Raw genomic sequence first — 56,112 nt, 5'->3', positions numbered from 1 at the left:
CGGAGAGGGCTTCGGCGAGTTCCGGGTGGTGGCCGTCCGCGGCCACAGCGGCGAGGTAGCGGGGACCTGTGGCGCAACGAGGCCGCCGACGGCCGGGCCACGGTGTCCTGGCTGCGCGGGCGATCGTGGTTCAACGGAACACGGGACCGTCGGCCCCGGTCACCTGGGTCACCACCGCGCAGCCACTGCGCGGGGCGTACGTCTCGGCCCTCGGGGGCGAGGTGCCCTGGCTCGACGACGTGATGACACACCCGGACGCCAAGGACGCGTACTGGCGCGGCGCGTCGTCGGCGGAGTCGGCGAAACGGCCGCGCGTGCACATCGGCGGCGAGAACGCCTGGCGCAACCTCGACGGCCGGCCGGCCGCGGCCGTCAGCCCGTGGTTTCCGGGCTCAGCCCTGCGGGGACCGGCCGACGAGCCCGACCGGCCGCCCGGCTCGCTCCCCGGCGCCGTCTTCCCCGTCGTCGAAGCCGACCACCTTCGGATCGCGCGGGGGACGCAGGCCGCCGAGCGTCCCCGTCAGCCCTCCGAAGGGGCCGGAAGGGGCTTGCGGGCGAGCAGGTAGCCCTGCGGGGTCTTCTCCCGTTCCTCGGCCGCCCGCACGAGCCGGGCGACCTCATGGAAACCGGCCCGGCCCAGCAGCCCGGACACCAGGTCGGGAGGGAAACGGTAGACGTCGAGGGACACGTCGTGCCCGTACGCGTGGTCCAGGTGCACGCGTTCGTCACCGACCTTGAAGGCCAGCAGCAGATGGCCGCCCGGAGCCAGTACGCGGTGGAACTCGGCGAACAGCACCGGCAGTTCGTGGGGCGGGGTGTGCACCGTGGAATACCAGGCGAGGGCTCCCGCGAGCGAGTCGTCCGCGAGGTCGAGGCCGGTCATGGACCCCACCTCGAACCGCAGCCCGGGGTGGGCCCGCCGGGCCACGGCCACCATCTGCGGCGACAGATCGATCCCGAAGGCGTCCAGCCCCAGATTGTCGAGATACGTGGTCACCCGCCCCGGCCCGCACCCGAGGTCCCCGACGGGCCCGCCCCCGCCGGCCAGCACCCGCTCGGCGAACACCCCCAGCATGGCCCGGTCGAAGGGCATGTCGTCCATCACGTCCCTGAGCAACCGGTCGTAGGCCACGGCCACGGTGTCGTACGACGCCTTCGTGATGTGCAGATGAGAGGTCTCGGCCATGGGCCGGGACTGTAGTGGCCGCCACTGACAGCCCTACCGGTGCCGCGGCCCGGGGCCGGGTCCGAGGAGTGCGTCCACCGCGCGTCCGAACATCCGCCGGGCCAGCCAGCCGAGCGGGCGGTCGAAGAGCCCCGGCAGCGGGTTCACGGACAGGTCCTCCCGCCACACCACCCGCGACCGTCCCTCGCCGTGCGGATGCACCTCGAACTCGGCCCAGCCGGTGACGACACGGCCCCGCTTGGCCAGCCGGCACAGGGTCGGCGGCTGCCAGACGACCACCTCCATGGGGTCGTCGACGGCGAGCGGGCCCACGCCGGAGCGGGCCACGAACACGGTGCCCACGGCCGTCGGCGGCGGGGTGAGCACCGTGACCTCGGTCAGCGGCACCACGTCCGCGTGGCGCGGCCAGTCCGTGAGCCGCAGCCACGCCTGCTCGGCGGGGAGCGGCGCGACGCGTTCGAGGTGGAAGAGGACCACCGGGGGATCGTATGCGGGGGGTCCCGCGTTCCCCGGCCCCGACTCACCGCAGGCGTGCGTCTCAGGGCCGGTAGACCGTGCCCGGCTCGGCCTTCCCGGGGGCCAGCAGCTGGGGAACCGTGACGAACACGTACCCCCGTTCCTTGAGCGCGTCGACGATGCCGGGCACCGCGGGCACGGTGCCCGGGTAGATGTCGTGCAGCAGGATGATCCCGTCCCTGGACGCCTGTTCCAGCACGCGCTTCTGGATCAGCTTCGAGTCGTTGGTCGTGTAGTCCTTGGCGGTCACGCTCCACAGCACCTCGGCGAGGCCCTCCTCGCGGCAGATCCGGTGCACGGCGTCGTTCGTGCGCCCCTGGGGCGGGCGCATCAGCGTGGGCCGGCGGCCGATGAGCTTCTCTATCGCGTCGTCCGGCTTGCGCAGTTCCTGGCGTATCTCCCGGTCCGGGATCTCGGTGAGTATCTTGTGGTCCCAGGTGTGGCTGGCCACCTCGTGCCCCTCGGCCGCCATCCGCTTGACCAGCTCCGGGTACTTCTCGATGTGCCGCTTGCCGAGCAGGAAGAACGTCGTGGGGACCTTCTTCTCCTTCAGGATGTCCAGCAGCCGCGGCGAGTTCTCGCTGGGCCCGGCGTCGAAGGTCAGCGCGATGCACTTGGCCCGGCGGCAGTCCGCGGTCCCGAAGGACGCCGGGGCGCCGGCGGCGCCGTGTGCCCGCACGGAGCTGGGCGCGGTGGTGTGGAGCGTCGTGCAGCCCGAGAGCGCGAAGGCGCTCGCCGCGAAGACAGCGGCCGCTGCACGCAACCCGGCCGCACGCGTGTTCGTCTTCCCCGTCGAAAACATGCGCCGACTATACATGCCAGGTATACACGGCATGTATAGTCAGTCGGAGCTGCCCGGCCGGTGCGCGCCGCCCGGACGGTGCCCCGGGCGCGCGGTCTCAGCGGTGATAGAGGCCCATCAGCGTGCCGTCCGCGATCTCCCGCTCCCCGACGGCGTCGTGCACCTGGTCGGCGCTGGGGGCGTCCGGCAGAGCGCACGGCTCCGCGAGGGCGTAGAGGTGGAAGACGTAGCGGTGCGCCTCGTCCCCGGGCGGCGGATGGGGCCCGCCCCAGCCCTGCCGGTGGAAGCCGTTGACGAGTTCCGTGCCGCCCGGCGGGCACTGCCCCGCCGCCACACCGCCGCTGTGCGGATCGACCCCGACGACGATCCAGTGCACGAAGGTGCCCGACGGGGCGTCGGGGTCCTCGCACAGCAGGACCAGTTCGGTCGCGTCCTGAGGAACGCCCGACCAGGTGAGGGGAGGCGACTCGTTCTCGCCCTCCAGCGCGTACCGGCGCGGCAGGAAGGCGTGGTCACTGAAGGCACTGCTCATGAGTTCGATGCCGGCCATGCGTCCCGGGTACCCCGGAGCGGGGAGCCCATCGCGCCGCGGCCGGTGCCGTGCGGGCGCCGCCGCCTCGGGGGAGGCGTGCGCCGGCCGCGGCACCGGCCGTCGGAGGGCTCAGCGGGGGCGCCGGGAGCCCCCGCGGATTCCCACCATCCGCCAGATCCGCACCTCGCGGACCAGCCCGGGGAACTCCCTCGCCAGCAGGGTCAGGGCGATGCCGCCCACGACCACCGCCTGCGCGATCAGCACGCGTCGTGCCATGTCCCGTACTCCTTCGGTCGTCGTGCCGGTGCGGCGCCCGCTCGGGGCGCCCGTCGTGATCGCCGTGTCAGCCCGGGGGAAGGCTCGGCATGATCTTCATGAGGGCGTCGTGCTTCTTCCAGTGGATCCCGGTCGAACGACGGGCGTCGGCCGTCCCGTCCTTGTGGTGCCCGGGCTGCCGGTGGTACGGGCCCTTGTTGCCCTGGTGCAGCCCGGCCACGGTGCTGGGAGTGTCGGGTTTCACCTGTCGTCTGCCGACTCGGATGCTGCCCATGTCTGCTCCTCGTGGTCCGTCACGGTCGTTCGGTCAGCTCCGCGAAGAACCGCTCGATCTCGGGCCACACCCGGCTCCCGCCGGACAGGCCCCGCCACTCCCGACGTACGACGGCGACCAGCCGGAAGCAGTCGTCGATCGGGACGATCCAGTGGTGCTTCGCCGCTCGGGCTGTGTTGACCAGCAGCGCCTCCACATCGGGTTCGAGACCGGCGAGCGGCGGGCAGTGCGCGACCGCGTCACGCCACGCCTGCGGCTCGGCCTCCCAGCGGGTGGCTCCCGCCGGGCTCGGGTAGTGCGCGCTCACGGTGCCGTCGGCGTGCGGCACGAAGTAGGCCAGCCCGACCGGGACGCCCAACGCCCGCGTCCCGACCGGAGGCAGCCGCACCCGCCGCCGCGGCACCAGCCGGTAGCGGCCCTGCGCCGCCTCCTTGTCGACGAAGAGGAGCGAGCACGGCCGGCAGGCGCACAACAGCCCCTCGCGGCCCGTGTCCAGCAGGTGGTGGTGTTCGGGCGGCAGGTCCGCGCCGCACAGCTCGCACCGCTCCGCGTCCGGGCGCCGGTCGGCGGCGGAGCGGATGACGCGGGCCAGCGCACCCGAGGTCATGAGCGCTTCCCGGTGGGAGCGGCCCGCAGGGTGACCGCGTCGACGGGCACGAAGGCGGCCCGCCGTCCGCCGTCCGAGGGCGTCCGCTCGACGCCGGACAGTTCGGGAGCCAGGGCGAGCACGGCCTCGCGGACCGCCTCCTCGACCCCGGCCGAGGAGGACCCGCAGCCCTTGGCGGACAGTCGTACGCGGGCCACACCCTCCTCCACACCCGCCAGTTCGACGTCCCCGCCGCGCTCGCGCACCGCCGGCCGCAGGCGGTCGACGGCACGGGCGGCCCGGCTCTCCGGCGGCTCCGGGTGGATGTCGTGGAGCACCAGGAGATGGCCGACGAGGTCGTCGCCGGCCATACGGTCGGTCAGCCGGGCGTCCGCGTGGTCCAGCACCCGGGCCAGTGCCTCGCCGTAGAGCTCGGTCAGGGTCTGCACCGCCTCGATCGCCCCTGCGGCCATCGGGCCGGGTGCGCCCTCGATCTGTTCCAGCAGCCGGTCGAGGCGGGACAGCCGCTCCGCGACCGCCGCCTCGTCCAGTCGTCCGGTGTCAGCCATGGGCTGCTCCGAAAGTGGGCGAGTGCGTGGTGGTCAGGGTCCTGCCCTTGCCGACGTACATGTGCACACCGCAGGGCAGACACGGGTCGAAGCTGCGGACGGTGCGCATGATGTCGACGCCCTTGAAGTCGTCGGGCCCGTTCTCCTCGAAGATCGGCTGCCCCTGGACGGCGTCCTCGTACGGTCCTGGCGTGCCGTACATGTCCCGCGGGCTGGCGTTCCACGGGGTCGGCGGGTACGGATGGTAGTTCGCGATCTTCTTGTCCTTGATGACCAGGTGGTGCGAGAGGACGCCGCGGACCGCCTCGTGGAAGCCGCAGCCGATCGCCTCGTCCGGCACCTCGTAGTTCTCGAAGATCTTGGTGTCGCCGGCGCGGACGTGCTCCATCGCCCGCTCCACGAAGAAGAAGGCCATGGCGGCGGCGTACGCCACGAAGTACGGCCGGGCGCGGTCGCGTTCGATGGTGTTGCTCCACTGGGGGATCTTCCACTCCAGCGTCATCTCGGGCAGCTGCTCGCTCTTGGGCAGCGAGATCCGCACGCTGTGCCCGGTGGCCTTCACATAGGGCGTGTCGACCAGTCCGTTGAGCGCCGTCGACCACAGGCGGGCCAGGGCCCCGCCGCCGGTGTCGAGCGCGAGGTGCTGGTCGCTGGTCCCGTCGTACCAGCGGGGGCTCATCACCCAGCTGTACTTGCCGTCGAAGTCGCGCTTCTGGGGCACCGGGACCGTGGTCTGGTTCCAGGGGTGGCGCATGTCGACCGGATTGCCGAGCGGGTCGTGGGTGACGAACGGCTCCTCGGCGGTCCAGTCCTCGTAGAAGGAGCTGCCCAGCAGGATCCTCATGCCCAGGTTGATGTCGACGAGGTCGTTGGTGAGGAGCTTGCCGTCCACGATGATGCCCGGGGTGACGTACATGGCGCGGCCCCAGTCGCCCATCGTCTCGTAGCGGTAGTCGCACACGTCCGGGTTCTGCCAGGAGCCCCAGCAGCCGAGCATGATCCGCCGGCGCCCCACCTCCTCGTAGCCGGGCAGCGCCTCGTAGAAGAAGTCGAAGACGTCGTCGTTCATGCTGACGGCCCGCTTCACGAAGTCGATCACCCGCAGCAGCCGCGAGAGGTAGTCGGTGAAGGTGGTCGGCTCGGGCATGGTGCCGACCCCGCCGGGATACAGCGTGGACGGATGGACGTGGCGCCCCTCCATGAGGCAGAACATCTCCCGGGTGACCCGGCTGACCCTGAGGGACTCCTTGTAGACCTCGCCCTCGAACGGGTTGTAGGCGCGCATGATGTCGGCGACGGTCCGGTAGCCGTGGATGTGGCCGTTGCGGGCCTCGGTGCGCTCGGCCCGGGCCAGCACGCCGGGGTTGGTGGCCTTGACCATCGCCTCGCAGAAGTCGACGAACACCATGTTGTCCTGAAAGATGGTGTGGTCGAACATGTACTCGGCCGCTTCGCCCAGGTTGACGATGGTGTCGGCCAGCTTCGGCGGTTTGACGCCGTAGGCCATCTGCTGGGCGTAGTTGGAGCAGGTGGTGTGGTTGTCCCCGCAGATCCCGCAGATGCGGGAGGTGATGAAGCCGGCGTCGCGCGGGTCCTTGCCCTTCATGAACACGGAGTAGCCCCGGAAGAGCGACGACGTGCTGTGGCACTCCACCACCTCGCGGTTCGCGAAGTCGATCTTCGTATAGATGCCGAGATTGCCGATGATCCGGGTGATCGGATCCCAGGACATGTCCACGAGCTGCGCCGGTTTGCGCTCCGTGGGCCGCGCCGCGGTTGCCGTCATGGTCGTTCCTGCCTCGCTCTCTGTGCATGGGCGTGCTGCGGGGGCGCCGGCAGGTGGTGCCGGCAGGTGGTGCCGGGGCGCCGGTGCGTGCTTCAGGGGCGCCAGTACGGGTCGTAGCCGCTGGTCACCTTGTCCCGGTTGTGGCGCCACTTGGGTTCCCGGTTCACGGCGATGTTCGTGATGCCGCGCAGACGGCGGATGACGGCGCCGTAGGGCCTGATGATCGCGGAGGACAGGGTGCCGCCGGTGGGCTCGTCCATGAACGGCATGAAGGCGTCCGGGAAGCCGGGCATCGTGCAGCCGATGCAGATGCCGCCGACGTTGGGGCAGCCGCCCACGCCCGACATCCAGCCGCGCTTGGGCACGTTGCAGTTCACCACGGGGCCCCAGCAGCCCACCTTCACCTGGCACTTGGGGGAGTTGTAGTCCTTGGCGAAGTCGCCCTGCTCGTAGTAGGCGGCCCGGTCGCAGCCCTCGTGGACCGTCTTTCCGAACAGCCACTGCGGACGCAGCATGTGGTCGAGCGGGGGCGGCGGCGCGGACCCCGCCGCGTGGTGGAGCAGCCAGGTCAGCGTCTCCATGAAGTTCTCCGGCTGGATCGGGCAACCGGGCACGTTGACGACCGGGAGCGCGCCCTGCGACCTGAAGTCCCAGCCCAGGTAGTCGGACAGACCCATGGCGCCGGTGGGGTTGCCCGCCATCGCGTGGATCCCGCCGTAGGCGGCGCAGGTGCCGACGGCCAGGACCGCCCAGGCCCTGGGCGCGAGGCGGTCCAGCCACCAGTTGAGGGTGAGCGGTTCCCCGGTGTCCGGGTCGTTGCCGAACGACGTCCAGAAGCCGTCGCCCTCGATGATGTTCTGGTTGGGTACGGACCCCTCGATGACGAGGATGAACGGCTCCAGTTCGCCGCGCGCGGCGGCGCGGAACGGCGTGAGGAAGTCCTCGCCGCCCTCGCTGGGGGAGAGCACCTTGTTGTACAGGTGGACCTTCGGCAGGCCCGGCACGAGCCCGAGCACGATGTCCTCGATCGCCGGCTGGCCGGAGGCCGTCATCGACACCGTGTCGCCGTCGCAGCTCATGCCCTCCGAGATCCACAGGATATGGATCTCGTCGAAACCGCTCCTCTCCGAAGCCTCCGTGGGCTGTCGGCTGACTTTGGTGGTACCGCTTTCAACGGTCATGTCCTCGGCCTCCCTTGCAGTCGGTTCCGGAGCCGGTCGTAGGCCGCGGCCACCGGGCCGACGAGCGTCAGCGCCGGAGGCTGGTCCGGCGCGTTCGGGTGCGGGCGGGTCGGGGCGGCCTGTTTGGCCTGTGCGAGGAGCTGCCCCAGCTCGTCCAGTTCCTTCTGATCGACCGCCGCGCGCACTCTCGGCAGCAACTCGTCCTCCTCCTCGCGCACGTGCTCGCCGATCTCCCGGCGCAGGTGCTCCATGAGGTCGTCCGTGCGCTCGTCGCCGGCGGACAGCTTGTCCAGAGCGAGCAGGGTCTCCTTGACCGCCTGGTGCTGCGCCAGGTGTTCCTGGATCTCCCCTCCGCCGTCCGGGAGGACCCTCCTGGCCAGCGGGTAGACCATCAGCTCCTCCAGCGCCGCGTGCTTGGACAGCTCGCGGACCAGCGTCTCGACCACGGCCCGGCGCTGGGCGTCGGAGGCGGCGCTCCGGTAGTCGCGGAACAGTTGTTCGATCATCCGGTGGTCATGCCTCAGCAACTCGATGGCGTCCATCGCACCCTTCCTCGTCGGGGACGCGGGCCGGCCGCTCGTCCGGCTCCACGGCCGACGGCCGCACCTCGTCCGGACGGAAGTAGAGGTAGCGGCCGTACCAGCTGTGGAGTTCGGCCGCGGGGTCGTCCTCGAGCGTCACGGCGAGGTGCACGCTCCCGTCGATGTCGTGGTGGACGGCCGCCACCCGGGCGAACCGGCCGGCCAGGAACATGTCCTGCGCGTCGGCTCCCCGGCCGCGCGGACACAGCAGCACCCGGCTGCCGCCCGCCACCGCGACCCCGTCGACCAGGACGGTGTCCGTGGCCGGCGACAGGCCCTCGTCGCCGCCCTCCTGCCACCATGCGACCGCCGCGCGTCGCGGGACGGCCTCCTCGTGTGCCGCCTCCGCGCCGAGGGGCGGACCCTCCGGGGCGCGGGAGCCCGCGAGGGGGCCGGACGCGGACAGCGACGCGGACGCGGACAGCGACGCGGACGCGGACAGCGACGCGGACAGGGGCGCGGACGCGGACAGGGACGCGGACGCACGGGCCGGGTCCCCGGCGGGAGCGAGGGAACGGATCGCTCCGTGCAACCGGGCGAACACCTCCGGCGGCATGGTCTCGACCCGGTCCAGGATGTGCGCGGCCCGCGGATCGGTGGCGCGCGCCTCCCGCTTCTCGTCGTCCGTGAGCAGGAGCGTGCGCAGCGTCAGGATCTCGTCGATCTCCGCGGCGTCGTGCAGGTCGCCGGGGCTCTCCGGCGCCACCCGGGGATGGTCGGGCAGGATGATCGGCGCCGACAGCACGAGGCCGTCGGACCCCTCCGCCCCGGCGAGCACGGGGAAGGTGTGCAGGTTGACGCAGTTCCGCACGCGGGCGGCCACCTCCTCGGGCGGGTCGATCGAGGAGAAGAACCGCACACCGTCGCCGCCGAGGAAGGTGTGCGCCGCGACGAGCGCATGGCGCAGGGCCTCGTCGCGGCCGGCTCCGGGCGCCGTGGAGCGCCCGGTGTTCTCGGTGCGCACCCGCAGCCGGTACAGCGAGTCGGGGCCGTCCAGCCGCCGGGCGTGCAGGATCGTCCGCGCCTCGACCGGGTGGCACCGCCGCACCAGGCGTCCCGCCCCGCCGGGGAGCGCCTCGGTCACCAGGCCGCCAGGGGCACCTACCGGGAACTCCCGGTCCGCCGACAGGAGCTCGCCCAGCGGCACGACGAGGTCGTGCTCGCGGGGGACCGCCTCGTCGAAGGCCAGCTGGACCTCCCCGCCGGCCTCCAGGGACTCCACCGGCTCGTACCGGCCCTCGCCGGTCCGGCGCTCCACGCCGCGGTGCTGCACCTGCAGATAGCGCACGCGCACGCGCACCACCGCATCGGGCTCCGCCCGCAGCACGCACTCGGTCTGCTGCCGCCAGGTCTCGACGGAACCCGAGACGCCCGGGGCCACCGGGCCGTGCGCCTCGGCCCACACGCGCGGGGCGAGGATGCCGAACTGCCAGCGCACCCGGTTCTTGGGCGACGACCGCCGGTAGGGGTACAGCAGATAGCCCTCGTAGAGGACGGCGTCCGCCACCGCGCACGCCTGCTCGAACGCGGAACGCGCGCGGGACGCCGTACCGGGCGTGGGGGCGGGGTGGCTCACGCTCGCTCCTCGCTCCATGGGCTGGCTCATCTGTCACTGTGTTCTCAGTATTCACATCATTTACACGCATCAGCGACTGTTCGGGGCATATGAGTGATGGCGGCCCCCGTCACCTCCGAGCCGCCGTGGACCTGCGGGAATCCGCAACCGGCCCTCCCGGGGATACCCCTGTGGGTACCAGGGCAGGGACCACCGGCCCCTGACGGCTCCTCACCGCCCGCACGACAGTGGAGTCATGGCCACACACATCGTGATTCTCGGAGGCGGCACCGCCGGTACGCTCACGGCCAACCGCCTGCAGCGCACGTACGACGAGCGGGATGTCAGGATCACGGTCGTCGACCAGGACGACGACCACATCTACCAGCCCGGTCTGCTGTTCGTGCCGTTCGGGCTCGCCCAGCCGCACCACCTCGTCCGTTCCCGCCCGCGGCAGCTGAACGCGGGCGTCGACTACAAGCAGGCGCGGATCGAGCGGGTCGACCCGGAGGACCGGACGGTGCACCTGGCCGGCGGCATCCGGCTGGGCTACGACGTCCTCGTGGTCGCCACCGGCGCCCGGCTGCTGCCGGAGGAGACCGAAGGGCTGACCGGCCCCGGCTGGGGCGAGAAGGTCTTCACCTTCTACGACCTGCCCGGCGCGGTCGGTCTGCACCATGCGCTGGAGCGCTTCGACGGCGGCCGGATCGTGGTGGACGTGGCCGACCTGCCCGTCAAGTGCCCGGTCGCGCCCCTGGAGTTCGCCTTCCTCACCGACTGGTACTTCCAGCGGCTGGGCATCCGCGACCGTGTCCGGCTGACCTACGTCACCCCGCTGGACGCGGCCTTCACCAAGCCGGTCGCGGCGAAGGCGCTGGGTGGGCTGCTGGCGGACAAGGGTGTCGAGCTGGTCACCGAGTTCACCCTCGGCGAGGTCGACGGGACGGGGGGCCGGCTGGTCTCCTACGACGAACGCGAGGTGCCGTTCGACCTGGCGGTCGTGGTCCCGCTGCACGGCGGGGCGGAGTACGTCGGGCGCTCCGCGGGCCTGGGCGACGAGCTCGGCTTCGTGCCCGTCGACCCGCACACCCTCCAGCACCCCGACCACCCCGAGGTGTTCGCCATCGGGGACGCGGCGGGGCTGCCCGCCTCCAAGGCCGGCTCGGTGGCCCACTTCGCGGGCGAGGTGCTCACCCGCAACATCGACGCCTTCCTCGCGGGGCGGCCGCTGGAGGGCGCCTTCGACGGGCACGCCAACTGTTTCGTCGAGACCGGCCACCACAAGGCCCTGCTCATCGACTTCAACTACGACACCGAGCCGCTGCCGGGTCACTTCCCGGCCGCCGTCGGCCTGCCGCTGCTGAAGGAGTCGTACGCCGACCACCTCGGCAAGCTCGCCTTCGAGTGGCTCTACTGGCACAGCCTGCTGCCCGGCCGGGAACTGCCCGGCATCGGCTCGGCGATGCCCGAGCGCGGCAAGACCCGCACCTCCGTCTGATCCCGGGAAGGAATCACCATGCCCACCGCCACCTATGCCGACACCACCGTCCCGGTCGACGACGAGGGCTTCTTCACCGACCCCGGCCGGTGGACGGAGCCGATGGCCGAGCAGATCGCCCGCGAGGCGGGCATCGAGGAACTGACCGACCGGCACTGGGCGGTCATCCGCTTCATGCGCGAGCAGTACGCCGCCAAGGGCACCGGCCCGACCGTGCGGGTGCTGGGCAAGACCTCCGGGGTCGGCGTCAAGGAGCTCTACCAGCTCTTCCCCAAGGGGCCGGCGAAGACGGCCGCGAAGATCGCCGGGATCCCCAAGCCGCGTGGCTGCATCTGACCCGTCCGCCGCAACCGAAGGAGCACCTGTCATGGCCGCCACCGGCACGATCGAGAAGGTCTCGATCATCGTCTCCAAGGGATCCCTGGAAGGGATCTACCCGGCCCTGATCCTGGCCAACGGCGCCCGCGCCGAGGGGATCGAGGCCGACCTGTTCTTCACGTTCTTCGGGCTCGACGCGATCACGAAGAGCCGCTGGGAACACATCAAGCTGGCCACCGTCGGCAACCCCGGCCTCCATCTGCCGACCCTGCTGGGCGGTCTGCCCGGCATGCCGGACCTGCTCACCCGGTACATGGAACGCAAGATGGACAAGCTCGACATCCCGCCGATCCCCGAGTTCATCGAGATGATCTCCGACACCGGTGCGGGCATCTACGCCTGCAAGGCGTCCGTCGACCTGTTCGAACTCGCCAAGGACGACCTGATCGATCAGGTCCAGGGCGTCATCACGGTCGGCGAGTTCTACGAGCGCGCCGCCGACGCCCGGATCATCTACACCTGACGCCCACGCCGGCGGACCGGGCCCGGGGCCGTTCGTGAGCCGGGCCTCGTGAACGGCCCCCGCGCAGGGGGCGCGCGATGTTCCGGCCCTCCTGCGCACCGCGCCTCCGGGGGTGCTCAGGCGCCCTTCGGGGGCGCGGTGCTCTGCCGGACCACCAGGTGGGTGGCGAGCTCGATGCGCAGGGCGGAGGTGTCGGCGTCGCGGGGGCGCAGCAGCATCCGGGCCGCTTCCTCGGCCATCTGCCGCAGCGGCTGGCGGACCGTGGTCAGCGCCGGGCTCGACCACTGGGCCAGGGGGACGTCGTCGTATCCGACGACCGAGAGGTCCTCCGGCACGCTCAGGCCCTTCAGCCGTGCCGCCTCCAGGACGCCGAGCGCCTGCAGGTCGCTGCCGGCGAAGACGGCGGTCGGCCGGTCCGGGCCCTCCAGCAGGTCCATGGCGTGATCGAAGCCGCCCTGCACATGGAAGTCGCCGTAGCGCACGAGGCGCGGGTCGACCTCGAGGCCCGCCATCGCCATGGCCGAGCGGTAGCCGTCGAGCCGGGCGAGGGAGCACATCATGTCGTCCGGGCCGGTGATGATGGCGATGCGCTCGTGCCGCTGGTCGGTGAGGTGGCGGGTGGCCGCCAGGCCGCCGGCCCAGTTGGCCGAGCCGACGGACGGCACGTCCGGGTCGGGGTCGCCGGCCGGGTCGACGATGACGAACGGGATGGCCCGCGACCGCAGCTGCTTCTTCACCTTGTCCGGGAGCGCCGAGAAGACCAGGACCACGCCCAGCGGCCGGCGCCGCAGGACCCCCTCGATCCAGTCGGGCGCGGGCGCGTGCCGGGTGCCGCTCTCGGTGAGCACCACGCTCGCCTTGTTGTCCTTCGCGACGTTCTCCACACCGCGGATGAGCTCCATCGCCCAGATGCTGTCCAGCTCGTGGAAGACCAGCTCGATGAGCGGCGCCTGGGGGGCGCCCTGGGACCGCCGACGGTATCCGTGGTCGTCGAGAAGCCGTTCGACCCTGGTGCGGGTCGCCTCCGACACATCGGAACGGCCGTTGAGGACTTTCGAAACCGTTGACAGTGACACACCGGCCTGTCCGGCCACCGCGGCCAGGGTCACCCGGCCGTCCACCTCGTCGTTTTCGCGCATGTCCGAAGGATAGGGCACGGCCCACCGGTAACGGTTTGATCGCGCGCCTGCACGCCCGTTGACCCCCTGGGGTGCCTCCCTTACTGTCCGACAGCAGCGACTTTCGGCAATGCCGCCGAAACTTTCGAAAGGCAGACGATGAAGATACGTGCGCGGGTGCCCCGTTTGCTCGCCGGTGGCGTGACGCTCGCCCTGGCGCTGAGCCTTTCGGCGTGCGGGAGCGGGACCGGCGGAGGATCGTCGGACGACGGGAAGATCCACGTCCTCGTCTACGGAGACGCCAGCAACAAGGTCGAGCGGCAGATCGTCGCCACCTTCAACAAGACGTCCGACGTCAAGGTCGTCCTCGACACCATCCCGGGCGCGGACTACCAGCAGAAGCTGCAGACGATCATCAACACCCCGCAGGCCCCCGACGTCTTCTTCAACTGGGGCGGCGGCAGCATCACGCCGTTCGTCAAGGCCGGCCTGCTGATGCCGCTGGACGACTTCATGACGAAAGAACCCGCGCTCAAGTCCAACTTCCTGCCCACGGTGCTCGACAGCGCGAGCGTCGACGGCAAGCACTACGGCATTCCGATGCGCGGTACCCAGCCGGTTCTGCTCTTCAGCAACAAGAACGTGCTGGCCGACGCCGGGGTGCAGCAGCCCAAGACGTGGGAGGACCTGCTCGCCGCGGTCAAGGCGCTCAAGGAGAAGGGGAAGACCCCGATCGCCCTCGGCGGCGGCGACCAGTGGCCGACGCTGATGTGGTTCGAGTACGTCTACGACCGCGTCGCGGGGCCGGAGCTGTTCCGGAAGGCCCTCGGCGGCGACAAGAGCGCGTGGGAGAGCCCGGACAGCAAGAAGGCGCTGAGCATGCTCAAGCAGCTCGTCGACGCCGGCGCCTTCGGCACCAAGTTCGACTCCGTGAAGTACACGAACGGCCAGTCGGTGGCGCTGGTCTCCAGGGGCAAGGCCGGCTTCGAGCTGATGGGCTCCTGGTACTACTCCCAGCAGCAGCAGGACGCCAAGGAGTTCGCCGAGAAGGGACTGGGCTACAGCACCTTCCCCACCATCGCGGGCGGCAAGGGCGACCCGGCCGACGTCGTCGGCAACACCAACAACTTCTACTCGGTCATGAAGAAGACGAAGCACCCCGAGGCCGTCGCGAAGTTCCTGAAGCTCATGTACTCCGCCGAGTTCGTCAAGGCGTCGCTGGCGATCGGCAACCTGCCGACCACGACCAACGCCGGGACCTTCATCGACAGCGCGTCCGCCAGCCCCGCGTACTCGCACTTCCAGTACGACATGGTGAAGCAGGCCCCGTCGTTCCAGCTGTCCTGGGACCAGGCGTACCCGCAGTCGGCCAGCACGGCGATGCACCAGGCGGTGCAGCAGTTCTTCGACGGCCAGATCGACGCCGACGGCTTCATCAAGGCCATGCAGGCCCTCCCCGCCGAATGAACCGCCGATGACCACAGAAACGACGAGCGTTCCCACCGTCGCCGGGCCCCGGAAGGAAGCCCGGCGGCGGCCGGGGGGCTCCCACACCGCCCGCGTGGGGCGCCCCGGCTTCGGCTGGGCCGTCCCCGCCACCGTGTTCTTCGCCGTGTTCGCCATCGCCCCGCTGGTCATGGTGGCGGTGCTGTCCTTCATGAGCTGGAACGGCCTGGGCTCGCCCCGGTTCGTCGGCATGGACAACTGGAACCGGGTCCTCGACGACCCGGTCATGATCCAGAGCATCTGGCTGACCCTGCTGGTCACCGTCCTCGGCGTGGTCGTCCAGACCCCCCTGAGCATCCTGCTCGGCGTCTGGGCCGCCGGACAGCAGCGCAACCGCGCGGTGCTCTCGGCGATCTACTTCATCCCGCTGCTGCTGTCCGCCACCGCCGTGTCGGTGGTGTGGCGGGCGCTGCTCGACCCCAACTTCGGCATCCCGGCGCAGGCCACCTGGCTGTTCGGTGACGGCAACCTGTTCGGCAGGCAGACCACCGCGATCGGCGTGCTGGCCTTCGTGAGCACCTGGCAGTACACGCCGTTCCACACACTGATCTACCAGGGCGCCGCCCGCGCGATCCCGGAGGTGCTGTACCAGGCGGCCGAGATCGACGGCGCTGGGCGCTACCGCCAGTTCTTCCACATCACCCTGCCGCAGCTGAGGAACTCGGTCATCACCTCGATGATCATCATGATCGTCGGCGGGCTCACCACGTTCGAGACGGTCCTGATCCTCACCCAGGGCGGACCGGGCACCGACACCACCATCAGCGCCTACTACATGTACCAAAAGGCCTTCAAGAGCTTCGACTTCGGCGCCGGTGCCGCCATCGCTCTCGTGCTGGTCGTCGCGGCCACCGTCATCTCGCTGATCGTCGTGCGCGTGTCCGGCTACGACAAGATGCGCAGCGACATGGAGGGTGTGTCATGAGGCGCCGCCCCAACCACCTGGCGGGCTTCGGTTCGCTGGTCTGGCTGTTCCTGGTCGGACTGCCGCTGTACGTGATGATCGTGGCGACGGTGCAGCCCCAGTCGGACTACGCCGGGAACGGGCCCCTGTCCTTCCCGGACCACTTCACCCTCCGCAACTACACCAGTGCCTTCGACTCGGGCTTCGGCCAGTACTTCCTCAACACACTGGTCGTCACCGTGTGCGTGGTCGGCCTGGTGCTGCTGCTCGTCCCGCCGCTCGCCTACGCCATCGTGCGCAGCCGCAGCAGGATCACCTCGCAGGTCTTCCGGCTGTTCCTGCTCGGACTCGCCATTCCGGCGCAGGCCGTGATCGTCCCGATGTTCTACCTGATCAGCCAGGCCGGCCTCTACGACAACCTTGTCGGTGTCATCCTGCCGACCGCCGCCTTCTGCCTGCCGATGTCGGCGCTGATCCTCAGCGGCGCCATGCGCGACATCTCCCCCGAGCTGTTCGAGGCGATGGCCGTGGACGGCGCCACCCCCCGGCGGATGTTCTTCCAGCTCGTGCTCCCGCTCTCCCGGGGCGGGCTGTCCACGATCGTGGTCTTCTCCGCGCTCCAGGCGTGGAACGGCTTCCTGTTCCCCCTGGTGCTGACCCAGTCCGACTCCACCAAGGTGATCACCCTGGGTCTGTACAACTTCCAGACCGAACACGGCATCAACATCCCGGGGCTGCTGGCGGCCGTCGTGCTGTCCATGGTGCCCGTCCTGCTCGTCTACCTGTTCGCCCGCCGTGCCCTCATCCAGGGCCTCATGGGCGTCGGAGGAAAGTGACCGCCAACGTGGCAGTTGAGACCACCCCCGAAACCCCCGTCTGGAACGATCCCGCCCGCGACATCGGCACCCGGGTGTCGGCCCTGATCGGTGCCATGACCCTCGAGGAGAAGATCGCCCAGCTCTACGGTGTCTGGGTCGGCGCGTCCGACGAGGGCGGCGAAGTGGCCCCCCACCAGCACGACATGGAGGACGCCGTCGACCTCGACGGCCTGCTGCCGGCCGGCCTCGGCCAGCTCACCCGTCCCTTCGGCACCGCCCCCGTCGACCCGGCGCTCGGTGCGCTGTCCCTGCTGCGCACCCAGGCGCGCATCGTCGCGGCGAACCGCTTCGGCATTCCCGCCGTCGCGCACGAGGAGTGCCTGGCCGGCTTCGCGGCCTGGAAGGCGACCGCCTACCCCGTCCCCCTGTCCTGGGGTGCCACCTTCGACCCGGAGCTGATCCACCGGATGGCCGCCGCCATCGGCCGGGACATGCGGTCCGTGGGGGTGCACCAGGGCCTCGCACCCGTGCTCGACGTGGTCCGCGACGCCCGCTGGGGTCGCGTCGAGGAGACCATCGGCGAGGACCCGTACCTCGTGGGCACCGTCGCCACGGCCTACGTGCGGGGACTCCAGTCCGCGGGGGTCGCCGCCACCCTGAAGCACTTCGTCGGCTACTCGGCCTCGCGCGCCGGCCGCAACCTCGCCCCGGTGGAGATGGGCCCGCGCGAGACGGCCGACGTCCTGCTCCCACCGTTCGAGATGGCCGTGCGCGAGGGCGGCGCCCGGTCCGTGATGTCCGCCTACAACGACACCGACGGAGTGCCCGCGGCGGCCGACGAGGAACTGCTGACCGGACTGCTGCGCGACACCTGGGGCTTCGACGGCACCGTCGTGGCCGACTACTTCGGCATCGCCTTCCTCAAGACCCTGCACGGGATCACGGGCGACTGGGCGGGCGCCGCGGGCGCCGCGCTCCGTGCCGGAGTCGACGTCGAACTGCCCACCGTCAAGACGTTCGGCGCGCCCCTCGCCGAGGCCGTCACGGCCGGCCGGGTGCCCGAGACCCTCATCGACCGCGCCCTGCACCGGGTGCTCGCCGAGAAGGCCCGGCTCGGCCTGCTCGACGCGGGCTGGAGCCCGGTGCCGCCCGCGCTCGCCGACGCCGACCTGGAGGACCCGGACGCGCTGCGCGGCACGGTGGACCTGGACAGCCCCGGGAACCGGGACCTGGCCCGCGAGGTCGCCGAGCAGGCGGTGGTGCTGCTCGCCAACGACGGCATCCTGCCGCTCGCCCGGCCGCGCCGCATCGCCCTGGTCGGCCCCAACGCCGAGGAGCCCACCGCCGTGCTGGGCTGCTACTCCTTCCCCCTCCACGTCGGCGTCCACCACCCCGGCGTCCCCGCCGGGATCGAACTGCCCACCCTGCGCGAGGCGGTGGCGCGCGAGTTCCCCGGCGCCGAGGTCACCGTGGTGCGCGGCACCGGGATCGACGACGGCGACACCTCCGGCATCGCCGACGCCGTCCGCGCGGCCCGCGAGGCCGATGTCGTCCTCGCGGTGCTGGGCGACCGCGCCGGGCTGTTCGGCCGCGGCACCAGCGGCGAGGGCTGCGACGCCGCCTCGCTGGCGCTGCCCGGAGCCCAGCAGCAGCTGCTGGACGCGGTCCTGGACGCCGGTAGGCCGGTGGTGGCGGTGCTGCTCGCCGGGCGGCCGTACGCGCTCGGCCGCGCCGTCGCGGAGGCCGCCGCGATCGTGCAGTCCTTCTTCCCGGGCGTCGAGGGCACCACCGCACTCGCGGGCGTGCTGAGCGGCCGGACCGAACCGTCCGGGCGGCTGCCCCTCAGCGTGCCGCGGGGGCCGGACGCCCAGCCCGCCACGTATCTGGGCGCGCGCCTCGCCCAGGCGAGCGAGGTGTCGAACATCGATCCGACCGCGGCCTTCGGCTTCGGACACGGCCTGTCGTACACGGAGTTCGCCTGGGGCGACCTCGCCGTCGACGAGAAGGAGGCCGGTACGGACGGGGTGTTCCGGCTGGCCCTCACGGTCCGCAACACGGGGGAGCGGCACGGCACCGAGGTGGTGCAGCTGTACCTGCACGACCCGGTCGCCTCGGTCGTCCAGCCGGTACAGCGCCTGATCGGCTACACCCGGGTGCCGCTGGCCCCCGGCGAGGCGCGGCGGGTGCGGGTGACGGTGCCGGCCGACCTCGCCTCCTTCACCGGACGCGACGGGCGGCGCGTGGTCGAGCCGGGCGAACTGGAGCTGCGCCTGGCCGCGTCCAGCACCGACCCGCGGCTGACGGCGACGGTCACCCTGACCGGTCCCGAGCGGTACGTGGACCACACCAGGCGGCTGCACGCCGACTTCGGCCAGGAGCCCGCGCAGTCCGAGTGAGGACGCCTGTGCGGGCTGGGGGGTGTCCGCGCGGGCTTGGGGGTCCGTGCGGGCCGAGTGGGGGTCCGTGCTGGCTCGGGGTCGTACGGACCTGGCTGAGGACGCCCGCGCGGGCTGGGGTGTCCGCGCGGGCCGGGGGGCCGTACGGGCCCGGGTGAGTGCGCCCGTACGGGTGACGGGGACAGGGCGGCGGCCCGGACCGGATCGAACCGGTCCGGGCCGCCTTCCTCGGGCGCGCCGCCGGCTGCTACGCCCCGTAGGGCCGCGGCGGCACGGGCCGGTTGTTGAGGTCCACCGACAGGAAGATCTCGTTCGCCACGGGGTTGCGCAGTTCCTCGGCGAGCTGCCCGATGAGCCCGGCGGTGCGGGCGAGCAGCGCGAAGGCGCGCAGCAGCTCCAGCGGCAGCCCGAGATCGGCGAGCGCGGCGCCGCAGACGCCCGCCCCGTTGAGCGGCAGCGTCCGGCCCAGCACCTGTGGGTGGACCCGGCCGATGGCCGCGAACAGCGACAGATGCGGGCCGAAGAGCCCCTCCTCGGTGGCGATGGCGAACAGTCTCGCGGTGCGCGGGTCGCCCTGCTTGTGGACGTGGTGCCCGAGCCCGGGGACGAACCTGCCGGCCTCCCGCGCGGACCGCACGGCGCTGAGGGCGAGGGCGTCCCAGCCCGCCTCGTCGTCGGGACGGGCACCCGTCACGGTGGACAGGACGTCGTGCAGGAACCGGCCGCAGTCCTCGGTGACGCCGAGGAAGCGCGAGCCGCCGCCGAGCAGCCCGGCGGCGAGCGCGCCCTGGACGGAGTCGGGAGCCGACAGATACGTCAGCCGGGCGGTGATCGCGGTCGGGGTGAACCCGTGGTCGGCGAGCGCGGCCAGCACGGCCTCGAACACCCGGGTCTCGCCCGGCTTCGGGCGGCGCTGCGTGGCGAGCCAGAACGCCAGCTCGCCGAAGCCGACCTCGCCCATGACATCGGCGGCGAGGTCCTGGCCGAGCAGGGTGATCCGGTCGAGCGACGACGCGCCGAGCGCTGTGGGGTACTCAGGCATCGCCGTCCTCCGGGTCGTTCTGCAGCCACTTGCGCAGTTCCGCACCGTGCTCGTCGAGTTCCGGCGGAGGGAGCCGGTAGGTCGCGGGTGTCTCGGAGAAGCGGATGGGGTGCCGTGTGGTGGGCACCGCCCGCTCCCCCTCACCGACCTCCACCACGGGGTCGAGACCGAAACGCTCGGCCATCGCGAACCCTCCGTCGATGGTGTTGATCGGCGCGCACGGGACGCCGGCGTCGACGAGGAGCTCGAACCACTCCAGTGCCCCGCGCGTCCTGAGCCGCTCCACCAGGACCGGCCGGAGCTCCTCGCGGCGCCGGGTGCGGTCGGCGTTGTGCCGGAAGCGGGGATCGTCGGCGGTCCCGGGGATGCCCAGCACCTCGCACAGTTTGCGGAACTGGCCGTCGTTGGCCGCGGTCACGATCAGGTCCTGGTCGGCCGTCGGCAGCGGCTCGTAGGGGAAGACGCTGGGATGGGCGTTGCCCATGCGGTACGGCACGGTGCCGCCGGCGACGTACGCCGAGCTGTGGTTGACCAGTCCGGTCAGCGCCGACGACAGCAGGTTCACCTCGACGAGCTGGCCCCGGCCGGTGGTGTCGCGGTGCCGCAGGGCGGCGAGGATGCCGATGGCCGCGTGGTTGCCGGCCATCACGTCGAAGACCGAGATCCCGGCCCGGTACGGGGGCCCCGCCGGGTCACCCGTGAGGCTCATCAGCCCGGAGATCGCCTGCACCATCAGGTCGTAGCCGGGAACCCGCCGTCCGAGACCCGATCCGAACCCGCTGATCGAGGCGTACACCACGCCCGGGTTGCCGGCGCTCACCGAGGCGTGGTCCAGACCGTATCCGGCGAGTCCACCGGGCCTGAAGTTCTCGATCACCACGTCCGCGCGCCCGGCCAGCCGCCTGGCCAGGCGCGCGTCCTCCGCGTCGCGGAAGTCGAGCGCGATCGAGCGCTTCCCGCGGTTGATCCCCAGGTAGTAGGTCGACACGCCGTCCCGCACCGGGGGCATCCAGGTGCGTGTGTCGTCCCCTCCGGGAGACTCGACCTTCACGACGTCGGCGCCGAGGTCCGCCAGCAGCATCGTCGCGTACGGTCCCGCGAGGATCCGCGAGAAGTCCGCCACCAGCAGTCCGTCCAGCGGCCCGCGGGCACCACCGCTCATCACTTACGACTCCTCGTGCTGCACGGCCACGCCCTCACCGCGGTACGTGCTGTAGGTGTAGGGGTTCGGGATCAGCTCGTGCTGCTGTATTTCCGGCTCCATCGCCTCCCGCCAGGCGTCCTCGCCCAGCGTGCCGCGCGTGTACTCGACGGTGGCCGCGACGGCGTCGCGCGCCCGCCGCACGTCCACGCCGACCAGTTCGTGCCGGTACTTCACCACCGTCCCGTCGACCAGCACGGTGTCCACGTCGGCGCGCCCGGCCTGGTAGACCACGTGCCCGTAGGGGTGCAGGAGCGGGAACATGGCCGGGTCCCGCTCGTTCCTGATCAGCACGAGGTCGGCCTTCTTGCCCGGCGTCAGCGAACCGATCCGGTCGTCGAGGCCGAGCACCCTGGCCCCGCCGATCGTGGCCCACTCGACGACGTCCCGGGCGCGCAGCTTGTGGTGCACCACCGTCTCGCCGGCCGCGTGGGCCTCCAGGTGGTCGCGTGCGCGGTCGGCCGACAGCGTGGCCCGCATGGCGGAGAAGAGGTCGGCGCTGAACCACACGCTGGTGTCCATGGACAGCGACGCGGGGATGCCGTACCGCCGCAGCCGCCAGGTGGGCGGGTAGCCCTGCCCGGCGTTCTGCTCGCTCTCGGCCGACACCGACACGGTGCCGCCGGACGCGGCGATCCGCTGGTAGGAGTCCTCGCTGAGGGTGGCCGAGTGCACGTAGGTGACGTCGGGCGTCATGAACCCGTGGTCCCACATCAGCCGGATGCCGTCGTCGCCGGTCGCGCCCCAGACCCCGGCGTGGGTGGTCACGCGCAGCCCCAGTTCGCGGGCCGCCTCGAACGCCGCCTTCTCGGGGAACGTCTCGTCGCCCGTGACGTCGAAGGCCAGCTGGAGGCCGAGCATGTCGTCGCGCGAGGAGAAGTTCCGGTCCACGAACGACCGGAACTCCGGTGCGTTCGCCCACTCCCAGGGGGCGCCGAGCAGGTTGCCGTAGGCGAGCACGAAGCGGCCCGGTACGGAACGCAGCGCCTCGACCGCGGCGTCACCGTGCTCGGGGGTCTGCAGACCGTGCGACCAGTCCACCGTCGTCGTCACGCCCGAGTCGAGCGCGTCCACCGCCGACAGCAGATTGCCCGCGTGGATGTCCTCGGGGCGGAAGATCTTGCCCCAGTTGAGGTAGTAGAAGACGAAGTACTGCGACAGCGTCCAGTCGGCGCCGAGGCCGCGCAGCGCCGTCTGCCACATGTGCCGGTGGGTGTCGACCATGCCCGGCATGAGGATGCCGCCGGAGGCGTCCACCACCGCCGCGTCCTGAGGTGCCTCCAGGTTCAGTCCGACCGCCTCGATCCGCTCGCCGCGGACCAGGACGTCGCCGCGGTCGAGCAGGCCGATGGCGGGATCCATGCTCAGCACGGTCGCGCCGCGGAAGAGGATGGGGCGCCCGCTGGTGAGTTCGTCCGGCCGTGGGTCGTTGATCGTCATCTGGTCACCTCGTTGTGATGTGTGTGCGGGCGCGCAGCACCCGAGAACGGAGGGTCAGCGGCACGGCGGCCGCGGCGAGACCGAGCGCCAGCGCCCCGGATCCCCACCCGTAGCCGTCGAGTCCGTCCAGTCCTGCGGCGTGGTCGAGCGACCAGCCGCCCGGGCCGGTGAAGGCGAGGACCGCCGCCACCGCGCCGTACCAGAAGGGGACCTCGCAGCCGCCCTTCTGGGCCCAGAAGCCGTTCGGGGAGCTCGCCACGGCGGCGACGGTCATCGTCCCGACGACGACGGCGCAGCCGCCGGGCGTCAGGAGACCGGCCGCGAGGGACGCGGCTCCGGCCAGCTCGGCCGCGCCCGCGGCGAGCACCATGCGCCGGCCCGGGACGAAGCCCCACTGCTCGAAGACGGGGGCGGTGCCGGTGGGGCCCCCGCCGCCGAACCAGCCGAACAGCTTCTGGGTGCCGTGGCCGCACAGCAGCGCGGCGAGCAGCAGCCTGAGCAGGAGCAGCCCGAAGGTCATGACGGCGTTCCGTCGGCGCCGGACGGCTGGAGCACGAAGTCGTACTCGGCGTGCAGATAGGGCTCGTCGATGGTGCCCCCGCCGGGGCAGTCGCCGGCCGGCTTCTCGGTGAACTCCACGACCAGTTCGTCCTTGGTGCCGAACACGACGTCGTTGTCGAGGTAGTCGGAGCCCTCGCGGAACAGGTGGGTGATGAGCCCCTCGTGGCCGGGGTGGTCGATGAGGAAGTGGATGTGCGCGGGCCGGAAGTGGCTGATGTCGGTCCTGCGGATGAGCGCGCCGACCGGGCCGTCCATCGGGATCGCGTAGCCGCGCGGCGAGATGGTGCGCACACAGTAGGTTCCGTCGGCTCGGGACCGGTACTTGGCCCGCAGCCGCGCCTCGTCGACCTCCGGGAGCTGGGCCTCGTAGGTGCCGTCGGCGTCGGCCTGCCAGACGTCCAGGACGACGTCCGGCAGGGGTGTGCCGTGGATGTCGAGCACCCGGCCGGTCACGAACAGGGGGGTGCCCTGGATGCCGTCGGACATGTCGAAGGCGTACGGCGCCGGCGGGGAGCCGTCGATGTGGAACGGGCCGAGGACCGTGGCCGGCGTGGCGCGCGGCGAGAACCGGTTGTTCTGCTGGACGACCAGGGTGCTCAGGCCGAGCACGTCGGAGGCGAGGATGAACTCCTGGCGCTTGTCGTCGCTGATCCGGCCGGTCGCAGCGAGCCATTCGACCGCGGCCGTCCACTCGTCCTCGGTGAGATGGACCTCGCGGGCGAACGCGTGCAGATGCCGCACCAGCGCCGTCATGAGCTCGGCGAGCCTGGGCGAGTGGGCGGTGGCCCAGCGTTTCTCCGCGAGGTCGGTGAGGTTCTCCTCCGTCACGAAGGCCATGGAATCCTCCTTGATCCGGCCCGGCACAACTACGTCCGGACGACTGTCCGCACAGCGGTCAATCTGCCGTATGTTCGAGATTCAATCAAGTCTCTTGCGCCGGTGAAATGGGACGGGGTAGTGCCGGACCATTGTCCGTCCGCTAGCCTTGGCGCATGCGTAGAGACGGAAATCCCGAGTTCATCGAGGCCCTCGCCAGGGGGCTGGACGTCCTGCGCTGCTTCCCGCCCGGCACCGAGTCGATGACGCTCAGCGAGATAGCGACCGCCACCGGCCTCGCCCGGCCCACCGCCCGGCGCATCCTCATCACCCTGGAGCAGCTCGGGTACGTCCGGTCCGGGGAGCGCGGCTTCTCGCTCACCCCCCGGGTGCTCGACCTCGGCACCGCCTACGTCGGCTCGATGAACCTGTGGGAGCTGGCCCGCCCCCACCTGCGCGAACTGGTCGCGCAGACCGGCGAGTCCTGCTCCGTCGCCCAGCTCGACGGCTCCGACATCGTCTACGTCGCCCGTGTCGCGGTGCCGAAGCTGGTCACGCTCGCCGTCACCGTCGGCACCCGGTTCCCCGCGCTGCAGACCTCGCTCGGCAAGGTCCTGCTGGCCGCCCTCTCCCGCGAGGAGCTCGACAAGGTCCTGGCCGAGCCCAGCCGCTCCGGCGTCACCCCGCGCTGGAACCCGGCGCGCGACGAGATCGACGCCGTGCTGCGGGACGTCCGGGCCAAGGGCTGGGCGGTCACCGACCAGGACCTCGCGCTCGGTATCCGCTCCGTCGCCGCACCGGTGCGGGACGGGGACGGGAACGCGGTCGCCGCCGTGAACGTCAACGCCCACGCCGCCGAGACCACCGCGGAGACCCTCGTCGAGCACCACCTGCCGCTGCTCCTGCGGACCGCCGGCGCCATCAGCGCCGACTGGGCGGCCTGGCGGGCGCGCCCGTTGGAGACCGTCGACGGCGCGGGCTGAGCGTATGGTCGCGTGCCCCCGCCGCGGATAGGGTGGTCGGCCGTGCTCTACATCGCGTTTCTGCGCGGCCTGAACGTCCCCGGCCGCTCCGTGCGAATGGACCGCCTCCGTGGCCTGTTCCGGGACATGGGCTTCGACTCGGTGCGCAGCCACATCCAGAGCGGGAACGTCTTCTTCGAGACCGACGAGGAGGACCGCGCGGCACTGGGCGGCACCATCAGCACCCGCCTGCGGGAGGTCCTCGGCTACGACGTGGCCGTCTGCCTGCGCACCGTCCCGGAGGTGGAGGCGCTCATCGCGCTCGACCCGTTCAAGGACATCACCGTCACCGCCGACATGCGCTGCTGCGTGGTGTTCACGACCGAGCGGATCGATCCGGCGATGGAGTTGCCCCTGCTCTCCCCGAAGAAGGACATGGAGATCGTCCGCACCACCGCGTACGAGGCGTTCGTGCTCTGGTACCTGATCAACGGCAGGGCGCCCGCTGCCAAGGGATTCCAGGAACGCCACCTCGGGCGCGACGCGACGACGCGCTACTTCCACACCGTCGCCGCCATCCTCGCCGCCGCCAAGAAGGGCGCGGCCTGACACGGGTGGGTGCCGCGCATGCGGGTACCCGGCCTGCACGAACGAGGAACACGACGACTGTGGACGACTGTGAACCCAGGCGGAGCGGCAGGCGCCGCGCAGGCGCCCGTGATCGGAGTGCTGGGCTCGTACGGCGGCTTCAACATCGGTGACGAGTCCATCCTCGCCTGCGTGCTCGGCTGCCTGCGCGCCGCACACCCGGACGCGCGGCTGGTCGTCTTCAGCAGGAACCCCGCGCACACCGCCGCACATCACCGCCACGTGGACGACGTGAGGGGCTGGGAGGGGATCAGCCAGCAGCAGATGCGGGAGTCGTTGTCCGGTCTCGACCTGCTGGTCCTCGGCGGCGGCGGGATCCTCTACGACAGCGAGGCCCGCCGCTATCTGCGGCTGGTCGGCGTGGCGCAGGACCTCGGCACGCGCACCTTCGCCTACGCCGTCGGCGCCGGACCGCTGCGCGAGGCCGAGGACCTGAGGACGGTGCGGACCGTCCTGGCGGGCATGGACGACGTGGTGGTGCGCGACGACGAGTCCCGCCTGGTCCTGGAGGAGGCCGGCGTCGAGCGGGAGATCACGGTCACCGCGGACCCGGCCATGATGCTCGCCCCGGAGGAGTTCACCCGGCGGATGCTGCGGCACGAGGGCGTGCCGCCCGGCACCCGGCTGGTGGCGATGTCCGTGCGGGAGCCCGGCCGGGCGGCCGAGCACCTCGATGTGTCCGACTACCACGCGTTGCTCGCCGACGTGGGGGACTTCCTGGTGCGCCGCCTCGATGCCCATGTGGTGTTCATGCCGATGGAGCGGCAGGACGTGCGCCACGCCCATGCGGTCCTGTCCCATATGACGGCGCCCGACCGGTGCCGGATCCTGCACGGTGAGTACCGGCCCGCCCAGTTGCTGGGCTTCATGCGGCACGTGGACCTGGCCGTGGGGATGCGGCTGCACTTCCTGATCTTCGCCGCCCTGGCCGGCGCGCCGTTCCTGCCGCTCCCGTACGCGGGAAAGGTCTTCGACTTCGCCCGCAGGCTCGGGGCTCCGGCGCTGGTCGGGGTGGCACGGGAACAGGCCGGGCTGCTGATCGCCGAGGTCGACCGGCTGTGGGACGAATATCCGGGACGGCGGGCGGCGCTCGCCGGGCGCGTCGCGGAGCTGCGCGACCTCTCCCGGGTGACATGGGGCCGCTGCGGCGCGCTGCTGGCGGACATCGAAGCGGCGCGGGCCGGGCCTCCCGACCGCGTGGCCGTACCGCAGCTCAGCACCGACGTACTCGCTCCGCCGACGGCGGACAGGGCAGGGCCGGGCGCGGGGGTGCTCGCCCGCGCGGATGGGGAAGCCGATGCCGATCCTGACTCCACCTGACCAACCGCACACCGTCACTCTGCCGCCCCGCACGGCCGCGTACGCCGGCGCGGTGGACGTGCTCGTGGTGGGCGGAGGGCCGGCCGGGCTCGGCGCGGCGCTCGCCGCCGCGGACGCCGGCGCCGATGTGATCCTCGTCGAGCGGTACGGCTTCCTCGGCGGCAGCGCGACGGTGGCCCTCGTCATGCCGCTGATGTCCTTCCACAACGAGATGCAGCAGGCCGTGGAGGGCGACACCACCCGCCTGCTCCCGCCCGACCACGGCCCCGGCGAGGCAGTGGTGGGCGGGGCGGTGTCACGGCTGCTGGGCCGGCTCACCCGGCGCGGCGGCGCCGTCCCGCCCACCCTGGAAACCGGCTACACCGTGCCGTTCGACCCCGAGGTCTTCAAACTCGTCACCCTCGACCTGCTGGACGAGGCGGGGGTACGGCTGCTGCTGCACTCCTTCGCCTCCGCGGCGCTGCCGCTGGAGGACGGCTGGCGGGTGGTCTTCGAGACCAAGTCGGGCCCGGTCGTGATCGACGCGAGGGTGGTCGTGGACTGCACCGGCGACGGCGACCTGGCGGCAGCGGCGGGAGCCCCGTACGAGATCGGACGGCCCGAGGACGGGCTGGTGCAGCCGATGACCCTGATGTTCCGCGTGGTCGACTTCCTGCAGCCGGAGTTCGCCGCGTACGTGCGGGAACACCCCGACCAGTGGCGCGGTGTGCACGGCCTGTGGGACCTCGTCCAGGACGCCACGGAGGCGGGCGAACTGAACCTGCCCCGGGAGGACATCCTCTTCTTCGCCACTCCGCACCCCCGCGAGGTCAGCGTCAACAGCACCCGTATCACCCGTGCGTTGGGCACCAGCGTGTGGGACCTGACCCGCGCCGAGTGGGTCACGCGCCGCCAGATGGCCCAGATCGACCACTTCCTGCGCACCCGCGTCCCCGGCTTCGAAAGCTCCTACGCCGTGCAGAGCGGGGTACAGGTCGGCGTGCGCGAGAGCCGCCGCATCCTGGGCGACTACCAGCTGACCGGCCACGACATCCTGGCGGCCCGGCACTTCCCGGACGCGATCGCGCACGGCGCCTACCCCGTCGACATCCACAACCCCCGCGGCACCGGCACCACGCTGCGGCGCGTGCCGCGCGGCAGCATGTACGACATCCCGCTGCGCTGCCTGCTCCCCACGGGCGCCGAACGGATGCTGGTCGCGGGCCGCTGCATCTCGGGAACACACGTGGCCCACTCCTCGTACCGTGTGATGCCCATCGCCATGGCGACCGGACAGGCCGCGGGCGTGTGCGCCGCCCTCGCGATCCACCTCGACTGCGCCCCGCGGGGCGTGCCCGCCGCCCGGGTGCAGCGCGAACTCGTCCGGCAGGGCGCCTATGTGCGCAAGGAGATCCGCGCGGAGCTCGATCCACCACCCGGGTGAACCGTGCCGCACCCGGCGGCCGGCGTGAGAACCCCGTTCAGTCGGCCGTCGCCAGGACCTGGGGCGCGGCGTCCTTGGGCCGGGTCTTGAGCCACTTGATCTGGGTGAGGGTCTCCTTGTGGAGGACGGTGACATCCTCCAGCAGCCGGTGGTCGCGCACCGCCTGAGCGACCTGGCCGAGCAGGATCCAGTGGACGTCCACCGCCTGGGCCGTCAGATACAGGTGTCGCAGGTCGCGCAGGAGGAGCAGGCCCGACTGCGGCCGTCGGCCGAGCAGTTCGGAGGTCTTGTGCCGGCACGTCGGCCCCAGATGTCCGTGACGCGATCGGGCATCCCACTCTCCTGTCGGCGCATCCGTCCCAGCGGCCCGGGCCCGAACCGGCCGGCCGGTTCGGGCCCGGGCCGCTGTTCGGGACCGCGGTGCTCCGCGAGTACCCGTGCACCGGATCCGCACACGCGCCACGAGCCACCGCTCCGGCCGGGCGGGCACCGCCCGGTCCGCCCCGTGGCGCATACCGATCGCCGCTTGTTCCCCGAACGTTCAATCCCCCGTGCCAGTCCGCGCCGTGTGCCGTATCTAAGTTCCGTGAAGGCGGCGAAGGAAGGGACTCATGGACACACTCCCCGCAGTCCGGGCTCGCGGGATCACCAAGTGTTTCGGCAACGTTGTCGCGCTCGACGGCATCGATCTGGACGTGGCGCGGGGGCGGATCCACGGCCTGGTCGGGCCGAACGGCGCAGGCAAGACCACCTTGCTCGGCCTCCTGCTCGGCCTGGCCGTCGCCGACAGCGGCCGTCTGGAGATCCTGGGCACGCCCGTCGGACGTGCGCTCGCCGCCCCCGACGGTGTCGCCGGCTTCGTGGACGGGCCCGGGCTCTACCCCTCGCTCACCGCCAGGCAGAACCTCGCCGCGCTGGCCGCCCTCCGCGGGAGCGACGCCCGGACCGCGGGAATCGGCGACGTGCTCGACCAGGTCGGGCTCACCGACGTCGCCGACGACCGGGTCCGCGGATTCTCCCTCGGCATGCGCCAGCGGCTCGGCCTCGCCGCCGCCCTGCTCACCGGGCCCCGGCTGCTCGTGCTCGACGAACCGGCCAACGGGCTCGACCCGGCCGGCAAGAAGCACGTCCACGGCGTCCTCACCCGGCTCGCGGCCGACGGAACCGGCGTCGTGCTTTCCAGCCATCGTATGGACGACCTCGAGGCACTGTGCTCCGAGGTCACCATCATCGCCACGGGGCGGGTCGTCTTCTCCGGCCCGGTGGCCGAGCTGGCCGCCGAGAACCGTGAACTCGACTACCGGCTGCTGACCTCCGACCCGCCGGCCGCCCGCGGGCTTGCCACCGGCACGGCCGGGATCCGCGTCGTCGACGACGCCCCCCTCCGGCATGACGCCGAGAGGCTCGTCGTGCGCGCGCGGATCCCCGCGCTGGACGACCTGGTGGCGCGGCTCGTGCACGCGGGCATAGCGGTGCGCGAACTCACGCCCGTGGTGTCGCCGCTGGAAGCCGCGTTCCTCTCCCTCACCGAGCCGCGGGAGGACGCCGGATGACCACGACCACCGCCGACGACCGGGCGCCGGGCGCCCCCCGCGTCTCGGTGCCGCGCGGCTACCGCTTCGAGCTGGTCAAACTCGTCGCGCAATGGCGGATCCGCCTGCTGGTCCTCGCCTGCTGGATCGCACCGGCGCTCTTCGTCGCCGCGGTCAGCCGGCAGAGCACCCTCCCCACCGACACCCTCTTCGGCCGGTGGATGCACGCCACGGGATGGGCGGGGCCGCTGGTGGTGCTCGGTTTCGCGGGCACCTGGGCGCTCCCGCTGCTGACCTCGGTGGTCGCCGGCGACGTGTTCGCCTCCGAGGACCGTCTCGGTACCTGGCGCCATCTGCTGGTCGCGGTCCGCTCGCCCCGGCGGATCTTCGCGGCGAAGGCACTGGCCGGCCTCACCGTCCTCCTGCTGCTGGTGGCCGGGCTGGCCTGCTCCAGCACGGTCGGCGGGCTCGTGGCGGTCGGCAACCGGCCGCTGGTCGGCCTCGACGGCCATCTGCTGGCGCCTTCGGACGCCGCCGGGAAGGTCCTCCTCGCCTGGGTGTGCGCGCTCGCCCCGACGCTGGCCCTCGCCGCGATCGGGCTGCTCGGATCCGTCGCGCTGGGACGGTCCCCGATGGGACTGCTGCTGCCCGCGCTCGTCGCGCTCGTCCTGCAACTCGCCCAGATGCTGTCGCTGCCCGTCGCCCTGCGACTCGCCCTGCCCGGCTACACCTTCATCGCCTGGAACGGTCTGTTCACCGGTCCGGCACAGCTCGGCCCGCTCCTGATCGGCGTCGCGGTCAGCCTCGTGTGGGCGGTGACGGCGACCGCGCTGGCCCATCTGCTCTTCGTGCGGCGCGACTTCACCAACCCCGCGTACGACGGCGCCGGGCACCGGGCGATCACCACCGGACTGCTGCCGCCTGCCGCACTGGTCGCCCTCACGGCCACGGTCGTCGCCGTGGCGACCCCGTCCACGGGCTCCGGGATCGAGCAGGACAAGGTGCAGCGGTCGCTCGCCACGGCGTTCGCCCACCTCTACCGGCTGCAGACCCGGCAGCTCCACCGCCCCGACGTCACCGAGGCCCGGTTGCGGGCCACGGCGGCCTGCACCAAGGGCGCCGGCCGGCTCACCCCCGAGGGACCGGGCAACGACTGGCGCTGCGTCGTCTCCTGGCATCTCCCCGGCGTGACGGCCACGGGGACGGCCGTCTACCAGCTCGACATCGCCGCAGACGGCAGGTTCGTGGCCGACGGCGACGGACCGAAGGAAGTGAACGGCTACTTCCTGGTGCGGACTTCGAACGGGGACGCGCCGAACCCGCTCTGGCAGTTCGACGGGAACGTGGAACTGCTCTCCACCACCGCGAAGGGATGACTCCATGCAGGTAACGCGCCGCAGGCGGGTCCAGAAGGAGCACTCCGGCTTCCCGGCCGGACGCGTCCGCCGCCGAATACGCCTGCTGACGGCGGCCACGACCGCGCTCGCCCTGGCCGCCGTCGGCACCGCGTTCGCGCAGACGCACCAGTTCGGCACCGACCGGGTCGGCCAGATCACCGGCCGTGGCCAGGTCATCTCCAGCGACCAGTACATCGCCCCGTACGGCGACCGCCTCGTCATCGACAACGGCAAGATCATGTCGTCCTCGGTCAGCCCGGACGGCACCCACCTCGCGGCCTCGCTCACCGACGGCGGGATGGCGCTGTCCCTCGTGGACCTGAGGACGTGGACGGTGCAGCAGCGCGTCGGCACCTCCGCGGCGGCGGACCTGCGCATACCCAGCAACGCCGTGGGCCAGGAAGGCCCCACGTACTCGCCCGACGGCTCGCAGTTGTGGCTCGGCCAGACCGACGGCTACACCAGGTTCACCGTGAACCCGGACGGCAGCGTCGCCGACCCGACGTCCGTCAGGATCCCGGCGGACGGACCCAGGCACGCGCTGGTGGGTGAGCCGGTGTTCTCGGCCGACGGATCCACCGTGTACTCCGCCGTCAACGGCCAGAACCGCGTGGTCGCCATCGACGCGGCGACCGGGACCGTCGAGCGGAGCTGGGCCGTGGGCAACGCCCCGCGCGACATGGCCGAGGCCGGCGGCAAGCTCTACGTCAGCAACGAGGGCGGGCGTCCGGCGAGGCCCGGCGACACCACGATCAACTCCTACAACACCCCGGTACCGGCCGACCCGAGGACCGGTGCCACCACCACCGGCACGGTCAGCGTCATCGACCTGGCGGAACCGGACGCCGCCGTCAGGAGCATCGACGTCGGTCTGCACCCGACGGCCCTCTACGCCAGGAAGGGGGCGCTGTTCGTCACCGACACCGCCACCGACGAGGTGTCGGTCATCGACACCCACAGCGACAAGGTCGTGCAGACCATCGCCACCCAGCCGTGGCCGGAGGCGTCGGTGGGCTACGAGCCCGACGCGGTGACGCTCACCGCCGACGGCCACCTGCTGGTGACGCTCGGCCGCGCGAACGCGGTCGCCGTCTACCGGTACACGACCCCGCAGGAGCCCGTCGGCTACGTCGGGCTGCTCCCGACGGACTACTTCCCCGCGGAGATCGCGACCGTCGGCGACCAGGTGGTGGTCTCCAACACCCGCGGCGTCGACGCCCGCCGCCCCACCGACCGTGCCGGGCACGGCACCCACGACACGACGTCCAGCCTGCAGCGGTTCACGCTGCCGGACGACAGGGTCATCAGGTCCCAGACGGCCAAGGTCTTCCGGCAGAACGGCTGGTACGGCGGCGCGGTCACCCGGACCCGGGGCGGCGGCCGCAGCAGGCCGGTGCCGGTTCCCGCGCGGCTCGGCGACCCCTCGACGATCAAGCACGTGTTCCTGATCGTCAAGGAGAACCGGACCTACGACCAGGTCCTGGGCGACGTTCCGGAAGGCGACGGCGACCCGTCGCTGGCGGAGTTCGGCGAGAACGTGACGCCGAACCAGCACGCGCTGGCACGGCAGTTCGGGCTGTACGACAACACGTACGACATCGGCACGAACTCCGCCGAGGGGCACAACTGGCTGATGCAGGCCGACAACCCGGAGTACACCGAGTCCTCGGCCGGTGAGTACGCGCGGAGTTACGACACCGAGGACGACGCTCTCGGCCACCAGCGGACCGGGTTCCTGTGGACGGGTGCGCAGGCGGCGGGCAAGTCCGTGCGGAACTTCGGCGAGTTCCAGCAGTTCCTGACCAAGCCGTCGGGCGCCAGCTGGCAGAACCTGTACTGCGACGCCAGGACGATGGGCGCGACCGGGCAGGACACCGCCTACCCCCTGAACTCGTCCTCGCCGATCCCCTCGCTCAACGACGTGTCGGTGCACGGTTTCCCGAAGTTCGACACCAGCATCCCGGACGTCTACCGGTACGAGATCTGGAAGCGTGACTTCGAGAGGAACGGGCCGGCGAACCTCAACATGTTCTGGCTCTCCAGCGACCACACCGGCGGTCCGCCGAACTCCGCCGCCCAGGTCGCGGACAACGACCTCGCGACCGGCAGGATCGTCGACGAGATCTCGCACAGCAGGTACTGGAAGGACTCGGCGGTCTTCGTGGTCGAGGACGACTCCCAGGCCGGCCTCGACCACGTCGACGGCCACCGCGCCCCGGTCCAGATCATCAGCCCCTGGGCCCGGCACGGCGTCGTCGACAGCCACTACTACTCGCAGATCACGATGATCCGGACCATCGAGCAGATCCTCGGGATCCACCCGATGAACCAGAAGGACAGCGCGGCCAGCCCGATGCGTGCGGCGTTCACCCGGCACCCGGACCCCACGCCCTTCACGGCACTGCCCAACCGGACCTCGCTCACCGCGGGCCTGTCGACCCCGCCCGCCTGCGGCGTCGACACCCCCGCGCCGCAGGACCCCGCCGCGGCCGCCGCGCCGTCGGCGAAGGTGCCGGCGGACAAGCGGGCCCTCGCGGCACAGTGGGAGAAGTGGAAGTCGCACCAGCGGCTGACCGGGCCGAACGCCGTGCCCGACTTCGCCAACCCCGCGCAGATGAACCACTTCACGTGGTACCAGACGCACGACTGGAAGAAGCCGTACCCCGGCGAGGCCGAGATCTTCGCGCCGGACGACGTACCGGGCGCCTACCTCCCGTCCGCGGAGTCCGACGGCTGACGCGGGCCGATCGCGTCAAGGGGTCCCCGGCCGGCGGTCACCGCGGGCCGGGGACTCCTCCTCGGTGCCGGGGCTGTTGCAGCAGCGGATCGTAGGAGAAGCGTCCTACTTCGGCGGGCGCGTCCAGGCGCGGACCGCCAGCTTGCCGGTGGTGCCGAGATCGAGGCCGGGTGTCACGGTCACCGGATCGGCGCCCTGCCGGGCCCGCACCCTGACGTACGGGACGTTGACGGCTGTGCCGGACTCGGTGGTGTTGCGCCACATGAGGCCCGAGAGGGCGCTCTCGCCCGGCTTCAGGACCAGTGGGCGGGCCGGCTCGTCGAAGCCGGTACCGGTGCTGATGCCACCGCTCCCATGGACGATCCGGACGCCGTGGACGGGTGACAGGCCCGCGTCCAGCAGTTCCAGGAGCGGGTAACCGTCGAGCGAGTAGGCGCGCTTCCCGCAGTTCTCCAGGTGCAGGCCCACCACGCGCAGCCCCATCGCGGCGTCGCCGTCATCGGTGGTGAGGCGGATGCCGGAGGGCGGGCACTCGCCGGGCGCGGGCGGCGCCTCGGCGGCGGGCACCTTGGTCACCCGGGAGACCTTGACGCGCGTCACCGGGGACGCTCCTGGGGCCGGCACCCCCATCCGGACGGTGCCGCGCGCGGTCGCGCCGGGGCGCACCCGACGCACGGTCTCGTGGCTGTTGGCCATGACCTCGCCGGTGTCCGTGGTGAAGACGAACAGGATCGTGTACGTCAGCGCCTCGGTGCCGCTGTTGGTGACTTCGTAGGTGGCCGAGGCCCCGGAGCCACCGGTGGGGAGGGGTTCGGCGTGGACGGAGAACCGGTCGGAGCTGGGAGTGGGCGTAGGGGAGGGGAGGGTCACCGAAGTGATCCGGACGCCGTCAACCGGCGGGGCGGTGACGGGGGTTCCGGACGCGGGGGCGGTCGCGCCGGGGGCGCCTGCCTGTTCGGAACCGCAGGCCGTGAGCAGCAGGAGCGCGGCGAGGGCCGGAAGAAGGGGAGTGGCTTTGCGCATCGGACCATCCCATCAGCGCCGCGAGCGCCGAACCGTGACGCAGGCCACAGTCCCGGTCACAGGCCTGTCACGGGCCACCGGTTCCTGACGTATGCCCCGAGTGAGCCGGCGGCGGGGCGGGCCCCGGTGGGGTCGGTGTGACCGGATCGTGCGGAGGTCCCGTACCGGCCCTCGTTTCCTACTCGCCGGTAAGGAATGATGTCGGGCAACCATCCACGCGTGAACGGGGAGCCAGCGGTGACGACTTCTGAGGAACGGGCAACCGTGCACGCGTTCCGCGACGACGCCCTCGGCGAGCACGACGCGGTCGGGCTCGCCGAGGCGATCCGGCGGCGGGAGGTCGGCGCCGCCGAGGCCGCCCGGGACGCGGCGGCGCGGGTCAGGGCGGTGGAGGCGCGGCTCAACGCCGTCCAGGTGCACGCCGAGCCTCCGGCGCAGGACTCCGGTGCGGACGGTTCCTTCGCCGGGGTGCCCACCTTCGTCAAGGACAACACCGACTACCGGGGGCTCCCCACCGGACACGGCAGCGCCGCGTTCGTGCCGAAGGCCGCCCGGCGGCACGCGCCCTTCACCCGGCAGCTCCTGAGCACCGGCGTCACGGTGCTCGGCAAGACCCGGCTGCCCGAGTTCGGGTTCAGCCCGACCACCGAGTACGAGAACGCCGAGCCCGTGCGCAACCCGTGGCACACGGGCCACTCGGCGGGCGGCTCGTCGGGCGGGAGCGCGGCGCTCGTGGCGGCCGGGGCCGTGCCGATCGCGCACGCCAACGACGGCGGCGGATCGATCCGCATCCCCGCCGCCTGCTGCGGCCTCGTCGGGCTGAAGCCGACCCGTGGCCGGGTGGTGGCCAACGCGCAGGGCCGCCGACTGCCGATCGACCTCGTCACCGACGGCGTCGTGAGCCGCTCGGTGCGGGACACCGCCGCGTTCCTCGCCGCCGCCGAGACGCACTGGCGCAACCCGAGGCTGCCGCCCGTCGGCCTGGTCGAAGGCCCCTCGCCGCGGCGGCTGCGCATCGGCCTCCTGCTGGACTCGCCGACCGGTGTCTCCTGCGACGCCGACACCCTGGCCGCCGTCACGGAGACCGCGGCGAGGCTGGAGCGGCTCGGCCACACCGTGGAGCCGGTGGAGCTGGCGATCGACCCCTCTTTCGCCGAGGACTTCCTCACCTACTGGGGTCTGCTGTCGTTCCTGATCGGCGCCACCGGCCGTACCCTCGGTACGGGCTTCGACCGGCGCCGGATGGACGGTCTCAGCCGGGGACTGCGCGGGACCTACCTGAAGAGCTGGCATCGCACGCCGGGCGTTCTGCGCCGGCTGAGACGTTCGCAGGAGGCGTACGCGGTGGCGTTCCGCGGGCTCGACCTGATCCTCTCCCCGGTGCTCGCTCACACCACGCCACCCCTCGGCCACCTCGACCCGGCGATCTCGTACCCGACGCTGATCGAGCGGATCGTCGCCTACGTCGCGTTCACCCCGGTCAACAACGTCGTCGGTACCCCGTCGATCTCGGTGCCCGCCACCAGGGCGACAGCGGACGGGCTGCCCATCGGCGTCATGTTCTCCGGCCGCCCCGGCGACGAACGGACGCTGCTGGAAGCCGCGTTCGCACTGGAGGCCGACCGCCCTTTCCGGCGTATCCAGGACCTCTGACACCGACGGCGCGTGTCGTCCACGTCCGGCGGGTCCAGGCCCGGTACGCCGCCTCCGCGTGATGTCGGAGCCCCCGTATAGCATCCCCGCCATGGATCACAACGGGGGCGGCGGGACGACCGTCTGGGAGTTCGACACCGAGCAGGTGAAGCAGATCTGGCGGGACACGCGCGAGGTCTTCGGCAACAAGCTCTGGATCGAGGGGATGCTCTACAACGTCTTCTACGAAGAGTGGCAGCGGGAGGCGGAGGAACGTTCCGGGACGGACTTCTTCGACCTGCTCGTCTCGACCGTGGCAGGCCAGGACCCCGGCGACCCCAGCGAGGTGTTCGCAGCGTTCCGGCGCGGGTTCGCGCAGTACGGCATCACCACGGTCTTCGCGCCGCACCCCGACCACGGTGACGTCCTGGAGCGGGCCCGCCGCATCGAGGCCGGCGAGTCCCTCCCCGAGCCGGGTCCTTGGCATCTCGACGAGTCCTACGTCACCGAAGTGTGGGACGATCTCGCCGAGGATCTCACCGACGGTGGGCAGGCCATGGCCGACTCGTTCCCGGAGCAGCTTCTCGACGCGTTCGAGCTCGCCACCCGCGACTCTGCGTTCTGCGCCATCGAGCGGATGCTGGACGATCTGGCCGAAGGCGACGACCCCAGCCAGGCCTTCGCGGGCTTGCGGGAACTCGCTGCCGCGCACGGCATCGAGCTGACCTTCGCCCCCCATCCGCGCTGGGGCGACCTGATCGAGCGCGCGAAGCGGCTGCGGACCGGCGAACCGGTCCAGGGCTCCGGCCCCTGACACTTCGACGAGGCGTCCGTTCAGGAGCTGTGGCAGCGCATCGCCGAATGTGATGGCGACCTCGCCTCCGAACCGGAGGAGGCACCGCCCGCCGGCCTCGCCGGCGAGATCGAGCAGGTGACCGGGCGGTCGGGTGCTCCACCATGCTCCACCCGACCCAGGACCTGCCGCTCCGTGCGGGACACCGCCGCGTTCCTCGACGCCGCCGGTGACCGTGGCCGGGTGGTGGCCGACGCGCAGGCCCGCCGACTGCCCGGCGGAACAAGCACGCCGCTGACGAACGACTCCGCAAGGTCGTGGCTCGGGCGAACGTCGCACAGCAGCCGGCCGCCCGCTCTCCGGCCGGAGACGTATCAGCCTGCCGCGGGCGCGCCTTGCTCCTTGCTCAGCAGGGTCCCGCGCGGCCCGAAGCCGGCCGAAGAGTAGAAGCGAACGGCTCCCTTGTTCGGCGTGAAGATGCCGGCATGGACGACCAGGACACCGCGCTCCGCGGCGGCCTTCTCCGCCGCCGTCAGCAAGGCCGCCCCGATGCCGTCACCGCGATGCCCGTCCAGGACGACGGTGTGGATCTCGGCCGCGCGGCGGGGAGCCAGGATCTGATGGTCCGGGGGATCCGCCAGCAGCACCACCTCCACCATGCCCACTACCTCGCCCACCGCCTCGGCGACCAAGATCAGCACTTGGGGCTCGGCCGCAAGCACTTCCTCGAAATGCCTGCGTACGGCCTCGGCGTCGGGCACGCGGTAGATGGCCGGATCGAGTTGGACATGCCTCTCGGCATTCGCGAGACGCAGGCGAACAAGCGCGGGCACGTCCTCCCGCTCCGCAGCCCTGACCAAGACCGCCATGCGGGGGAGCCTTCCAGCTCGCCCGCCCCGCCGCAAGGCGCACGGGACAACCCAAGACGGGGCGAACGTCGCCTGAGGCGACCCTAGTTCTCCAGGCGGACCGGCATCAGGATCGAGAAGGCCGGCTCGTCGTCGGGCCGCCGGATCACGAGGGGTGTCGTGGGGGCGCCGAGCTCCAGGACCAGCTGGTCCCGGGCCCCGGCAGCGAGCGCGTGCAGCAGGAACTCGCGGTTGACGGCGACGTTGTCCCGGTCGTCGTCACCGTCCTCGCAGACGGTCACCGTGCCGTCGTCGGTCACCCTGAGCACGCTGAGGTCGCAGGACGTACCGTCCGGCCCGCGCACTTCGCTCGTGCGGGCCGGACCGGTCGTGAGCGCCTCCCGGAAGGCCGCCGCATCGACGAGGGCCCGTCGCCCGGCGGGCAACCGGACGAGGCGGCGGTAGTCGGGGAAGTCGTGGTCGAGGCACTGGCCGGCCGCCTGGCGGTCGCCGGTCTCCAGCGTCACACGGTCACCGTCCACGGCGAGCCGGGCGGGTTCCTCGCCGTCCAGCAGGGGCCGCATCGCGTCGGCGAGCGGGAGGGGCACGATGACCTGAACGCGGGGGCCGCCGTGCCCGGTGGCGCCCGCGTGCGCGACGGCCATCCGGTAGCGGTCGGTGGCCACGACGCGCAGCTCTTCGCCCTCGATGTCGAACAGGATTCCGCCGAGCATCGGCAGCTCCGGGTCGGTACTGGCCGCGAAGCGGACCGCGTCCAGCGCGGCGGCCAGCTCCGGCGCGGGGACGGACAGCCGGACGGCGGCGGTGCGGGGCGAAGTCATCGGGTTCTCCCTGTGGTCGAGTAGCGCTCGGAGCGCGGAGAACTCGCTGCGGGCGTCGGACAGCGCCCGTTCGAGACGGCGCAGGTGAGCCTCGAAGAGCTTTCGCACCAGGTCCGTGTCCGCGCCGGACCAGCCGGCCAGTGCCAGCCGGAGGTCCGCCAACGGCATACCGGCCCGGCGCAACCGGGCCAGCAGCCGGGCCTCGTCGAGCTGCTCGGGGCCGTACCAGCGGTAGCCGCTGACCGGATCCACCCAGGCGGGGACCAGCAGACCGGCACGGTCGTAGAACCGAAGCGCACTCACGCTCAGTCCGCTGTCCCGGGCCGTCTCCCCGATGCTTCGCATGTCGTTCTCCACACCCGGAACTCTGCGGCCTCGACAAGGTCGAGGGTCAACAGGTGCGGAGTCGGGGTCGTGGAACTCGGAACTCAGAGCCAGTCCCGCCGCTTGAAGACGAGGTACAGACCGGTGCAGACGACGGCCATCAGGCCGATCGCGAAGGGGTATCCGAACACCCAGTGCAACTCCGGCATGTGCGCGAAGTTCATGCCGTAGACCGTTCCGACCAGTGTCGGGGCGAACAGGATCGCCGCCCATGACGAGATCTTCTTGATCTCCTCGTTCTGTTCGAAGCCCGCCTCCGCCAACGCCCGCATCTCCGCGTTCTGCTGCTGGGTGACCAGCGTCGCGTTGACCGTCAGGATCTCCGTCAGGGCCTGGCGGAAGCCGTCGACGCGCTCGCTGGTGTGGGTGACATGGTCGGCCACGTCGCGCAGATAGCGCTGGAGCTCCTCGTCCGTGCCGTACTTCGCGAAGCCCGCCATCAGGCCGTGCAGCATGCCCACCAGGGGGCGGGTGGCGCGCTGGAACTCCACCATCTCGCGGGAGAGTTCGTAGATGCGGCGGGAGACTTCCGGGTCGCCGCGGAAGACCTCGGTCTCGATCTCGTCGATGTCGTTCTGCACGCCGTCGACCACCGGGGCGTACCCGTCGACCACCGCGTCCAGTATCGCGTAGAGCACCGCCTCCGGCCCCAGCTTCAGCAGCTCGGGGGAGTCCTCCATGCGGCGGCGCACCGCAGACAGATCGGGGGCCGCGCCATGGCGGACCGTGATCAGGAAGTCGGGGCCGACGAACACGTGCAGTTCCCCGAAGTCGACCTCCTCCGGCGCGTCCAGATAGCGGGCCGCGCGCAGCACGACGAACAGCGTGTCGCCGTACCGCTCCAGCTTCGGCCGCTGGTGCGCCTCCATGGCGTCCTCCACCGCCAGCGGGTGCAGGTCGAACTCCTCGGCCAGGGACAGGAGTTCCGACTCGGTCGGACGGGCCAGGCCGATCCAGGCCATGCCGTCCGGCGCATCGCGCAGCTCGCGGAAGGTGTCGGCCAGCGAGGGGGGTGAGGACACCCGGACGCCGTCCCGGTACAGGGCCGCCTGGACGACGCTGCCCGTCTCCGTCTCCGTCTCCGTCGCCACCGGACCGGAGCCGGACGCCGGGGAGCGGGCGGGCGGCGGCGCCTGGTTCAGGGCACGGCGCCAGACCGACGTCCTGCCGCTCTTCGGGGCGGGGCGGGCACGGCGCTCGGACATCGCGACTGCCTCCCGTGTCGAATGTACGTCTGTGTGAGCACGGGGCAGGATATACGGGGCAAACGACGCGGGTGCGCGGAGTGCCCTCCCGGGGCCGGTCGGGGAGTGCGGGATTGCGGACAGCGCCCGTCCGCAAGCGGGTCTAGCGTGCCGGTATGACGAAGACGAGCCTTCGCGCCCTCAACCGCGCCACCCTCGGCCGTCAGCTCCTGCTGCGCCGCTCGCCGCTGTCCGCCAAGGCGGCCGTCGAGCATCTCGTCGGGCTCCAGGCGCAGAACGTCAAGCCCCCGTACTACGCGCTCGCCGCCCGCCTGGAGGGCTTCGTCCCCGAACACCTCTCGCGGCTCATGGCCGACCGCGAGACGGTCCGCATCGTCACCCTGCGCTCCACCCTCCACACCCACACCGCCGACGACTGCCTCACGCTGCGCCCGCTGGTGCAGCCCGCCCGCGACCGCGAGCTCACCGCCTTCCGCAAGGGCCTCGCCGGAGTCTGCCTGGATCGTCTCACCGAGCTCGCCCGCGAACTCGTCGAGGCCGCACCCCGCACCATGAAGCAGCTGCGCGAGGCCCTGCTCGCCGAGTGGCCGGACGCCGATCCCCAGGCCCTCGCCGTCGCCGCCCGCTGCCTGCTGCCCCTCGTACAGGTCACCCCGCGGGGCCTGTGGGGCCGAAGCGGCGCGGTCGCGCTCACCACCGCCGAGCACTGGCTCGGCCGCCCCGCCGGGCCGGCCCCCGCCCCGGACGCCACGGTCCTGCGCTACCTCGCCGCGTTCGGGCCCGCCTCCGTCAAGGACATGCAGACCTGGGCCGGTCTGACCCGGCTGCGCGACGCCTTCGAACGCCTGCGGCCACGGCTTGTCACCTTCCGCGCCCCGGACGGCGCCGAGCTCTTCGACCTCCCCGACGCGCCCCGGCCCGACCCGGACACCCCGGCCCCGCCGCGTTTCCTGCCCGAGTTCGACAACCTGCTCCTCTCCCACGCCGACCGCACCCGGCTCGTGCCCCCCGCCCTCAAGGGCCGCACCTGGGTGGGCAATCAGGCCCAGCGCACGCTGCTCGTCGACGGGTTCCTCGCGGGGGTGTGGAAGCAGACGGACGACGCGCTCGTCATCGAGCCGTTCGGCGCCCTGACGCGGGCGCAGCGCGACGAGGTGCGGGAGGAGGGGGAGCGGATGCTCGCGACGCTGCATCCGGGGGCCGCGTACGACATCCGTTTCGGGGCCGTGGTGCGACCGTGACGTCCCGGCCGCCGTGCAGCGGGGCACCGGCCGTCGCGCGGTGCCCGCGGCTCAGTCCGCCCGTCCCGTCACCGCCACGGTCAGCCCCAGCCCGATCATCGTGAACCCGCCCGCGCCGCCGATCAGTGACAGACGGCGGTCCGAGCGGGCGAACCAGGCGCGCGCCGCGGACGCGGTCAGCCCCCACATGGTGTCCGTGATCAGGCCGATCGCGATCGGGACCAGCCCCAGCGCGAGCATTTGCAGCGGCACATGACCCGTCGAGTGGTTCACGAACTGGGGGAGCACGGCGGCGAAGAACACGACGCCCTTCGGGTTGGTGGCGCCGACCAGGACGCCGTCCAGGACCGTGCGCAGATCACCGCGCGCGGGGCCCGCGGGCTCCGCGCGGATCGCCGACGCCCTCAGCCGCCCGCGGTGCCGGAACGCCTGCACGCCCAGGAAGACCAGATACACGGCGCCCGCCAGTTTCACCGCCAGGTAGAGGGCCACCGAGCGCTCCACCAGCGACCCGACGCCCACCGCGACCGCCACCACCAGGAGGTAGGAGCCGACGACGTTGCCGAGGGCGGTCGCCACGGCGGTGCGGCGGCCGTGGGCCAGGGCGCGGCCGATCACGAACAGGACGCTCGGCCCCGGGATCACGATCACCAGCAGGGACATCGCGGCGAAGGCCAGGAGTCGGTCCGTGGACACCATGCTCATCACTTCCCTCCGACGTCCATGGAAACAGGCCCCGCCGGGGCGGGGCCATGCACCTGCGGCGACTCGTTCGTTCCGGTGGAGCCGGGGGAGGGGGAGCGGGCAGTGGAAAGGGGGCGTTGCGGGCCGCTCGTGGAGGCCCGCAACGCCCCCCGGTATCTACCTGAGGGATGACTCAGGAGCTTGCAGGGTGTTACGAGTTGACCTGGGCCGTCACCAGGTTCGAGAAGGTGGTCAGCCGGGTGTAGACACCCGGGTAACCGGCCTCGGCGCAGCCGTTGCCCCACGACGTGATGCCCGCCAGGACGCCCCCGATGAGCAGGGGACCGCCGCTGTCACCCTGGCAGGTGTCCACACCGCCGGAGGAGTAGCCGGCGCACACCATGTCGCTCGCGATGAAGTCCGAGCCGTACGAGCTCGCGCAGCTGGAGTCCGACACGGTCGGCACGGTGGCGGTGCGCAGCTGGTTGGAGGAGCTGCCGCCCGCGGAGGTGGTACCCCAGCCGATGATCCGGGCGGTGGTGCCGGCCGCGTACACGCCCGTCTGGGAGGACGAGACGTACGACGCCGTGGTGTACGGCATGGACGTGGACAGGGTCAGCACGGCCACGTCGTCACCGTTGGTGGCGTCCGTGTAGCTCGGGTTGATCCATATCTTGCTGACCTTGCTGACCGTGCCGTTCGTGCCGTTCCGGTAGGTGCGGCCGCCGACCACACGGACGCTGCTGGTGGTCTCGCCGACCATGCAGTGCGCCGCGGTGACGACCTTCTTGGGCGCGACCAGGGTGCCGCCGCAGAACTGGAAACCGGAGGCGTCCGTGATCTGCATCATGAACGGGTACGCGGTCGTCGTGGTGGTCGTGCCGCCGACGATCGGCTGGGGCGCGGCGACGGCGCCGGGGGCACCCAGCAGCACGGTCGTCGCGGCGGCTGCGGTGGCCACGAGGGCGGCAGCGGCTTTCTTGGCGCGGTTGAGCCCGAACATGAGTCTCCTCGGGTTGCCGGTGGGGGGTTCGCAGGGTGGGGGGTGGTGCATGGGGGTCGCGGGACCGACCCCCATGTGTCCGGCGAGCGGCACGCCCCTTACGCTAGAAGCAGGGCGGGCTCTCCCCCAATGAGGGAACCCCCTAGCGCAGTTGGGCAGGGATAACCCTCGGTCTGCGCGCGTAAACCCACCCCACGGCAGGCCCGGGGCGGTGGTTCAGCCGGAGCGGTGCCCCGCGGCCAGCCGCACGATGTCCACCCGCGACCGGATCCCCAGCTTGCGGTAGACCCGGGTCAGCGTGGCCTCCACGGTCTTCACGCTGATGAACAGGCGTGCCGCGATCTCCCGGTTCGTCGCGCCCTCCATGACCAGCGCGGCCACCTGACGCTCGGTCGCGGCGAGGATGTCGAGCGCGGCCCCGGCCAGCGACGGCCGGGCCGGACCCGTGACCATCGCCGTCTCCACCTGGCGCAGCCACGGCATCGCGCGGCAGCGGCGGAACAGACGCGCCGCCTCGTCGTACGAAGTCGGTCCCGGCCGTTGGGTACGAAGACCCGCCAGCGCGTACGCCGCCCGCGCCTCCTCCAGGCCGTAGCCCAGTTTCGCCAGCCGGTCCTGAGCCGACGCCAACTGCCGTGCGGCCGTGTCGGTCTCACCGCGCGCGGCGCGCACCAGCGCCTCGGCCCGGTCCAGCACCGCCAGTACGCTCTCACGCCCGAGCCGCAGCGCCCGGGTGCGGGTGTCGTCGATGACGTCCTGCGCCTCGGCCGGCTCCCCGACGGCGACCAGCGCCTCGGCCAGGTCGCCGTGCCAGCGCCCCCGGGCCGGGTCGACGATCCCGAGCCCCGCCTCCAACTCGCGTACCCGGCGCAGGGATCGCACCGTTCCGGACGCGTCCCCGGCCACCAGTTCGGCGTGGCCCAGCGCGGCCAGCGCCCGCGACAGGTACAGCACGTCGCCGTCCTCCTCGGCGCGCGCCACGGCCTCCCGCGCAAGGGCCAGCGCCCGGTCCACCTCGCCGCCCGCGGCCTCCGCGAGCGAGGTGAGCATGGCGCTCGCGGCCTCCCCGATCCCGGTGTCGCGGGCCAGCCGCAGGCTCTCCCGGGCCAGGTCGAGCGCGCGCCCGCAGTGCCCGGCGCGCAGTTCGGTCTCGGCGAGGCCCCGCAGGAAGTGCACCTCGGCCTCGACCATCCCGCGCCGCCGCACCTCGCGCAGCAATGCGCTGATCGTCTTGCGCGCCTCGCCCAGTTGGTCGCTCATGATCAGCCAGCGGAACCGTACGGCCCCCGCGCCGTTGTGGTCGCACGCCACCCGGGGGTCCTGCGGCTCCTTCAGCGCGCGCTTGATGGTGGCGGGCGCGTTCGGATGCCCCATCAGCGTCTCCGTCTGCGCCTGGAAGGCCAGGGCCAGCAGTTCGTTGCGCCGGTCGCCGGCCCGGGCCGCCAGGTCGGCGGCGAGCGCGCCCTCCTCCCGGGCCCGGTCGAAGTCGCCCTCCACGAGCACCGCCCGCCAGGCGAGTTGGTAGTGCACCAGGGTGAGCAGCCCGGGGTCGTCGCCCGCGTCGGCCAGCGCCTGCGGGAAGACGGCGTCGACCTCGGCCATGGCGTGCCCGGCGGCGTCGATGACGATCATCCAGGCCCGCACCCGGTCCGAGGGATCGGTCGCGTGGTCCAGCACCTCGTGGGCGATGTCCCGGGCGAAGTCGGTCTCCCCGGCGGTGAGCGCGTCCGCGGCCGCCTGCAGCCGCCGCTCGTGGGGACCCGGTACCGCGTCCACCGGGGTGTGCCGGGCCGCGAGCAGCCCGAGCTCCGCCGCCACCGACGGCGCGCCCCGGTCGCGGGCCGCGGCGGCGGCCTCACCGAGGCGGTCGGCCACCTGCGGATCCCTGCCGGTGGTGGCGAGCGCCAGGTGCCGGGCCCGCTCGATCGGATCGGAGGCCGCCGTCGACAGCGCGGCGTGCGCGGCCCGCCGCTCCTGGGCGCTCGCCTCCGCGTACAGCGCGGCCGATATCAGGGGGTGGGCGAACCGTACGACCGGTGCGTCCCGCTCCGTCACCAGCAGGCCGAGCGCGGCGGCCTGCGCGGTCTCCGCCTCCGCGTTCTCGCGGCCCGCCGCGCGCAGCAGGGCCGGGGTGGGGCGCGCCCCCGCGCTGGCCACCAGCAGTGTGCGGCGGGCCTCCGGGGACAGTGCCCCCAGCCGGTTGAGGACCAGGGTGCGCAGCGAGGTCGGCACGGGCAGCGGTTCGCCGGGGCTCGGCGGGGTCGTGCTCTCGAACAGGGCACGGCCCAGTTCCAGCGCGAACAGCGGGTTGCCGCCGCTGGTGCGGTGGATGTCCCGGACGGTGGAGCGGGGCAGGTCGGTGTAGCCGCGGTGGTCGAGGAGCTGGGCGACCTGGGCGCGCGAGAAGGGGTTGACCCTGACCGCGAGCGTGTCGGGCGGGGCCGCGCGCAGATAGCGGTCGTGTTCCTGACCGTGCGGCTCGGTCTGCGTGCGCACCGCGCACAGCATCCGCACCGGCGTGTCGCCGAGGCGGCGCGCGGCGAAGCCCAGGAGTTCGGTGCTGGCCGGATCCAGCCACTGGAGGTCGTCGGCGACGATCAGGACGGGCCCGCGGGCGGCGAGCGCGCGCAGCGTCGACAGCACCGCGAGACGCAGGGCGAGACCGTCCCGCTGCAGCGTGGACTCGCCGCGGCCGGTCAGCGCGGACTCCAGGGCGGTGCGCTGCGGGGTGGGCAACTGGGAGGCGACCTCGTCCACGACGAGCCCCAGGAGGTCGGCCAGGGCCAGGAAGGGAAGATGGGATTCGGACTCGGTCGCCGAGCAGCGCAGCACGGTGCGCACGCCTTCGGCGCATTCCGCGGCCAGCGCCCGCAGCACGGTCGACTTTCCGATTCCGGCCGGGCCGTGCACCAGGACACTGCCCCCGCCGACGAGCTGCGCGCGGGCCCCGGCCATCAGCTCCTCCCGGCCGATGACCACGTCGGAGCGGGGTCTGGCAGGCTCCCTGAAGTCCCGTCGCACGGTCACCGCTCCCCTCGTGGTCCGTGTGTCGCCTCCCGGCCAATATTAGGCAACCACTCATTGAATTTCGGACAGACGACGTGGTGAGCGATATAACACGCCATCGTCGCCGGGGAATTCGCGGGGGTCACGAATACCGGACGAACCGGCCGCCGGAGAGAGTGCAAAAAGGGCGGGTGGGGGCCAATCCGCCGGAAGCCGTGCGGCACGGAGCGCCCGCGCGCCAGGGCGCTACGGCAGCGCCCCGGCCCGCCGGGCCGCGACCACCGCCTCCCACCTCGTGTGCGCGCCCAGTTTCCGCATGGCCGACCGCAGATACCCCTTCACGGTCTCCGGGCGCAGCCCCAGGAGGTCCGCGGTCGCCGCATTGGTCGAGCCCACCGCCACGCACGACAGGACGTCCACCTCCCGCGGCGACAGCTCCACGGCCCGTGCGGAGGGGCCGGCGGACGTGGCCCCGGCCAGCCGCCCGCACACCTGGAGGATCTCGGCCCGCAGCACCGGGTCCTCGACCCGCTGGGCCAGGGTCCGCAGCGTGCCGTGTGCCTCGCGGACCTGCTCCCACGCCGCGCCTTCCGGGGCGGGCTCCCGCACCGCCGTCAGCAGGGCACGCGCCTCGTCCCGGGCCACCAGGGCCTGCTCCACGTCCCGCGCCGCCTCCACGGCCGCGGCCAGCGTGCGGTCGCCCAGCTGCTGGGCCGTCCGCAGGGCCCCGTACAGCACGCCGCGCACCCGGCGGCGGACGACGACCGGCACCGCCAGCACCGACCGCAGGCCCTCGGTCGCCACCGCCACGTCGTACTCGTGGCTGATCTGCCGTGAGGCGGAGTAGTCCGTGACCGCGCACGGCCGGGCCAGCGCCGCCACCTTCCCGCCGAGGCCGTTGCCGGAGACGACGGCGAGCGACCGGAGCGCCGTCGTCGCATTGCCGCTCAGTTCGCTGATGCGAATCTGCGGCCGCCCGGCCTCCACCAGACCGCCGAAGGCGACCGGCAGCCCCGTCGCACGCCGCAGCCGCACCAGCGCGCCCCGCACCTCCACCACCTCGGCTGCGTCAGCTGCCACGTCCTCGCCCCTTCGTCGCGGCGTACCCCCGTTCGGGGGTGGTGAGACCTTCATCAGGGATTACACGATGTCCGACGGCTGTCCGGCAATGAGGAGGACACATGACGGCGAACACCGATGCCATCGACGCGACGGACGCGTTCCGGACCGCGCGGGACTTCCTGCTGGCGCACCGGGAAGACTATGCCACGGCGTACGAGGGCTTCCGCTGGCCGCGTCCGGCGTACTTCAACTGGGCGCTCGACTGGTTCGACGTCATCGCAGAGGGCAACGACCGCACCGCGCTGCACATCGTGGAGGAGGACGGCGCCACCACCCGGCTGTCCTTCGCCGAGATGTCCGAGCGCTCGAACCGGGTCGCCAACCGGCTGCGCGCGTGGGGGGTGCGGGCCGAGGACCGCATCCTGGTCATGCTCGGCAACCAGGCCGAGCTGTGGGAGACCGCGCTGGCCGCGATGAAGCTGCGCGCGGTCGTCATCCCGGCCACCCCGCTGCTCGGCCCCGCCGACCTGTCCGACCGCGTCGACCGGGGCCGGGTCCGCCATGTCGTCGTGCGTTCAGGGGACGCCGCCAAGTTCGACGACGTGCCGGGGGACTACACCCGGATCGCGGTCGGGGGCGCGCCCGAGGGCTGGCATGCCTACGAGGACGCGTACACGGCCGAGGCGGCCTTCGTGCCGGACGGGCCCACGCACGCCGACGACCCGCTGATGCTCTACTTCACCTCGGGCACCACCGCACGCCCGAAGCTGGTCGAGCACACCCATGTCTCGTACCCGATCGGCCACCTGGCGACGATGTACTGGATCGGCCTCAAGCCCGGGGACGTGCACCTGAACATCTCCTCGCCCGGCTGGGCGAAGCACGCCTGGTCGAACCTGTTCGCCCCGTGGAACGCGGAGGCGACCGTGTTCCTGCACAACTACACCCGCTTCGACGCCCCCCGGCTGATGGCCGAGATGGACCGCGCGGGCGTGACCACCTTCTGCGCCCCGCCGACCGTGTGGCGCATGCTCATCCAGGCCGACCTGAGCCGGCTGCGCACGCCCCCGCGTGAGGCGGTCGCCGCCGGCGAGCCGCTCAACCCCGAGGTCATCGAGCAGGTGCGACGGGCCTGGGGGGTGACCATCCGGGACGGCTTCGGACAGACGGAGACCGCCGTGCAGGTCTCCAACAGCCCCGGTCAGCGGCTGAAGACCGGCTCGATGGGCCGCCCCAGCCCGGGCTTCCGGGTCGAACTGCTCGACCCGGTGACCGGGGCGCCGGGCGCGGCGGAGGGCGAGATCTCCCTGGACCTGTCCGCGCAGCCCGTCGGCCTGATGACCGGCTACCACGGCGACCCCGACCGCACGGCCGAGGCCATGGCGGGCGGCTACTACCGGACGGGCGACATCGGCGCACGGGACGAGGACGGGTACATCACCTACGTCGGGCGGGCCGACGACGTCTTCAAGGCATCCGACTACAAGATCTCCCCCTTCGAGCTGGAGAGCGCCCTCCTGGAACACGAGGCGGTGGCCGAGGCGGCCGTGGTGCCCGCCCCGGACGAGCTGCGCCTCGCCGTCCCGAAGGCGTACATCGTGCTCGCCGCGGGCTGGGAACCCGGTCCGGACACCGCGAAGGTCCTCTTCGAGCACTCCCGCGAGGTGCTGGCCCCCTACAAGCGCATCCGCCGGCTGGAGTTCGCCGACCTGCCCAAGACCGTCTCCGGCAAGATCCGCCGGATCGAGCTGCGCGAGGCCACGGCCGCCGGCTCCCAGAACGAGTACCGCGAGGAGGACTTCCGATGACCGAACTGTCGTACACGCACGGGACCGGCACGACGCCGCTGCTCGGCGACACCATCGGCGCCAACCTCGACCGTGCGATCGCCGCGTACCCCGACCGCGACGCGCTGGTGGACGTGCCGTCCGGGCGCCGCTGGACGTACGCCGAGTTCGGCGCCGCCGTGGACGAGGTGGCGCTGGGACTGCTCGCCAAGGGTGTGCGCAAGGGCGACCGGGTCGGCATCTGGGCGATCAACTGCCCGGAGTGGGTGCTCGTCCAGTACGCCACGGCCCGCCTCGGCGTGATCATGGTGAACATCAACCCCGCCTACCGCTCCCACGAGCTGGAGTACGTGCTGGGGCAGGCCGGGATCTCGCTCCTGATCGCCTCCCTCGCGCACAAGACGAGCGACTACCGCGCCCTCGTGGACGAGGTCCGCGGCCGCTGTCCCGAACTGCGCGAGACGGTCTACATCGGGGACCCGTCCTGGGACGCGCTCACGGCGGGCGCCGCCTCGGTGCCGCGCGAGCAACTGGCGTCCATCGCCGCCGAGTTGAGTTGCGACGACCCGGTCAACATCCAGTACACCTCGGGCACCACCGGCTTCCCCAAGGGCGCCACGCTCTCGCACCACAACATCCTGAACAACGGCTACTGGGTGGGCCGCACCGTCGGCTACACCGAGCAGGACCGGGTGTGCCTGCCCGTGCCCTTCTACCACTGCTTCGGCATGGTGATGGGCAACCTCGGCGCCACCTCGCACGGCGCCTGCATCGTCATCCCGGCGCCGTCCTTCGAGCCGGCGGCCACGCTGCGGGCGGTGCAGCAGGAGCGCTGCACGTCCCTGTACGGCGTGCCGACGATGTTCATCGCCGAGCTGAACCTGCCCGACTTCGCCGCGTACGACCTGTCGTCCCTGCGGACCGGCATCATGGCGGGCTCGCCCTGCCCGGTCGAGGTGATGAAGCGGGTGGTCGCCGAGATGCACATGGAGGAGGTGTCCATCTGCTACGGCATGACCGAGACCTCGCCGGTGTCCCTGCAGACGCGGATGGACGACGACCTGGAGCACCGCACCGCGACCGTGGGCCGGGTCCTCCCGCACATCGAGGTCAAGATCGTCGACCCGGCGACCGGGGTGACCCTGCCGCGCGGCTCGGCGGGGGAGCTGTGCACCCGCGGCTACAGCGTCATGCTGGGCTACTGGAACGAGCCCGAGAAGACCGCGGAGGCCGTGGACCCCGGCCGCTGGATGCACACCGGCGACCTGGCGACGATGCACGAGGACGGCTACGTCGAGATCGTCGGCCGGATCAAGGACATGATCATCCGCGGGGGTGAGAACGTCTATCCGCGCGAGATCGAGGAGTTCCTGTACGCGCATCCGAAGATCGCCGACGTCCAGGTGGTCGGGATTCCGCACGAGCGGTACGGCGAGGAGGTGCTCGCCTGCGTGATCCCGCGTGATCCCGCCGACCCGCTGACGCTGGAGGAACTGCGGGCCTTCTGCGAGGAACGGCTCGCGCACTACAAGATCCCGAGCAGGCTGCGGATCCTCGACTCCTTCCCGATGACGGTCTCGGGCAAGGTGCGCAAGATCGAGCTGCGGGAGACGTACGCCGCGCAGGAGTGAGGCGCGGGAGCGGCGCGTGCGGAGGCGGTTCAGGCCCGGTCGGCGACCAGTTCGTCGGCCGGGCCGTTGACCGGTCGCGGTGTGCCGCTCGGACCGAGGACGAAGAGCGGCACACCGAGGCGGTCGGCGATCCGGAGGGCGTCGTCGGCGTAGCCCGAGAGCGAGAAGTACACGGAGCGCGCGGACTCCGACAGGGCGGTGAGCCACAGGCATTCCACGTCCCGCGCCGAGGCCGGTGCCGCCGTCGGGTCCACCTGCGCCAGGATGCCGCGCCCCGCGAGGCCGATCCCCTTCGGCTGCCGCTGGTCGGCACGCCGGATGTCGCGGTGGCCGAGCCGGTGCAGACAGAGCGCGGCCGCGGTGACGGCGTCCCGCGCGGTGCGTACGGCGACGGGCCGGAAGGCGGTCCACGGCGGTACAGGGCCCTCGTCGCGGCCGGGCGGCGGGCCGCCCTCGCCCGCCGGAACCGACGGGCCCGGAGGTCGCACCGCCCCACTGACCGGAACCCGCAGGATCGTCCCGCAGGGGCAGCTCACCTCCGGCTGCGGCCACAGGTCCTCGCGACCGCAGGCCGCGCAGCGGACCGCGGTCCAGTCGTCGTCCCAGGTGCGGTGGGTGACGACGGAGGGTGCCGAGCGGCGGTCCAGCGGCGGGGCGACCGGGGCGCCGCAGGCGCAGGGGTAGGACGGCGCGGTGAAGAGGTGCTCCCGGCGGCAGACCGGACAGCGCACCGGCACGCTCTCGGGCATGGCCCACTCCAAGGCGTCGCATCGGGACGGGGTCCCATGGTGCCCCCGGCGACCGCCTCGTGTCCGCCGCTTGGTCCAGCGCGGACCCCGGTGTGGGGCCGTCTTGACGCTCGCCACACCCCGACTTACATTGCTTCCAGATAGTAGAAATCAAATTCCACTATACGGAATAATGTGTGCTCACCGTGGGGCGCGACGGGAGCGCGCATCCGACGGCCGAAGCAGGAGTCCCCATGGCTCGTACGACCGCAGCCCGCGCCGCAGTCGAGATCCTCAAACGCGAGGGCGTCACCCACGCGTTCGGCGTCCCGGGCGCCGCGATCAACCCGTTCTACGCGGCGCTGAAGGCGTCCGGCGGTATCCACCACACACTCGCCCGCCATGTCGAGGGCGCCTCCCACATGGCCGAGGGCTATACCCGTACGCGCCACGGCAACATCGGCGTGTGCATCGGCACTTCCGGCCCGGGCGGCACCGACATGATCACCGGCCTGTACTCCGCGACCGGTGACTCGATCCCCATCCTCTGCATCACCGGGCAGGCCCCGACCGGGGCCCTCCACAAGGAGGACTTCCAGGCGGTCGACATCGCCTCGATCGCGCGGCCGGTCACGAAGTCGGCCGTCACCGTCCTCGAGGCCGCGCAGGTTCCCGGCACCTTCCAGCAGGCGTTCCACCTGATGCGCTCCGGCCGTCCCGGCCCCGTCCTCGTCGACCTGCCCGTCGACGTCCAGCTCACCGAGATCGAGTTCGACCCGGAGACGTACGAGCCGCTCCCCGTCCACAAGCCGGCCGCGACCCGGGCCCAGATCGAGAAGGCGTTCGCGCTCCTCACCTCCTGCGCGCGTCCGCTGATCGTCGCCGGCGGCGGCGTCGTCAACGCCGACGCCTGCGACCTGCTGGCCGAGTTCGTCGAGCTGACGGGCACTCCCGTGGTGCCGACCCTCATGGGCTGGGGCGCCCTCCCCGACGACCACCCGCTCAACGCCGGCATGGTCGGCCTGCAGACCTCGCACCGCTACGGCAACGCGACCTTCCTGGAGTCCGACTTCGTCCTCGGCATCGGCAACCGCTGGGCCAACCGGCACACCGGCAGGCTCGACGTCTACACGAAGGGCCGGACCTTCGTCCACGTCGACATCGAACCCACCCAGATCGGCAGGATCTTCGCCCCCGACTACGGCATCACCTCCGACGCGAAGGCGGCTCTGGAGCTGTTCGTCGAGGTGGCACGGGAGGCCAGGGCCGCGGGCGTGCTGCCCGACCGCTCCGGCTGGGCCGCCGCCGCGCAGGAGCGGAAGGCCCGCCTCGGGCGCCGTACACACTTCGACGACGTCCCGATCAAACCGCAGCGCGTCTACGAGGAGATGAACAAGGCGTTCGGACCCGGCACCCGCTACGTCTCCGCGATCGGCCTCTCCCAGATCGCCGGCGCCCAGACGCTGCACGTCTTCAGGCCACGCCACTGGATCAACTGCGGCCAGGCGGGGCCCCTCGGCTGGACCGTCCCGGCCGCCCTCGGCGTGGCCACGGCCGACCCGGAGGCGTCGGTCGTCGCCCTGTCCGGCGACTACGACTTCCAGTTCATGATCGAGGAACTCGCCGTCGGCGCCCAGCACCGGATCCCCTACGTCCACGTCCTGGTGAACAACGCCTACCTGGGCCTGATCCGCCAGGCACAGCGCGCCTTCGACATGGACTTCCAGGTCGATCTGGAGTTTGAGAACATCAACTCCCCGGAGCTGGGCGTCTACGGCGTCGACCACGTGAAGGTCGCCGAGGGCCTGGGCTGCAAGGCGATCCGGGTGACCGACCCCGGCGAACTGGGCGCCGCCTTCGAGCAGGCCGCGAAGCTCGCCGCCGAGTTCCGCGTACCGGTCGTCGTGGAGGCGATCCTGGAGCGCGTCACCGACATCCCCATGTCGACCACCAACGACATCGGCGACGTCGTCGAATTCGGGGAGAGCGCCTAGCGGTCGCCGGGGCAGCGGCGGGGACCTAACCCGGGCAGGCGCCCCCGCGCCGCCGACGGGCCGCGCGTTCCCGCCGCGCCGGCACGACGGAGCCGACGGCGCGGACCGGGCGGTGCGACGGTCAGCCGCCCGGCGGGGGGCCGGAGATGGCGGCCCGCGGGCGACTCGGGGCGCGCTTGGCGGCGTACTCGTCCGCGGTGACGGACAGGGACTCCGCGAGCTGGCGCAGATAGGAGATGAGCCGCTCCGTCTCCTCCGGGCCGCCCTCGGCCGCCTGGGTGCTCTTCTCCCAGGCCTGCTGCAGGACCGCCTCGGCCTGTGCCCGCGCGGCCCGCACCATGTTCCGGGCCTGTTGGCGGGCGACGGTGACGGTCTGCTCGGCCGCCTGCTGGGCGCGGGCCTGCTGCAGGACGGCGTCCACGGTCGGTACGCCCGTCGGACCGGTGCCGTCGCCGATGTTGTTCGCGCGGATCCAGTCGCGGTGGCGCTGCATGTCCGTCCGCAGCCGGTCGTTCTCCTCCGTCAACTCGATCAGGGCAGAGGCACAGCGGCGCAGGGCGTCGTGCACCGCCTCCTCGCTGTAGCCGCGCCGGGTCAGGGCGGCGCGGGGGAAGGTCATCGAGCGCAGTGCCTCGGGGGTCACCCGTTGCTCCCCCGGATGGTGTACTCCTGTCCTGTTCATGTATCTCCGATCACCGAGCGTCTTCGAAGTGCAGCAAGTCGTGGGGCACACCCGCGCCCGCCAGGTCGCGTACCGTCGCGGAGACCATGGCCGGCGAGCCGCAGACGTAGAAGGAGCGCCCGTGCCAGCCCGCGGCCCGCAGGACGGGGCCTGCGAGGCTGCGGTTCTCGAAGGTACCGGCGTCCGCGCCGACCAGCGGCGTGAGCCGGCACCAGGGGTGGGCCGCCGCCAACTGCCTCAGAGCGGGCATGTCGTACAGGCCCCGCGCGTCGCGTGCCCCGACGAACAGGTCCACCCGCCGCTGCGGCCCGCGCTGGGCGATCTCCTCGACCAGGGCGCGCAGCGGGGCCAGTCCGGTACCCCCGGCGATCAGCACCAGGTCGCGGCCGCCGGACGCCTGGAGCGTGAGCCGGTCGCCGACCGGCGCTCCCAGCCGCAGCACGTCCCCTCGTCGCAGTCCGTAGACCAGGGCCGGGCTGACCAGACCACCGTCGACGGCACGCACGTGCAACTCGACCGTCCCGTCGGCGCGCGCCGCGGTGGCCGGGGTGAACGACCGCCAGGTGCTCGGCAGCGTCGGGGTCTCCACCATGACGGACTGCCCGGCCAGGTACGTCATCGGATGGTCCAGGCGCAGCGTGATGACCGCCAGGTCGAAGCCACGTTGCTCGTGGTGCACCACCTCGGCGTTCCACCACGGCGGATTCATCCTGCCGTCGGCCTCCGCGGCCTCCACCATGGTGCGGGCCACCAGGGTGTACGCCTCGGTCCAGCCGTGTTGCAGCTCCGGGGTCCATGCCTCGCCCAGGAAATACGCCAGCGTGGCCAGCAGGGCCTGCCCCACCGCCTCGTAGTGCTGCGCCACCACCTGGAACTTCCGGTGGTCGCGGCCCAGTTGCTGCAGAAAGGGGACGAGCTGATCCGGGTTGTCCGCCTCCGCGACGATCCGGCCCAGGGCGGCGACGAGGCGATCACGCTGCGCGCCCATGGCGATCGGGAACATCGGCCGGACCTCCGGCGCAATGAGGAACAGGTAGGAGTAGAAGTACCGCGGTACCTCGTCCCCGGACTTGCCCACCAGGGCGAAGGAGTCTCTCAATGCCTGGGAATCGCTCATGTCCGCCCTCCGGTGGCTGATATCAGGGGTGACCTCCACAGTGATGGGGAGCCGTTCGACGGCTCGTCAGAAGTCAGTTCGCTGGGGCCGGGTCAGCGCGCCGCGGCCTCGCCGGCCGAGACCATGGTGCTGCTGATCACGCCGTAGACCGCCGTCCAGGACTCCTCGACGGCCGGTGTCCACGCGTCGCCCGCGTACTGGCGCAAGGCGGCGATCAGGCTCTCGCCCACGGCCGGGTAGTGCTCCGCCAGCGCGCCGTAGCCGGCGTGGCGGCGCCCCAGGTTCTGCAGCATGCCTATGAGCGTGTCGGTGTTCTCCAGGTTGGCGACCAGGGCACCCAGCGCGGCCCACAGGCGGTCGCGCTGCTCATCGAGGTGAGCGGCGAACAGTGGGCGCACGCCGGGGTGGTGGGCGAACAGGTGGTCGTAGAAGTACTCGGTGAGCTG

General features: G+C 72.0%; 52 protein-coding genes (1 of these 52 cut by a window edge). 21 read left to right on the top strand and 31 right to left on the bottom strand.

Features of this window, described 5'->3' with window-relative positions; all coding sequences use genetic code 11:
• Window positions 1-125 precede the first annotated feature (125 nt).
• Window positions 126-566, top strand: a complete 441-nt coding sequence (locus ACFYMU_RS03740; RefSeq protein WP_388367327.1) for a hypothetical protein — start codon at window positions 126-128, stop codon at window positions 564-566.
• On the opposite strand, the gene ACFYMU_RS03735 is transcribed toward ACFYMU_RS03740, so the two are convergent.
• The 12 genes from ACFYMU_RS03735 to ACFYMU_RS03680 all read right to left on the bottom strand — a co-directional run bounded on the left by ACFYMU_RS03735 (window position 521) and on the right by ACFYMU_RS03680 (window position 9,895).
• Window positions 521-1,186: a class I SAM-dependent methyltransferase gene (locus ACFYMU_RS03735; protein ID WP_388367325.1), complete on the bottom strand. Its 666-nt coding sequence runs from the start codon at window positions 1,184-1,186 to the stop codon at window positions 521-523. The genes ACFYMU_RS03740 and ACFYMU_RS03735 overlap by 46 nt on opposite strands.
• A gap of 33 nt (window positions 1,187-1,219) precedes the next feature.
• The gene (locus ACFYMU_RS03730) at window positions 1,220-1,663 is read right to left on the bottom strand and encodes an SRPBCC family protein (protein ID WP_388367324.1); all 444 of its coding nucleotides are present in this window, start codon (window positions 1,661-1,663) and stop codon (window positions 1,220-1,222) included.
• Between the two features lie 61 nt (window positions 1,664-1,724).
• Entirely contained in the window at window positions 1,725-2,504 is a 780-nt protein-coding gene (locus ACFYMU_RS03725) for a polysaccharide deacetylase family protein (RefSeq protein ID WP_388367322.1), read from the bottom strand.
• Between the two features lie 97 nt (window positions 2,505-2,601).
• Complete coding sequence (locus ACFYMU_RS03720) at window positions 2,602-3,054, bottom strand: YbhB/YbcL family Raf kinase inhibitor-like protein (RefSeq protein ID WP_388367320.1); 453 nt, start codon at window positions 3,052-3,054, stop codon at window positions 2,602-2,604.
• A gap of 111 nt (window positions 3,055-3,165) precedes the next feature.
• The gene (locus ACFYMU_RS03715) at window positions 3,166-3,312 is read right to left on the bottom strand and encodes a hypothetical protein (protein WP_388367318.1); all 147 of its coding nucleotides are present in this window, start codon (window positions 3,310-3,312) and stop codon (window positions 3,166-3,168) included.
• 67 nt (window positions 3,313-3,379) lie between these two features.
• The gene (locus ACFYMU_RS03710; RefSeq protein ID WP_388367317.1) at window positions 3,380-3,586 is read right to left on the bottom strand and encodes a hypothetical protein; all 207 of its coding nucleotides are present in this window, start codon (window positions 3,584-3,586) and stop codon (window positions 3,380-3,382) included.
• Window positions 3,587-3,605: 19 nt separating this feature from the next.
• Window positions 3,606-4,193: a DUF5947 family protein gene (locus ACFYMU_RS03705; RefSeq protein ID WP_388367315.1), complete on the bottom strand. Its 588-nt coding sequence runs from the start codon at window positions 4,191-4,193 to the stop codon at window positions 3,606-3,608.
• The gene (locus ACFYMU_RS03700; RefSeq protein ID WP_388367313.1) at window positions 4,190-4,741 is read right to left on the bottom strand and encodes a NifU family protein; all 552 of its coding nucleotides are present in this window, start codon (window positions 4,739-4,741) and stop codon (window positions 4,190-4,192) included. Before ACFYMU_RS03700 ends, ACFYMU_RS03705 begins: the two co-directional genes overlap by 4 nt.
• Window positions 4,734-6,527, bottom strand: coding sequence for a nickel-dependent hydrogenase large subunit (locus ACFYMU_RS03695; protein ID WP_388367312.1), 1,794 nt, complete (start codon window positions 6,525-6,527; stop codon window positions 4,734-4,736). Before ACFYMU_RS03695 ends, ACFYMU_RS03700 begins: the two co-directional genes overlap by 8 nt.
• Window positions 6,528-6,619: 92 nt before the next feature.
• Window positions 6,620-7,708, bottom strand: coding sequence for a hydrogenase expression protein HypE (locus ACFYMU_RS03690; RefSeq protein WP_388367310.1), 1,089 nt, complete (start codon window positions 7,706-7,708; stop codon window positions 6,620-6,622).
• Window positions 7,705-8,250 carry a hemerythrin domain-containing protein gene (locus ACFYMU_RS03685; protein ID WP_388367308.1) on the bottom strand — a complete coding sequence of 182 codons (546 nt, stop codon included), beginning with the start codon at window positions 8,248-8,250 and terminating at the stop codon, window positions 7,705-7,707. The genes ACFYMU_RS03690 and ACFYMU_RS03685 overlap by 4 nt, the downstream gene beginning before the upstream one ends.
• On the bottom strand, window positions 8,222-9,895 hold the full coding sequence (locus ACFYMU_RS03680; protein ID WP_388367306.1) for a hypothetical protein: 1,674 nt from the start codon (window positions 9,893-9,895) through the stop codon (window positions 8,222-8,224). The genes ACFYMU_RS03685 and ACFYMU_RS03680 overlap by 29 nt, the downstream gene beginning before the upstream one ends.
• A gap of 205 nt (window positions 9,896-10,100) precedes the next feature.
• On the opposite strand from ACFYMU_RS03680, the gene ACFYMU_RS03675 reads away from it, so the two are divergent.
• The 3 genes from ACFYMU_RS03675 to ACFYMU_RS03665 are packed head-to-tail and all read left to right on the top strand — an operon-like array spanning window position 10,101 to window position 12,183.
• On the top strand, window positions 10,101-11,342 hold the full coding sequence (locus tag ACFYMU_RS03675) for an NAD(P)/FAD-dependent oxidoreductase (protein WP_388367304.1): 1,242 nt from the start codon (window positions 10,101-10,103) through the stop codon (window positions 11,340-11,342).
• 18 nt (window positions 11,343-11,360) lie between these two features.
• A complete protein-coding gene (locus ACFYMU_RS03670) occupies window positions 11,361-11,678 on the top strand; it encodes a TusE/DsrC/DsvC family sulfur relay protein (RefSeq protein ID WP_388367303.1) in 318 nt (105 codons plus the stop codon).
• Window positions 11,679-11,709: 31 nt separating this feature from the next.
• Entirely contained in the window at window positions 11,710-12,183 is a 474-nt protein-coding gene (locus tag ACFYMU_RS03665) for a DsrE/DsrF/DrsH-like family protein (protein WP_388367301.1), read from the top strand.
• Window positions 12,184-12,299: 116 nt separating this feature from the next.
• Here the strand turns inward: ACFYMU_RS03665 and ACFYMU_RS03660 are convergent, their stop codons facing one another.
• On the bottom strand, window positions 12,300-13,322 hold the full coding sequence (locus tag ACFYMU_RS03660) for a LacI family DNA-binding transcriptional regulator (protein ID WP_388367299.1): 1,023 nt from the start codon (window positions 13,320-13,322) through the stop codon (window positions 12,300-12,302).
• A gap of 138 nt (window positions 13,323-13,460) precedes the next feature.
• On the opposite strand from ACFYMU_RS03660, the gene ACFYMU_RS03655 reads away from it, so the two are divergent.
• Genes ACFYMU_RS03655 through ACFYMU_RS03640 form a run of 4 tightly spaced genes read left to right on the top strand, consistent with a single transcriptional unit; the run spans window position 13,461 to window position 18,925 of the window.
• Window positions 13,461-14,768, top strand: a complete 1,308-nt coding sequence (locus tag ACFYMU_RS03655) for an ABC transporter substrate-binding protein (protein WP_388367297.1) — start codon at window positions 13,461-13,463, stop codon at window positions 14,766-14,768.
• Between the two features lie 7 nt (window positions 14,769-14,775).
• Window positions 14,776-15,732 carry a carbohydrate ABC transporter permease gene (locus ACFYMU_RS03650; protein WP_388367296.1) on the top strand — a complete coding sequence of 319 codons (957 nt, stop codon included), beginning with the start codon at window positions 14,776-14,778 and terminating at the stop codon, window positions 15,730-15,732.
• The gene (locus ACFYMU_RS03645; protein WP_388367294.1) at window positions 15,729-16,547 is read left to right on the top strand and encodes a carbohydrate ABC transporter permease; all 819 of its coding nucleotides are present in this window, start codon (window positions 15,729-15,731) and stop codon (window positions 16,545-16,547) included. Before ACFYMU_RS03650 ends, ACFYMU_RS03645 begins: the two co-directional genes overlap by 4 nt.
• Entirely contained in the window at window positions 16,544-18,925 is a 2,382-nt protein-coding gene (locus ACFYMU_RS03640; protein ID WP_388367292.1) for a glycoside hydrolase family 3 N-terminal domain-containing protein, read from the top strand. Before ACFYMU_RS03645 ends, ACFYMU_RS03640 begins: the two co-directional genes overlap by 4 nt.
• 247 nt (window positions 18,926-19,172) lie before the next feature.
• Here the strand turns inward: ACFYMU_RS03640 and ACFYMU_RS03635 are convergent, their stop codons facing one another.
• From ACFYMU_RS03635 to ACFYMU_RS03615, 5 genes are read right to left on the bottom strand one after another with little or no spacing between them, the layout of a single operon-like run.
• Window positions 19,173-19,967 carry a citryl-CoA lyase gene (locus tag ACFYMU_RS03635; RefSeq protein ID WP_388367290.1) on the bottom strand — a complete coding sequence of 265 codons (795 nt, stop codon included), beginning with the start codon at window positions 19,965-19,967 and terminating at the stop codon, window positions 19,173-19,175.
• Window positions 19,960-21,129 carry a CaiB/BaiF CoA transferase family protein gene (locus ACFYMU_RS03630; protein ID WP_388367288.1) on the bottom strand — a complete coding sequence of 390 codons (1,170 nt, stop codon included), beginning with the start codon at window positions 21,127-21,129 and terminating at the stop codon, window positions 19,960-19,962. Before ACFYMU_RS03630 ends, ACFYMU_RS03635 begins: the two co-directional genes overlap by 8 nt.
• A 3-nt stretch (window positions 21,130-21,132) precedes the next feature.
• A complete protein-coding gene (locus ACFYMU_RS03625) occupies window positions 21,133-22,608 on the bottom strand; it encodes an amidohydrolase family protein (protein ID WP_388367286.1) in 1,476 nt (491 codons plus the stop codon).
• Between the two features lie 4 nt (window positions 22,609-22,612).
• Window positions 22,613-23,128 carry a DoxX family protein gene (locus ACFYMU_RS03620; protein WP_388367284.1) on the bottom strand — a complete coding sequence of 172 codons (516 nt, stop codon included), beginning with the start codon at window positions 23,126-23,128 and terminating at the stop codon, window positions 22,613-22,615.
• Window positions 23,125-24,006 (bottom strand): dioxygenase, encoded by an 882-nt coding sequence (locus ACFYMU_RS03615; protein ID WP_388367282.1) that lies wholly within the window; start codon window positions 24,004-24,006, stop codon window positions 23,125-23,127. The genes ACFYMU_RS03620 and ACFYMU_RS03615 overlap by 4 nt, the downstream gene beginning before the upstream one ends.
• Window positions 24,007-24,161: 155 nt before the next feature.
• On the opposite strand from ACFYMU_RS03615, the gene ACFYMU_RS03610 reads away from it, so the two are divergent.
• The 4 genes from ACFYMU_RS03610 (at window position 24,162) to ACFYMU_RS03595 (ending at window position 28,338) form a co-directional block, all read left to right on the top strand.
• Window positions 24,162-24,968 (top strand): IclR family transcriptional regulator C-terminal domain-containing protein, encoded by an 807-nt coding sequence (locus ACFYMU_RS03610; protein WP_388367280.1) that lies wholly within the window; start codon window positions 24,162-24,164, stop codon window positions 24,966-24,968.
• A gap of 42 nt (window positions 24,969-25,010) precedes the next feature.
• On the top strand, window positions 25,011-25,556 hold the full coding sequence (locus ACFYMU_RS03605) for a DUF1697 domain-containing protein (protein ID WP_388367278.1): 546 nt from the start codon (window positions 25,011-25,013) through the stop codon (window positions 25,554-25,556).
• 69 nt (window positions 25,557-25,625) lie between these two features.
• The gene (locus ACFYMU_RS03600) at window positions 25,626-26,915 is read left to right on the top strand and encodes a polysaccharide pyruvyl transferase family protein (RefSeq protein ID WP_388367276.1); all 1,290 of its coding nucleotides are present in this window, start codon (window positions 25,626-25,628) and stop codon (window positions 26,913-26,915) included.
• The gene (locus ACFYMU_RS03595; protein ID WP_388367274.1) at window positions 26,893-28,338 is read left to right on the top strand and encodes an FAD-dependent oxidoreductase; all 1,446 of its coding nucleotides are present in this window, start codon (window positions 26,893-26,895) and stop codon (window positions 28,336-28,338) included. Before ACFYMU_RS03600 ends, ACFYMU_RS03595 begins: the two co-directional genes overlap by 23 nt.
• Window positions 28,339-28,375: 37 nt before the next feature.
• Here the strand turns inward: ACFYMU_RS03595 and ACFYMU_RS03590 are convergent, their stop codons facing one another.
• Window positions 28,376-28,540, bottom strand: coding sequence for a hypothetical protein (locus tag ACFYMU_RS03590; RefSeq protein WP_388367272.1), 165 nt, complete (start codon window positions 28,538-28,540; stop codon window positions 28,376-28,378).
• A 409-nt stretch (window positions 28,541-28,949) separates the two neighbouring features.
• Between ACFYMU_RS03590 and ACFYMU_RS03585 the strand changes: the two genes are divergently transcribed.
• The 3 genes from ACFYMU_RS03585 to ACFYMU_RS03575 are packed head-to-tail and all read left to right on the top strand — an operon-like array spanning window position 28,950 to window position 34,004.
• Window positions 28,950-29,891: an ABC transporter ATP-binding protein gene (locus ACFYMU_RS03585; RefSeq protein WP_388367270.1), complete on the top strand. Its 942-nt coding sequence runs from the start codon at window positions 28,950-28,952 to the stop codon at window positions 29,889-29,891.
• Entirely contained in the window at window positions 29,888-31,246 is a 1,359-nt protein-coding gene (locus tag ACFYMU_RS03580) for an ABC transporter permease (RefSeq protein ID WP_388367268.1), read from the top strand. Before ACFYMU_RS03585 ends, ACFYMU_RS03580 begins: the two co-directional genes overlap by 4 nt.
• 4 nt (window positions 31,247-31,250) lie before the next feature.
• Entirely contained in the window at window positions 31,251-34,004 is a 2,754-nt protein-coding gene (locus ACFYMU_RS03575) for a bifunctional YncE family protein/alkaline phosphatase family protein (RefSeq protein ID WP_388367266.1), read from the top strand.
• 105 nt (window positions 34,005-34,109) lie between these two features.
• Here ACFYMU_RS03575 and ACFYMU_RS03570 read toward each other — a convergent pair whose 3' ends face one another.
• Entirely contained in the window at window positions 34,110-35,027 is a 918-nt protein-coding gene (locus tag ACFYMU_RS03570) for a DUF4232 domain-containing protein (RefSeq protein WP_388367264.1), read from the bottom strand.
• Between the two features lie 237 nt (window positions 35,028-35,264).
• On the opposite strand from ACFYMU_RS03570, the gene ACFYMU_RS03565 reads away from it, so the two are divergent.
• Together ACFYMU_RS03565 and ACFYMU_RS03560 are read left to right on the top strand one after the other, a co-directional pair.
• On the top strand, window positions 35,265-36,680 hold the full coding sequence (locus tag ACFYMU_RS03565; protein WP_388367262.1) for an amidase: 1,416 nt from the start codon (window positions 35,265-35,267) through the stop codon (window positions 36,678-36,680).
• Between the two features lie 91 nt (window positions 36,681-36,771).
• Entirely contained in the window at window positions 36,772-37,473 is a 702-nt protein-coding gene (locus ACFYMU_RS03560) for a hypothetical protein (protein ID WP_388367260.1), read from the top strand.
• 353 nt (window positions 37,474-37,826) lie between these two features.
• Here the strand turns inward: ACFYMU_RS03560 and ACFYMU_RS03555 are convergent, their stop codons facing one another.
• The 3 genes from ACFYMU_RS03555 to ACFYMU_RS03545 form a co-directional block, all read right to left on the bottom strand.
• Window positions 37,827-38,321 (bottom strand): GNAT family N-acetyltransferase, encoded by a 495-nt coding sequence (locus ACFYMU_RS03555; RefSeq protein WP_388367258.1) that lies wholly within the window; start codon window positions 38,319-38,321, stop codon window positions 37,827-37,829.
• 83 nt (window positions 38,322-38,404) lie between these two features.
• Window positions 38,405-39,487, bottom strand: coding sequence for a MerR family transcriptional regulator (locus ACFYMU_RS03550; RefSeq protein ID WP_388367256.1), 1,083 nt, complete (start codon window positions 39,485-39,487; stop codon window positions 38,405-38,407).
• Between the two features lie 83 nt (window positions 39,488-39,570).
• The gene (locus ACFYMU_RS03545; protein WP_388367255.1) at window positions 39,571-40,731 is read right to left on the bottom strand and encodes a magnesium and cobalt transport protein CorA; all 1,161 of its coding nucleotides are present in this window, start codon (window positions 40,729-40,731) and stop codon (window positions 39,571-39,573) included.
• 155 nt (window positions 40,732-40,886) lie between these two features.
• On the opposite strand from ACFYMU_RS03545, the gene ACFYMU_RS03540 reads away from it, so the two are divergent.
• Window positions 40,887-41,972 carry a winged helix DNA-binding domain-containing protein gene (locus ACFYMU_RS03540; RefSeq protein ID WP_388367253.1) on the top strand — a complete coding sequence of 362 codons (1,086 nt, stop codon included), beginning with the start codon at window positions 40,887-40,889 and terminating at the stop codon, window positions 41,970-41,972.
• A 51-nt stretch (window positions 41,973-42,023) separates the two neighbouring features.
• Here the strand turns inward: ACFYMU_RS03540 and ACFYMU_RS03535 are convergent, their stop codons facing one another.
• The 4 genes from ACFYMU_RS03535 to ACFYMU_RS03520 form a co-directional block, all read right to left on the bottom strand.
• Entirely contained in the window at window positions 42,024-42,671 is a 648-nt protein-coding gene (locus tag ACFYMU_RS03535) for a LysE family translocator (protein ID WP_388367251.1), read from the bottom strand.
• A 196-nt stretch (window positions 42,672-42,867) separates the two neighbouring features.
• Window positions 42,868-43,659, bottom strand: coding sequence for a S1 family peptidase (locus tag ACFYMU_RS03530; RefSeq protein WP_388367250.1), 792 nt, complete (start codon window positions 43,657-43,659; stop codon window positions 42,868-42,870).
• Between the two features lie 216 nt (window positions 43,660-43,875).
• Complete coding sequence (locus ACFYMU_RS03525; RefSeq protein ID WP_388367248.1) at window positions 43,876-46,686, bottom strand: AAA family ATPase; 2,811 nt, start codon at window positions 46,684-46,686, stop codon at window positions 43,876-43,878.
• Between the two features lie 225 nt (window positions 46,687-46,911).
• Entirely contained in the window at window positions 46,912-47,745 is an 834-nt protein-coding gene (locus ACFYMU_RS03520) for a LuxR C-terminal-related transcriptional regulator (RefSeq protein ID WP_388367246.1), read from the bottom strand.
• Window positions 47,746-47,846: 101 nt separating this feature from the next.
• Between ACFYMU_RS03520 and ACFYMU_RS03515 the strand changes: the two genes are divergently transcribed.
• Entirely contained in the window at window positions 47,847-49,535 is a 1,689-nt protein-coding gene (locus ACFYMU_RS03515; RefSeq protein WP_388367244.1) for an AMP-binding protein, read from the top strand.
• Window positions 49,532-51,145 carry an AMP-binding protein gene (locus ACFYMU_RS03510; protein WP_388367242.1) on the top strand — a complete coding sequence of 538 codons (1,614 nt, stop codon included), beginning with the start codon at window positions 49,532-49,534 and terminating at the stop codon, window positions 51,143-51,145. The genes ACFYMU_RS03515 and ACFYMU_RS03510 overlap by 4 nt, the downstream gene beginning before the upstream one ends.
• A 29-nt stretch (window positions 51,146-51,174) precedes the next feature.
• On the opposite strand, the gene ACFYMU_RS03505 is transcribed toward ACFYMU_RS03510, so the two are convergent.
• The gene (locus ACFYMU_RS03505) at window positions 51,175-51,894 is read right to left on the bottom strand and encodes a hypothetical protein (protein WP_388367240.1); all 720 of its coding nucleotides are present in this window, start codon (window positions 51,892-51,894) and stop codon (window positions 51,175-51,177) included.
• A 233-nt stretch (window positions 51,895-52,127) separates the two neighbouring features.
• Here ACFYMU_RS03505 and gcl point away from each other — a divergent pair, with 233 nt between their 5' ends.
• Entirely contained in the window at window positions 52,128-53,867 is a 1,740-nt protein-coding gene (gene gcl / locus ACFYMU_RS03500) for a glyoxylate carboligase (protein WP_388367239.1), read from the top strand.
• 121 nt (window positions 53,868-53,988) lie between these two features.
• On the opposite strand, the gene ACFYMU_RS03495 is transcribed toward gcl, so the two are convergent.
• The 3 genes from ACFYMU_RS03495 to ACFYMU_RS03485 form a co-directional block, all read right to left on the bottom strand.
• Complete coding sequence (locus ACFYMU_RS03495; RefSeq protein WP_388367238.1) at window positions 53,989-54,510, bottom strand: DivIVA domain-containing protein; 522 nt, start codon at window positions 54,508-54,510, stop codon at window positions 53,989-53,991.
• A gap of 49 nt (window positions 54,511-54,559) precedes the next feature.
• Window positions 54,560-55,666, bottom strand: coding sequence for a globin domain-containing protein (locus tag ACFYMU_RS03490; protein WP_388367236.1), 1,107 nt, complete (start codon window positions 55,664-55,666; stop codon window positions 54,560-54,562).
• A gap of 92 nt (window positions 55,667-55,758) precedes the next feature.
• A protein-coding gene (locus ACFYMU_RS03485) for a globin family protein (RefSeq protein WP_388367234.1) crosses the window boundary here: on the bottom strand, window positions 55,759-56,112 show its 3' portion. It continues 60 nt past the right edge of the window; the window shows 354 of its 414 coding nt (coding positions 61-414); its start codon lies beyond the right edge, outside the window; the stop codon is at window positions 55,759-55,761.

This window comes from Streptomyces sp. NPDC007264, from assembly GCF_042869095.1.
Lineage (GTDB): Bacteria > Actinomycetota > Actinomycetes > Streptomycetales > Streptomycetaceae > Streptomyces.
This window is presented reverse-complemented; position numbering and strand designations above follow the sequence as displayed.

Coding starts and splice junctions, on each gene's coding strand:
- ACFYMU_RS03595 (WP_388367274.1), top strand. CDS start 26,893: ATGCCGATCCTGACTCCACCTGACCAACCGCACACCGTCACTCTGCCG.
- ACFYMU_RS03685 (WP_388367308.1), bottom strand. CDS start 8,250: ATGGACGCCATCGAGTTGCTGAGGCATGACCACCGGATGATCGAACAA.
- ACFYMU_RS03650 (WP_388367296.1), top strand. CDS start 14,776: ATGACCACAGAAACGACGAGCGTTCCCACCGTCGCCGGGCCCCGGAAG.
- ACFYMU_RS03575 (WP_388367266.1), top strand. CDS start 31,251: ATGCAGGTAACGCGCCGCAGGCGGGTCCAGAAGGAGCACTCCGGCTTC.
- ACFYMU_RS03665 (WP_388367301.1), top strand. CDS start 11,710: ATGGCCGCCACCGGCACGATCGAGAAGGTCTCGATCATCGTCTCCAAG.
- ACFYMU_RS03670 (WP_388367303.1), top strand. CDS start 11,361: ATGCCCACCGCCACCTATGCCGACACCACCGTCCCGGTCGACGACGAG.
- ACFYMU_RS03710 (WP_388367317.1), bottom strand. CDS start 3,586: ATGGGCAGCATCCGAGTCGGCAGACGACAGGTGAAACCCGACACTCCC.
- ACFYMU_RS03580 (WP_388367268.1), top strand. CDS start 29,888: ATGACCACGACCACCGCCGACGACCGGGCGCCGGGCGCCCCCCGCGTC.
- ACFYMU_RS03725 (WP_388367322.1), bottom strand. CDS start 2,504: ATGTTTTCGACGGGGAAGACGAACACGCGTGCGGCCGGGTTGCGTGCA.
- ACFYMU_RS03615 (WP_388367282.1), bottom strand. CDS start 24,006: ATGGCCTTCGTGACGGAGGAGAACCTCACCGACCTCGCGGAGAAACGC.
- ACFYMU_RS03695 (WP_388367312.1), bottom strand. CDS start 6,527: ATGACGGCAACCGCGGCGCGGCCCACGGAGCGCAAACCGGCGCAGCTC.
- ACFYMU_RS03700 (WP_388367313.1), bottom strand. CDS start 4,741: ATGGCTGACACCGGACGACTGGACGAGGCGGCGGTCGCGGAGCGGCTG.
- ACFYMU_RS03510 (WP_388367242.1), top strand. CDS start 49,532: ATGACCGAACTGTCGTACACGCACGGGACCGGCACGACGCCGCTGCTC.
- ACFYMU_RS03540 (WP_388367253.1), top strand. CDS start 40,887: ATGACGAAGACGAGCCTTCGCGCCCTCAACCGCGCCACCCTCGGCCGT.
- ACFYMU_RS03690 (WP_388367310.1), bottom strand. CDS start 7,708: ATGACCGTTGAAAGCGGTACCACCAAAGTCAGCCGACAGCCCACGGAG.
- ACFYMU_RS03570 (WP_388367264.1), bottom strand. CDS start 35,027: ATGCGCAAAGCCACTCCCCTTCTTCCGGCCCTCGCCGCGCTCCTGCTG.
- ACFYMU_RS03545 (WP_388367255.1), bottom strand. CDS start 40,731: ATGTCCGAGCGCCGTGCCCGCCCCGCCCCGAAGAGCGGCAGGACGTCG.
- ACFYMU_RS03625 (WP_388367286.1), bottom strand. CDS start 22,608: ATGACGATCAACGACCCACGGCCGGACGAACTCACCAGCGGGCGCCCC.
- ACFYMU_RS03585 (WP_388367270.1), top strand. CDS start 28,950: ATGGACACACTCCCCGCAGTCCGGGCTCGCGGGATCACCAAGTGTTTC.
- ACFYMU_RS03490 (WP_388367236.1), bottom strand. CDS start 55,666: ATGAGCGATTCCCAGGCATTGAGAGACTCCTTCGCCCTGGTGGGCAAG.
- ACFYMU_RS03550 (WP_388367256.1), bottom strand. CDS start 39,487: ATGCGAAGCATCGGGGAGACGGCCCGGGACAGCGGACTGAGCGTGAGT.
- ACFYMU_RS03620 (WP_388367284.1), bottom strand. CDS start 23,128: ATGACCTTCGGGCTGCTCCTGCTCAGGCTGCTGCTCGCCGCGCTGCTG.
- ACFYMU_RS03705 (WP_388367315.1), bottom strand. CDS start 4,193: ATGACCTCGGGTGCGCTGGCCCGCGTCATCCGCTCCGCCGCCGACCGG.
- ACFYMU_RS03515 (WP_388367244.1), top strand. CDS start 47,847: ATGACGGCGAACACCGATGCCATCGACGCGACGGACGCGTTCCGGACC.
- ACFYMU_RS03505 (WP_388367240.1), bottom strand. CDS start 51,894: ATGCCCGAGAGCGTGCCGGTGCGCTGTCCGGTCTGCCGCCGGGAGCAC.
- ACFYMU_RS03720 (WP_388367320.1), bottom strand. CDS start 3,054: ATGGCCGGCATCGAACTCATGAGCAGTGCCTTCAGTGACCACGCCTTC.
- ACFYMU_RS03555 (WP_388367258.1), bottom strand. CDS start 38,321: ATGGCGGTCTTGGTCAGGGCTGCGGAGCGGGAGGACGTGCCCGCGCTT.
- ACFYMU_RS03610 (WP_388367280.1), top strand. CDS start 24,162: ATGCGTAGAGACGGAAATCCCGAGTTCATCGAGGCCCTCGCCAGGGGG.
- ACFYMU_RS03645 (WP_388367294.1), top strand. CDS start 15,729: ATGAGGCGCCGCCCCAACCACCTGGCGGGCTTCGGTTCGCTGGTCTGG.
- ACFYMU_RS03660 (WP_388367299.1), bottom strand. CDS start 13,322: ATGCGCGAAAACGACGAGGTGGACGGCCGGGTGACCCTGGCCGCGGTG.
- ACFYMU_RS03635 (WP_388367290.1), bottom strand. CDS start 19,967: ATGCCTGAGTACCCCACAGCGCTCGGCGCGTCGTCGCTCGACCGGATC.
- ACFYMU_RS03560 (WP_388367260.1), top strand. CDS start 36,772: ATGGATCACAACGGGGGCGGCGGGACGACCGTCTGGGAGTTCGACACC.
- ACFYMU_RS03715 (WP_388367318.1), bottom strand. CDS start 3,312: ATGGCACGACGCGTGCTGATCGCGCAGGCGGTGGTCGTGGGCGGCATC.
- ACFYMU_RS03680 (WP_388367306.1), bottom strand. CDS start 9,895: ATGAGCCAGCCCATGGAGCGAGGAGCGAGCGTGAGCCACCCCGCCCCC.
- ACFYMU_RS03530 (WP_388367250.1), bottom strand. CDS start 43,659: ATGTTCGGGCTCAACCGCGCCAAGAAAGCCGCTGCCGCCCTCGTGGCC.
- ACFYMU_RS03735 (WP_388367325.1), bottom strand. CDS start 1,186: ATGGCCGAGACCTCTCATCTGCACATCACGAAGGCGTCGTACGACACC.
- ACFYMU_RS03630 (WP_388367288.1), bottom strand. CDS start 21,129: ATGAGCGGTGGTGCCCGCGGGCCGCTGGACGGACTGCTGGTGGCGGAC.
- gcl (WP_388367239.1), top strand. CDS start 52,128: ATGGCTCGTACGACCGCAGCCCGCGCCGCAGTCGAGATCCTCAAACGC.
- ACFYMU_RS03655 (WP_388367297.1), top strand. CDS start 13,461: ATGAAGATACGTGCGCGGGTGCCCCGTTTGCTCGCCGGTGGCGTGACG.
- ACFYMU_RS03535 (WP_388367251.1), bottom strand. CDS start 42,671: ATGGTGTCCACGGACCGACTCCTGGCCTTCGCCGCGATGTCCCTGCTG.
- ACFYMU_RS03675 (WP_388367304.1), top strand. CDS start 10,101: ATGGCCACACACATCGTGATTCTCGGAGGCGGCACCGCCGGTACGCTC.